The organism is Streptomyces sp. NPDC050504 (assembly GCF_044458065.1).
Taxonomy (GTDB): domain Bacteria; phylum Actinomycetota; class Actinomycetes; order Streptomycetales; family Streptomycetaceae; genus Streptomyces.
The window spans coordinates 836,360-877,631 of sequence record NZ_JBITHO010000004.1 but is presented as its reverse complement, the minus strand read 5'-3'; the positions used below and the strand labels follow the sequence as shown (position 1 = coordinate 877,631).

The following is a 41,272-nucleotide window of genomic DNA, read 5'->3' as shown; positions in this document are numbered from 1 at the left end:
AGGCCGGATGTGGAAGCCCCGTGAGGGGTGGAGCTGACCGGTACTAATAGGCCGAGGGCTTGTCCTCAGTTGCTCGCGTCCACTGTGTTGGTTCTGAAACCACGAACAGACCACAACAACGATTTGGGTTGTTGCTGGTGTTCAGTTTCATAGTGTTTCGGTGGTCATAGCGTTAGGGAAACGCCCGGTTACATTCCGAACCCGGAAGCTAAGCCTTTCAGCGCCGATGGTACTGCAGGGGGGACCCTGTGGGAGAGTAGGACGCCGCCGAACAATCATTGTGGGAGAGCCCCGCACCTTATGGTGCGGGGCTTTTCTGCGTTTACGGGGCCTTTACGGGGCCTTTCCTCGCTCTGGCATTCTGGATTCGCCCGGAGATCAGAGGCGCCCTGCGGCCTTCAAGGCCAGGTAGGCATCCGCCAGAGCCGGCGCGAGTTCGTCCGGAGTGGCGTCCACGACGATGACTCCGTGGCGCCGCAGCTTTTCGGCGGTGCGGTGGCGCTGTTCCTGCGCTTGCGAGCCTGCGGCTGCTTCGTAGACCGCTTCCACCGTGCCCCGGGCCGCTGTCATTTGCTTGATGTGAGGGTCCGCGACCGAAGCGACGAGCACCGTGTGGCGCTGTGTGAGCTGCGGGAGGACCGGCAGGAGCCCTTCCTCGACGGGGGCCTCGTCGAGGCTCGTGAGGAGTACGAGGAGGGAACGGCGTGGGGCGCTGGAGAGTGCGGCGGCGCCGAGGCCCCGTGCATCGGTCTCCACGAGTTCGGGTTCCAACGGGGCGAGCGCGTCGACCACTGCGGGCAGGACGTCGCGCGACGCGCGGCGCTGCACCCGGGCACGTACACGACGGTCGTAGGCCAGCAGATCGATACGGTCGCCCGCGCGCGAGGCCAGTGCTGTGAGGAGCAGCGCCGCGTCCATCGCGGCGTCGAGGCGGGGCACGTCACCCACGCGGCCGGCCGAGGTGCGGCCCGTGTCGAGGACGATCAGGATGTGGCGGTCCCGTTCGGGGCGCCAGGTGCGTACCGCGACGTTGGTTTGGCGGGCGGTCGCGCGCCAGTCGATGGACCGCGTGTCGTCCCCGGGAACGTAGTCGCGAAGGCTGTCGAACTCCGTGCCCTGCCCCCGGATCAGGACGCTGGTCCGACCGTCGAGCTCGCGGAGCCTGGCCAGCCGGGAAGGCAGGTGCTTGCGGCTGGCGAAGGGCGGGAGAACGCGGACGGTCCACGGGACCTTGTGGGCGCCCTGGCGGGCGGCGAGGCCCAGAGGGCCGTACGAGCGGATCGTGATGCGCTCGGAGTGATGGTCGCCCCGGCGGGTGGGCCGGAGCACGGTGGTGACGCGACGGCGTTCCCCCGCCGGGACCTCAAGCGTGTGCCGGGACGCGGCCTGCTCCGTACCCGGAAGCCAACTGCTGGGCGGCCACGCGTCGCGCAGCAGGGCGCGCAGCGGGCGTCCGGAGGGATTGGTGACGGTCAGGTGCACATCAGCGGCGTCACCCAGTCGAACTGTTGTATCGCCGGTTCGAGTGAACCGGAGCGTACGCACTGGCGCGGCCAGGGCGTAGTCGCACAGAATTGCTAGTGAGAGCGGGGCGTTGACCACGAGCATCCCTGTCCAGCTGGGCGCGAGGATGCCGACGGGGATCGAGCCGAGGGCTGCGAGGAGCGCGGTACGTCCGGTGAGGGCCACGGGGTCCGGGCCTCAGCGGGGTACGGGGACGTGGGCGAGGATCGCGGTGATGACGGAGTCCGGGGTGACTCCTTCCATCTCCGCCTCGGGGCGCAGTTGGATGCGATGGCGGAGGGTCGGCAGGGCCAGCGCCTTCACATCGTCGGGGATGACGTAGTCGCGGCCGGTGAGCCAGGCCCAGGCGCGTGCGGTGGAGAGCAGAGCGGTCGCGCCTCGTGGGGACACACCGAGAGTGAGTGAGGGGGACTCGCGGGTGGCTCGGCAGATATCGACGACATAGGCGGTGATCTCGGCGGAGACCGAGGTCTTGGAGACGGCGTCGCGGGCCGCTTCCAGGTCCTCGGGGCCGGCGGCTGGGCGAACCCCGGCTGCTTGCAGGTCGCGGGGGTTGAAGCCTTCCGCGTGGCGGGCTAGGACGTTGATCTCGTCCTCGCGTGACGGGAGGGGGACCGTCAACTTGAGTAGGAAGCGGTCCAGTTGGGCCTCGGGGAGCGGATAGGTGCCCTCGTACTCGACGGGGTTCTGGGTGGCGGCCACCAGGAAGGGGTCGGGCAGCGGGCGCGGTGTGCCGTCCACCGTGACCTGCCGCTCCTCCATCGCTTCCAGCAGCGCGGACTGGGTCTTGGGCGGGGTGCGGTTGATTTCGTCCGCGAGCAGGAGGTTGGTGAACACGGGGCCGGGCTGGAAGGAGAACTCGGAGGTGCGGGCGTCGTAGACGAGCGAACCAGTGATGTCGCCGGGCATCAGATCGGGGGTGAACTGCACGCGCTTGGTGTCCAGTTCGAGGGACGCGGCGAGAGCCCGGACCAAGAGGGTCTTGGCCACGCCGGGCACTCCTTCGAGGAGGACGTGACCCCGGCAGAGCAGGGCGACCACGAGTCCGGTGACGGCGGGGTCCTGGCCGACCACGGCCTTCGCGATCTCGGAGCGCAGGGCCTCCAGGGACGCGCGTGGATCGGCTGAGACCGCGCTGCGGGGAGCGGACTCGGGGGTCGGGGCGCTCATGAAGTGCGTACCTCTCTTTCGAGGGCGTCGAGTTGGTCGGCCAGGCGGACGAGTGCGGTGTCATCGGCGGGTGGCGGGCCGAAGAGCAGGGACTGGACGTCCCGGTCGGTGCCGCTCAGGCGGGCCGAGACCGCAGGGGTCAGGACCTCGGGGAAGTGCGCGGCCGAAAGGGGGACGCCGAGGAGCGGGGCGAGGCGCGTTCGGGCGGTCGCGCGCAGCGCGGAGGCCGCGCGGTCGCGGGCGTTGGTCTTGCGGTAGAGCCGGGCACGGCCCTCGGCCGACTCGGAGGCGCGGACGGCGACCGGGAGTCGTTCGGTGACGAGGGGGCCGAGGCGTCGAGCGCGCCAGACGGCCGCGAGTACGGCGGCGACGAACAGCTGGAACGTGCCCCAGAGCCAGCCGGACGGAATCAGATCGAAGAAGGAGCGCTCGCCGTCCTCGGCGGTGGAGCCGTCCGCGGAAGAAGGGAGGTACCAGACGAGATGCTGGCGGGAGCCGAGGAGTTGGAGCGCGAGCGAGGCGTTGCCCTGCTCGTCGAGGCTGTTGTTGTAGAGGATGTCGGGGGAGCCGAGCAGAACGGTGTCGCCGCCGCTCGCGGTCCCGTACACGAGCAGGGTGGGGAATCCCGCCCGGGGGTAGCAGGTGTGGGCGTCGGCGAGGCCCGTGGACGTGTAGCCGGTGCCGCCGAGGTCGACCTCGCCCGCGCGGCGGGCTGCGGGGAGTGCGCAGTCGGGGTCGGCGGGGGCTGCGGAAGGCACGGAGCGTGCGCGTACCCCGGGGGCCAGCGTGGTGATCGAGGGCGGGCCGGGGGCGATCAGGACGGTGCGGCCGGGGGAGTTCGCGGTTGCGGAGCGGAGTGCGGTCTGCTGGCTCTCGGTGAGCAGATCCGGGGCGGTCACCAGCAGGGTGCTGTCGGGGCCGACCGAGGTGGTGGCCTCGTCGAGGGTGGTGACGACCCGGGTGGAGACGCCCTGGGACTTGAGGAGTTCGGCGACGGCCCGGCTGCCGTACCTGTCGGTGGAGCGGGGGTCGAGGCGGCTGTGCTGTTCCCCGGAACGCAGTGCGGCCAGGGTGATGCCGGCGGTGATGAGCACGACGAGGACGAGGAGCAGCCCCCTGCTGCGGGCCCAGACCTGGTGCGCGGTGAGGGCGGTCGAGGTGGAGCGGGTGGCGCCCTCGGTCATCGAGGAGCTCCAGGGGCCCCGGGGACGGTGCCGCTCAACTGGGGCTTCGTGCGCTCCAGGTCGCGGTCCAGGTCCAGCAGACGGGTGTACGCCTGCCGGTCGGCGGTGCGGCCGCCGTATGTGATGTCGTCGAACGTCCGGGCGGCGGTGCGCAGGCGGTCGGCGTGGCCGGGGAGGGGGCGGCCCGCTTCGGCGGCGGCCTCGTCGGCGGTGCGGCCTGGGCGGGGGTCGAGCAGGGCGCGTTCTTCGAGAGAGCGGACGATGGCGCGCATCCGTTCCTGGGCGGCCTGCGTCCAGAGGCCGGCGGCGGCGTGGGCCTCGGCGGCCGAGCGGTGTTCGGCGGCGCTGCGCGGGCGGTCGTCGAAGAGGGCGGGTGCCGACGGGGCGGTACGGCGCGGGGTGCCCAGACGCCACCAGAGGGCGGCGATCAGGCCGACGGCGACGAGCACGACGACCACCAGGCCGACCGGGCCCCCGGGGGTTGCCCCGGAGGCACTGCCGAGGAGTTCCTCGACCCAGTCCCAGAACGCGTTGAAGGCGCGCTGGAGGAGACTCTGGTCGTCGTCGTACATCGGCTTGGACAGTTCCCGCTCCGCCGCCTCACGGGCGGGGAGCCGGGGCACGTCCACCGGTACGTCGCCGTCGGCGCGGAGCAGCGCCGGTGTGGTTGCCGTTGCCCCCCTCGTCGGCACCGCATCAGCTCCCGGAGGTGTCGGTGTAGCCAGGGAGGCCGGCGGCCCGGCCGAGTTCGAGGTCCAGTGCTTCGCGGCGGATGCGCTGGTCGACGTAGAGGAGGACCGTCACACCCGCGGAGATCGGGTAGGTGATCGCGGAGGCGATCACCGCGCCGATGCCCGTGATGATCAGGAAGGGCCAGCTGAGGTCGGCGTCCGACGCGGTGAGGCTGCTGATCTCGGTGCCGCCCACGAGTATGGCGATGACCATGAAGAGCAGATCGATGACCATCGTGATGATGAAGGTGATCAGCAAGGTCAGGGCCAGTACGCCGAACGTCCGCCACCAGGAGCCCTTGACGAGCTTGGCCGAGCGGCGCAGCGACGTCACGATCCCCTGGCGCTCCAGCATCAGCGCGGGGGAGGCGAGGGAGAAGCTGACCATCAGCCAGAGGACCACGCCGAGAGCGGCGAGAACACCGATGGAGGTGAGTGCGACTCCGGAACTGCCGCCGGTGAGGCTGCCAGGCAGGATGCCGACCAGCAGGACGGCCGAGGCGATCAGGGGCAGCAGCAGCGTCAGGCCCAGCAGGGGCAGCAGCCGGGGGCGGGCCTCTCGCCAGGCGTCGGAGAGGGTGACCGGGCGGCCGAGGACCGAGCGGCTGATGACCACGGTGAGCACCGCGGTGGTGAAGAGCGTGCCGATCAGACTGAGCAGCAGCACCGGGATCATGCTGATCACGCTGCTCTGCAAGGCGTCGAAGGTCTGGTCGAGGGCTTCCGCGCCGGTGGCGTCCCGGTCGATGGTGACCGGCTCGGGCATCAGGAAGCGCTGGACGAGGATGTCGCAGATCTGGACGACCACGGCGACGCCGATCGTCACGCCGAGGACCGTACGCCAGTGGGTGCGCGTCGCCGTCACGGCGCCGTCCAGGATCTCGCCGACTCCGAGCGGGCGGAGCGGAATGATTCCGGGTTTGGCCGCGGGCTGAGGTTGCCAGCCGCCCTGCTGCCAGCCGCCGTTGTTCCAGCCGCCCTGGTTGTTCCAGCCGCCGGGCCGGGGCGAACCTCCCCAGCCGGGGCCCGGGGGCGGTGGTGGGGGCGTGGGGCCGGAACCGGGGGAGCCCGGCGCGGACCACTGGCCCGGGGGCGGCTGGTTCGAGGACCACTTGGAGGCGGCGGAGCCGTTCTCGTCGGCGGGCTCGACGGGCTCGGCAGGTTCGACGGGGCGGGTACTGCCGTCCGGGCCGTCGGAGGGGGCAGATCCGGGCGATGCCCAACCCGGGCTGTCGTTCACGTCGTCCACCTCGTGGAATTGTTCGCGGGGCTCGTTCGGGGAGCGGGGTTGCCAGCCATCGTGCCACGCGCCGCCTGCGGGCGGACCTGGCCCCGCATCACCCTGGCACCTTCATTTGTGGGCGCCTTACCGGGCAGACTGGGCGGATGGCTGATCAGGACGCGCAATTCCCAGTGGGTGACGCGGTGTCTTCCCTCCCATCGCTGCGGTGGGACGAGCCGCCGGAGGGGCCCGTGCTGGTGCTCCTCGACCAGACACGACTGCCGGCCGAGGAGGTCGAGCTCGTCTGTACGGATGTGCCGGCGCTGGTGCTGGCCATCCAGACGCTGGCCGTCCGCGGAGCACCGCTGTTGGGCATCGCGGGGGCGTACGGGGTGGCGCTGGCCGCCGTGCGGGGCTACGACGTGGCGGAGGCTTCGGCGCTGCTGGAGCGGGCGCGGCCCACCGCGGTGAACCTCGGGTACGGGGTGCGGCGCGCGGTCGGGGCGTACCGGGCGGCCCTCGCGCAGGGTGCGGACCAGGAGCGGGCGGCGGCCGCGGCGCTGGCGGCGGCGCGGGAGCTGCACCGGGAGGACGCCGAGGCGAGCGGGCGGATGGCGGTTCACGGCCTGGCGCTCCTGGACGAGCTGCTGCCGGGCGGCGGCCACCGGATCCTCACGCACTGCAACACGGGCGCGCTGGTGTCGGGCGGCGAGGGCACCGCCTTCGCGGTGGCCCTGCGGGCGCACCGCGCGGGGCGGCTGCGGCGGCTGTGGGTGGACGAGACGCGACCGCTGCTCCAGGGGGCCCGGCTGACCGCCTACGAGGCGGCGCGCGCCGGGATGCCGTACAGCGTGCTCACGGACAGTGCGGCGGGGTCGCTCTTCGCCGCGGGCGAGGTGGACGCCGTGCTGATCGGCGCCGACCGGATCGCGGCGGACGGCTCGGTGGCGAACAAGGTGGGGAGCTATCCGCTCGCGGTGCTGGCCAGGTACCACCACGTGCCGTTCGTGGTGGTCGCGCCGGTCACGACCGTGGACCTGGCCACTTCGGACGGTGCGGCCATCGAGGTGGAACAGCGTCCTGGCCAGGAGGTGACGGAGTTCACCCCGCCGCAGGTTCCGGCGGCGGGAGCGGAGGCGGGGGCGATGCCCGTGGCGCCGCTGGGATCCCAGGCGTACAACCCGGCGTTCGACGTCACGCCCCCGGATCTGGTGACGGCGATCGTCACCGAGGAAGGGGTGGTCTCCCCGGTGACCGGGGGCGGTCTGGCGGAGCTGTGTGCCAGGTCGCGTCAGGTCACGATTGGTTAGTGGGGCGGTGTCGTAGTGGCGGGCCGGCCGTGCGACGACAAGCGCTGGAGTTCACGGCCTGCCCGCCGGTCGCCCGCGAGGCCGGTGGACGGGGTGTCCCGTGAAGCGGGGTGTACGGCGGGGCCGGATCACCGGGTACCGGTCTAGGCTGTGGGCCGCGCTCGTTCCGAATCAGGTCGGCGGCGGCGCGGCCAGGTGTGATGTCCGACATGCACGGCTGACATCAGCGGCCGGATATCAGGGCGGGCCCGATTGGGCGATCATGGACGCGGCTTCCTGCCCGTGACCTATCTCACCTGGGTCTTTGTGACTGATGGGGAAATGGGATGATGTCGTTATGAAGGGACGCGTCCTTGTCGTCGACGACGACACCGCACTGGCCGAGATGCTCGGCATTGTGCTGCGTGGTGAAGGTTTTGAGCCGTCTTTCGTAGCGGACGGCGACAAGGCACTGGCGGCATTCCGTGAGGCCAAGCCGGATCTCGTGCTGCTCGACCTCATGCTGCCCGGACGGGACGGCATCGAGGTCTGCAGGCTGATCCGGGCGGAGTCCGGGGTGCCGATCGTGATGCTGACGGCGAAGAGCGACACCGTCGACGTGGTGGTGGGCCTGGAGTCGGGGGCCGACGACTACATCGTCAAGCCGTTCAAGCCGAAGGAGCTGGTCGCCCGGATCCGGGCGCGGCTGCGGCGGTCCGAGGAGCCCGCGCCGGAGCAGCTGGCGATCGGGGATCTCGTGATCGACGTCGCGGGGCACTCCGTGAAGCGGGACGGGCATTCGATCGCGCTGACCCCGCTGGAGTTCGACCTGCTGGTCGCGCTCGCCCGCAAGCCGTGGCAGGTGTTCACCCGTGAGGTGCTGCTGGAGCAGGTGTGGGGGTACCGGCACGCGGCCGACACGCGGCTGGTCAACGTGCACGTGCAGCGCCTGCGTTCCAAGGTCGAGAAGGACCCGGAGCGCCCGGAGATCGTGGTGACCGTCCGAGGCGTCGGTTACAAGGCCGGGCCGAGCTGACATGTCCCGTGGCAGCACTGCTCCGAAGCCCGGGGAGCCGGGAGTCCGTGGGGGGCGGTCTGCCGGGCCCGACCGGAAGACGTCGCGCGTGAACCGGCTGCTGCAAGGCGGTCGGCTGCTCCAGGACGGGGCTCCCGGTGGGCCCGCCCTGCGGTTCTTCGTGCGCTGGGTGCGGCGTCCGCTGCTGCCAGCCCTGCGGCTGTGGCGGCGGAACATCCAGCTGAGGGTGGTGGCGGGCACGCTGCTGCTGTCGCTGGGCGTGGTGCTGCTGCTGGGACTCGTGGTCATCGGCGCGGTGCGCAACGGGCTGCTCGACGCCAAGAAGCAGGCGGCGCAGACCCAGGCCGCGGGCGGTTTCACGGCGGCGCAGGACAAGGCCGCCGTGGTGCCCGAGATACCCGGCGAGCAGGACGGCAACGGCTCCGCGAACAGGGGCACCAGCCGCAACGGCTCCTGGTCGTGGCGCTCCGAGCTGGTCGAACAGCTCGCGAGCGGCGGTCAGCGCGCCTTCGACGTGGTCGCGCTGAGCATCGAGTCGCAGGCGCCGGGGTCGAGCAGCCTGGGCGCGCGCGCCTCCGGCTACGTCGACCACACCACGAGCATCCCCGCCGACCTGCGGGAGCACGTCGCCCGGGACAACGGCACCTTCCAGGCGTACACGAGCATCGCCTACACCGAGGGCCGGGAGGCCGAGCCGGGGCTCGTGGTCGGCAAGCGCCTCAACGACATCGACGGCAACGCCTACGAGCTGTACTACCTCTTCCCGCTGACGCAGGAGGAGAAGTCGCTGAACCTGGTCAAGGGCACGCTCGCCACGGCCGGGCTGTTCGTGGTCGTGCTGCTCGGGGCCATCGCCTGGCTCATGGTGCGGCAGGTCGTCACGCCCGTACGGATGGCCGCGGGCATCGCCGAGCGGCTGTCGGCCGAGCAGCTCCAGGAGCGGATGAAGGTCACGGGCGAGGACGACATCGCCCGGCTGGGCGAGGCGTTCAACAAGATGGCGCAGAACCTCCAGCTCAAGATCCAGCAGCTGGAGGAGCTGTCGCGGATGCAGCGGCGGTTCGTCTCGGACGTCTCGCACGAGCTGCGCACGCCGTTGACGACCGTACGCATGGCGGCCGACGTCATCCACGAGGCCCGGCAGGACTTCGACCCGGTGACCGCGAGGTCGGCGGAGCTGCTGGGCGACCAGCTGGACCGGTTCGAGTCGCTGCTCTCCGACCTGCTGGAGATCAGCAGGTTCGACGCGGGCGCGGCCGCGCTGGAGGCCGAACCGGTCGACCTGCGCGAGGCCGTGCGGCGGGTCATCGGCGGCGCCGAGCCGCTGGCGGAGCGCAAGGGCACCCGGATCCGGGTGGTCGGCGACGAGCAGCCGGTGGTCGCCGAGGTGGACCCCCGGCGCATCGAGCGGGTGCTGCGCAACCTCGTCGTCAACGCCGTGGAGCACGGCGAGGGCCGGGACGTGGTGGTGCGGCTGGCGGCCGCGGGCGGTGCCGTCGCGGTGGCCGTACGGGACTACGGCGTCGGGCTCAAGCCGGGCGAGGCGACGCGGGTGTTCAACCGGTTCTGGCGCGCCGATCCGGCGCGGGCCAGGACGACCGGCGGCACGGGCCTCGGTCTTTCGATCGCCGTCGAGGACGCCAGGCTGCACGGCGGCTGGCTCCAGGCGTGGGGCGAGCCGGGCGGCGGCTCGCAGTTCCGGCTGACGCTGCCGCGCACCGCGGACGAGCCGTTGCGCGGCTCGCCGATACCGCTGGAGCCCGAGGACTCGCGGCGCGGCCGGGAGCGTGCGGGGTCCGCGCGGGGCACCGGGCGGGCCAAGGAGAACGCGCTGCTGCTGACGTCCGTGCCCGCCCAGTCGGCGGCGGACCGCTCGCCCCTTCCCGTACCGCCGAAGCCCGCCCCCGCGGGGGTGGATCCGACGGCCCTGCCGGGCAACGGCGCGCGCGTGGTGCCCAGGGCCGCGGAACAGCGGCCGGAACAGGGCCATGGGCAGGAACAGGGCCAGGGGCAGGGGCACGGGCCGGTGCAGGGGCGGTCGGAGCATGCGGGTGGAGAACCTCGGGAGGAGACGCCTCGTGGCCAGTGAGGGGAAGGCGCGCGGCATCCGGCTGACCGCACTGCTCGGCTGCGGCTCGGTGCTGCTCGCCGGGTGCGCGTCGATGCCGGACAGCGGGGGCGTGGAGCCGGTCGAGGCGTCCAGGCCGGGGGACTCGCAGGTACGGGTGTACGGGGTGCCGCCCCGCGAGGGCGCGCAGCCCGGGGACATCGTCGAGGGCTTCCTCGGCGCGATGACCAGTGACGACCCCAACTTCGCCACGGCCAGGAAGTACCTGACGAAGCAGGCGTCCAAGAGCTGGAAGCCCGACGCGGGCGTCGTCGTGCTGGCCGAGCCGCCCCTCGTGCCGAGCAACCCGTCCGAACAGCGGGGCCCGGGGCTGAGCACCTTCGGGTACGCCCTCAGGGGGACGCAGATCGCGCGGGTCGACGAGCAGCGGGCGTACCAGCCGAAGAAGGTCAGGTACACCGCGCCCAGGCCGCTGCTGCTGGTGAAGGACAAGGGCGCGGGCGGCAGCAAGGACGGCGAGTGGCGCATCGACTCGCTGCCGGACGGCCTGCTGCTCGGACAGTCCGACTTCCAGCGCCTCTACCGGTCGGCCAACACCTACTACTTCGCCGACGACCGGCGGCAGCTGGTCGCGGACCCGATCTACGTACGGAAGCGGACCGACCCCTCCACGCTGATGGACTCGGCGACCCAGACCGTCGAGGCGCTGCTCGACGGCCCGTCCAGCTGGCTCAGGCACGCGGTCAACTCGCGCTTCCCCACCGGCGTCGCGCTGAAGAAGGACACCAAGTCGCTGGAGCTGAACGACCAGAACGTGGTCAAGGTGCAGCTCAACGAGAAGGCGGACAACGTCGGCCGCAAGGCCTGCGAGGACATGGCCGCCCAAGTGCTGTTCACGCTGCGCGACCTGACGCTGCCCCGGATCGAGGAGGTGCAGCTCCTGCGCTCCGAGGGGTCCAGCCTCTGCAACCTCAGCAGCAACCAGGCGAGCGTGTACGCGGCGGACGGCACGTCGGCGGGCAGCGGCGGCAGTCGGCGCTACTTCCTGGACGAGCAGCGGCACTTGAGGCTGCTCGACAAGAAGGCCAAGGACGGCGGCGTCCTGGTGTCCGGGCCGTTCGGCGAGGGCGAGGCGCGGTTGCTGGACGCCGCGGTGTCCCACGACGAGCAGCGTGCCGCGGGCGTCTCGCTCGACGGCACCTCGCTCCACGTGGCGTCCATCATCGACGGGGAGCAGCTCGGCCCCGCGCTGCTGAAGAGCACGGGCAAGGACCAGAAGACCCGTCTCTCGGCGCCCAGTTGGGACGGCGTGGACCACGGCAACCTGTGGGTGGCCGACCGCGATCCGCTGCGGCCGAGGCTGCTGCGGTTCGCCAACGGCGAGGGGCCGCCGCAGCTGGTGAAGCTGCCCGACCTGGGCGGAGCCCGCATCGAGGAGCTCAAGGTGTCGGCCGACGGGGTGCGGATCGCGCTGCTGCTGCGTTCCGAGAAGGGGCAGCAGACCCTGAAGCTCGGCCGGGTGCAGCCGCCGAAGACCGCCGGTGACAAGGACTTCGAGGTGGACGGACTGCGTGACGCGGCCCCGCAGATGGCGGAGGTCACGGCGATGTCGTGGGCGGGCCGCAGCAAGCTGGTGGTGGTCGGCAGGGAGAGCGGCGGCGTCCAGCAGGTGCGCTACATGCAGATGGACGGCTCGCCAGCGGTCGCGGGGCTGCTGCCGGGCGTGAACCAGGTGACGACGATCGCCGCGTCGGACAACGACAAGCAGCCGCTGCTCGCCCATTCCAGGGACGACGGCATCGTTGAGCTGCAGCCGGGCGGGAACTGGCAGCAGGTGACCAAGAGCGGGAATTCACCGATCTATCCGGGGTAGGCGCCTTCCGTACGGTCGCCGAAGGGGCCCGCTGCCCGGTTTTCCACAGGGGTGGTACGTCGGCGTCCACGTTGGCACAGTGGTGGCATGCGCGGATGGTGGCGGGAAATCGCCGGTCTGGTGCTGCCGGTGGCCTGTGGCGGCTGCGGCAGGCCGCGTACGCCGCTGTGCGAGGAGTGCGGTCGGCTGCTGTACGGGGCCGTGCCGCGCCGGGTCAGCCCCGACCCGGTGCCGGCGGGGCTGCCGCCGGTGTACGCGGTGGCGCCGTACGCGGACGCGGTGCGGTCGGTGCTGCTGGCGCACAAGGAGCGGGGTGCGCTGGGGCTCGCGGGGGTGCTGGGAGTGGCGCTCGCCGGGGCCGTCAGAGCGGCGGACTCCGGCGCGGGCGCCGACGAGGGCGCCGACGAGGGCGTGGTCCAGGACCGGGGCTCGGGCGCGGGGTGCGGCGGTGCGCTGCTCCTGGTGCCCGTGCCGTCCGCGCGGCGGGCCACCCGGGCGCGCGGGCACGATCCGGTGCGCAGGGTCGCCGTGGCCGCGGCCGGTGAGCTGCGCCGCCGCGGGGTGCGGGCCAGGGTGCTGCCCGTGCTGCGGCAGCGCCGCCGGGTGGCCGACCAGGCGGGCCTGGGCGCCCGGCAGAGGCGGGAGAACCTCTCTGGGGCCCTGGAGGCGGTCGGCGGGGCCGGGCGGCTGCTGTCCGGCGGGCGGACCGTCCTGGTGGACGACCTGATGACGACCGGGGCGTCGCTGGCCGAGGCGGCGCGGGCGGTCGGCGCGGCGCGGACGCCCGGGGCGGCGCGTTGGCAATTTCCTGCAAACGGACGTCCTTGTGCGGCGGTGATTGCCGCATCGCCGTTATCTTTCGGAATAAACCGGAACTGATAGAGAAGTTCCAACGTTGCAGGTAGTGAGCGGGTAAAAACACCTGAACGGAGGTACACCTCCGCAGCAGGTGCCGACACCCGTCCGAGCAAGCTATGTTCGGTTGTAAGGATTGGCGAATGCCAGGAATTCGGGGGTGGAAACCCTCCCGACGGGGGAGGAGGAGGTGAAGTCGCCAAGTCCGAGGCCCCGGCCGTGGCTGCCGGAGCCTGGTGCGAAAAGGGAGATGCTCCGCCGTCCGGCGGAGTGATCCGGGAACGGAGTTCTGCGTGGACATCGTCGTCAAGGGCCGCAAGACAGAGGTGCCGGAGCGGTTCCGCAAGCACGTGGCCGAGAAACTGAAGCTGGACAAGATCCAGAAGTTCGACGGCAAGGTGATCAGCCTCGACGTCGAGGTGTCCAAGGAGCTAAACCCCCGTCAGGCGGACCGTTCGGACCGGGTGGAGATCACGCTCCGTACGCGTGGTCCGGTCATCCGGGCGGAAGCGGCCGCAGGCGACCCGTACGCAGCGCTGGACCTGGCCACCGGAAAGCTGGAGGCGCGGCTGCGCAAGCAGCACGACAAGCGCGCCAGCCGCCGGGGCAACGGCAGGCGCTCGGCCGCCGAGGTCGCCGACAGCGTGGCGGGCGCGGCAACCCTCAACGGCGACGGCTCGATCGCCGTGGAAGAGACCGACGAGGCCGTCCCCACCACCAGGATGGGCTCGCTCGAAGTGCAGGGCGAGGGACCGCTGGTGGTGCGCGAGAAGACGCACGTCGCGGCTCCGATGTCGCTCGACCAGGCGCTCTACGAGATGGAGCTGGTCGGGCACGACTTCTATCTGTTCGTCGACTCCGAGACCAAGGAACCCGCCGTCGTCTACCGGCGCCACGCCTACGACTACGGTGTCATCAACCTGCGGACCGACCCGCTGGCCGGTCCCGAAGCGGGCGGCGCCGGAGGCGCGCTCGGCGGCTGACGCCTTGGTGGTGGTGCCCCTGGAGCGCTCGTGCGCCCCCAGGGGCACCACCGTGCGACCACAGGGGCACTTGACCGTCGTCCGGGCATGGAATCATGGCGTCGCGAGCCAATCGGTGTTCTCTGCACTGTGGTTGGCAGGGCAGGCACGGACACCACATGAACTTCAGGCCATGGCCTTCAGGGGGAGGAACGATGGCGGACAGCTTCGGCCCGATGCGCGGCGCGCGCCACCACCACGCCGATCACGATGCGGCCGGAGGCGAGGGTGCCGACGCGGGCGCGGGGTCGCGCAAGGAGCCGATCCGGGTCCTCGTCGTGGACGACCACGCCCTGTTCCGCCGGGGCCTGGAGATCGTCCTCGCCCAGGAGGAGGACATCCAGGTCGTCGGCGAGGCGGGGGACGGGGCGGAGGCGGTCGACAAGGCCGCGGACCTGCTGCCCGACATCGTCCTGATGGACGTGCGGATGCCCAAGCGGGGCGGGATCGAGGCGTGCACCTCCATCAAGGAGGTGGCGCCCAGCGCGAAGATCATCATGCTGACCATCAGCGACGAGGAAGCCGATCTCTACGACGCGATCAAGGCGGGGGCCACGGGGTACCTGCTGAAGGAGATCTCCACGGACGAGGTCGCCACGGCGATCCGCGCGGTGGCCGACGGACAGTCGCAGATCAGCCCCTCGATGGCGTCGAAGCTGCTCACCGAGTTCAAGTCGATGATCCAGCGCACCGACGAACGGCGGCTGGTGCCCGCGCCCCGGCTCACCGACCGGGAGCTGGAGGTGCTGAAGCTGGTGGCCACCGGGATGAACAACCGCGACATCGCGAAGGAACTGTTCATTTCCGAGAACACCGTCAAGAACCACGTGCGGAACATCCTGGAGAAGCTGCAGCTGCACTCCAGGATGGAGGCGGTGGTGTACGCGATGCGGGAGAAGATCCTCGAAATCCGGTGAGGCGGGGCGGGGGGGGGGGGGGGCGCCCCCCCCCCCCCCCGCCCCCCGCCTCGCTAGCTCAGGGCCTTCGTCAGCGGGGCGTGGAGTTCCCTCGGGGTGACCTGGTCCGCCCTCACCTGGGTGCAGCCCACCCACGTCGCCGCCTCCTTCAGGGCCTGGGCCATGGCCGGGACCGCCTTCGGGGAGTCCAGGGAGACCTGGCGGGCCACCAGGGTCGTGCCGCTGCGGGCCGGGTCCGCCCGGCCCACCAGACGGCCGCCCGCGAGCAGGGGCATCGCGAAGTAGCCGTGCACGCGCTTGGGCTTGGGCACGTACGCCTCCAGGCGGTGCGTGAAGCCGAAGACGCGCTCCGTGCGCGGGCGCTCCCAGATCAGGGAGTCGAAGGGGGAGAGCAGCGTCGTGCGGTGACGGCCCCTGGGCACGGTCGCCAGGGCCGCCGGATCGGCCCACGCGGGCTTCCCCCAGCCCTCGACCGCGACCGGGACGAGGCCGGAATCCGCGATCACCGCGTCGAACTGCTCGGCCTTGATGCGGTGGTAGTCCGCGATGTCCGAGCGCGTGCCCACCCCCAGCGCCTCGCCCGCCAGCCGGACCAGGCGGCGCAGGCACTCCGCGTCGGACGGGTCCTGGGACAGGAAGCGCTCGGGGATCGCGCGCTCCGCCAGGTCGTACACGCGCTTCCAGCCCCTGCGCTCCGTGCACACCACCTCGCCGTACATCAGCGCACGCTCGACGGCGACCTTCGACTCGGACCAGTCCCACCACTCGCCGCCGTTCTTCGCGCCGCCCAGTTCCGTGGCGGTCAGCGGGCCCTCGGCGCGCAGCTGCGAGATCACCGCCTTGTACGCGGCGTCCGGGAGGTCGTGGTGCCACTGCGGGCGGTCGCGGTAGGCGCGGCGGCGGAACGCGAAGTGCGGCCATTCCTCGACGGGGAGGATGCAGGCCGCGTGCGACCAGTACTCGAAGGCGTGCGGCTCGGGCGCGGGCGACCAGTACGCCTCCTCGACCGCCGCGCGGGGGACGGCGCCCAGCCTGGCGTACGGGATCAGCTCGTGGGAGCGGGCCAGCACGGAGATCGTGTCCAGCTGGACCGCGCCGAGGTGGCGCAGCACGCCCCGCGCGCCCGCCCTGCGGTCGGGCGCGCCCAGGAAGCCCTGGGCCCGCAGCGCGATCCTGCGGGCCTCGTCGGCGGAGAGTTCCATCGTGGTCGCGGTCGTGGTCATGGGGGGACTCTAGGCGGTGGGTACGACAGTCGGCCCCCCGGCGGGGGCGGGGCTCAAGGGCGGGCGGGCAGGTACGGGTTGGCGTTCGGGAGCCCGAGGTCGGAGGGGAGCAGGGCGCCGATCCAGGCGTCGCGCCGCGTGCCCTTGTTCAGCAGGCCGGAGCGCTGCGTGCCCTCCAGGACGAAGCCGACCCGCTCGGCCACCGCGCGCGACGGCTCGTTGCCGATCTCGGCGCGCCACTCCAGGCGGTCCGCGCGCAGCTCGGTGAACGCCCAGTGGGCGGCGGCCAGCACCGCCTCGGTCATGTAGCCGCGGCCGCGGTGCTCCTTCGCGAGCCAGAAGCCGACCTCGTACGTGCCGGGGGTGCGGGCGCTGATGCCGACCGCCGCGGCCAGCGGGCCGTCGGCGCCGACGTGGACGGCGAAGGCGTACTCCGTGTCGTCGCGCCAGCCGTTCGGCACCATCACGCCGGTGAAGAACTCGGCGTCGGCCCGGGTGTACGGCGAGGGGACGACCGTCCAGCGCTGGATGTCCGGGTCCTGGCACGCCGCGTGGGCGGCCTCGGTGTCGGCCGGGGTGAAGGCGCGCAGGAACAGGCGCTCGGTGGTGAGGGTGATCGGCTCCATGTACGGATTCTGGTGAATCGAGTGGTGGCCCGCGAATGCATTTCGGGGTTTTCGGCACCTTCGGGGGGCCTCGGCCGTTCTCCTTGTACGGGGGCCCTGCCCCCGACGCGGCGGCGGCCCTCCCGACGCGGCGCGGTCCTCGCTTACGATGGCCGTTGCGGTGGGGTCCACCTGCCGTGCCCGTGCCAGAGTCCATCACACGACCCCGTGCCCAGGCCCGACCGGCAAGGAGACCAGCCTCAGTGTCCGTCTTCAACAAGCTCATGCGTGCAGGCGAAGGCAAGATCCTGCGCAAACTGCACCGCATCGCGGACCAGGTCAACTCCATCGAAGAGGACTTCGTCAACCTCTCCGACGCCGAGTTGCGGGCGCTCACCGATGAGTACAAGGAGCGTTACGCCGACGGCGAGAGCCTCGACGACCTGCTCCCCGAGGCCTTCGCGACCGTCCGCGAAGCCGCCAAGCGAGTGCTCGGTCAGCGCCACTACGACGTACAGCTGATGGGTGGTGCCGCGCTGCACCTCGGGTACGTCGCCGAGATGAAGACCGGTGAGGGCAAGACCCTCGTCGGCACCCTCCCGACGTACCTGAACGCGCTCTCCGGCAAGGGCGTGCACCTGATCACGGTCAACGACTACCTCGCCGAGCGCGACTCCGAGATGATGGGCCGGGTCCACAAGTTCCTGGGCCTGTCCGTCGGCTGCATCCTGGCGAACATGACGCCGGCGCAGCGCCGGGAGATGTACGGCTGCGACATCACGTACGGCACCAACAACGAGTTCGGCTTCGACTACCTGCGCGACAACATGGCGTGGTCGCAGGACGAGCTGGTGCAGCGCGGCCACAACTTCGCGGTGGTCGACGAGGTCGACTCGATCCTCGTCGACGAGGCCCGCACGCCGCTGATCATCTCCGGCCCCGCCGACCAGGCGACCAAGTGGTACGGCGACTTCGCCAAGCTGGTCAGGCGCCTGGACAAGGGCGAGGCCGGCGTCCCGCTGAAGGGCATCGAGGAGACCGGCGACTACGAGGTCGACGAGAAGAAGCGCACCGTCGCCATCCACGAGGCCGGTGTCGCCAAGGTCGAGGACTGGCTGGGCATCGACAACCTGTACGAGTCGGTGAACACCCCGCTCGTCGGTTACCTGAACAACGCCATCAAGGCCAAGGAACTGTTCAAGAAGGACAAGGACTACGTCGTCATCGACGGCGAAGTCATGATCGTCGACGAGCACACCGGCCGTATCCTCGCCGGCCGCCGCTACAACGAGGGCATGCACCAGGCGATCGAGGCGAAGGAAGGGGTGGACATCAAGGACGAGAACCAGACGCTCGCCACGATCACCCTGCAGAACTTCTTCCGCCTCTACGGCAAGCTGTCGGGCATGACCGGTACGGCCATGACCGAGGCCGCCGAGTTCCACCAGATCTACAAGCTCGGCGTGGTGCCGATCCCGACGAACAAGCCGATGGTCCGCAAGGACCAGTCGGACCTGATCTACCGCACCGAGGTCGCGAAGTTCGCCGCGGTCGTCGACGACATCGCGGAGAAGCACGAGAAGGGCCAGCCGATCCTGGTCGGCACGACCTCCGTCGAGAAGTCGGAGTACCTCTCGCAGCAGCTCTCCAAGCGCGGCATCCAGCACGAGGTGCTCAACGCCAAGCAGCACGACCGGGAGGCGACGATCGTCGCCCAGGCCGGCCGCAGGGGCGCGGTGACCGTCGCCACGAACATGGCCGGACGAGGCACCGACATCAAGCTCGGCGGCAACCCCGACGACCTCGCCGAGGCCGAGCTGCGCCAGCGGGGCCTCGACCCCGAGGAGCACATCGAGGAGTGGGCGGCCGCGCTGCCCGCCGCCCTGGAGAAGGCCGAGCAGTCGGTCAAGTCGGAGTTCGAAGAGGTCAAGAAGCTCGGCGGGCTCTACGTGCTGGGCACCGAGCGGCACGAGTCGCGCCGCATCGACAACCAGCTGCGCGGCCGTTCCGGCCGTCAGGGCGACCCGGGCGAGTCCCGGTTCTACCTCTCCCTCGGCGACGACCTGATGCGCCTGTTCAAGGCCCAGATGGTCGAGCGCGTGATGTCCATGGCGAACGTGCCGGACGACGTGCCGATCGAGAACAAGATGGTGACCAGGGCGATCGCCTCCGCGCAGTCGCAGGTCGAGCAGCAGAACTTCGAGACGCGCAAGAACGTCCTGAAGTACGACGAGGTGCTCAACCGCCAGCGCGAGGTCATCTACGGCGAGCGCCGCCGCGTCCTGGAGGGCGAGGACCTGCAGGAGCAGATCAAGCACTTCATGGACGACACCATCGACGACTACATCCGCCAGGAGACCGCAGAGGGCTTCGCGGAGGAGTGGGACCTCGACCGGCTGTGGGGCGCGTTCAAGCAGCTCTACCCGGTGAAGGCCTCGGTCGACGAGCTGGAGGAGGCGGCCGGGGACCGCGCGGGCATCACCGCCGAGTTCATCGCCGAGTCCGTCAAGGACGACATCCACGAGCAGTACGAGGAGCGCGAGAAGCAGCTCGGCTCGGACATCATGCGCGAGCTGGAGCGGCGCGTGGTCCTGTCGGTGCTGGACCGCAAGTGGCGCGAGCACCTCTACGAGATGGACTACCTCCAGGAGGGCATCGGCCTCCGTGCCATGGCGCAGAAGGACCCGCTGGTCGAGTACCAGCGCGAGGGCTTCGACATGTTCAACGCCATGATGGAGGGCATCAAGGAGGAGTCCGTCGGCTACCTGTTCAACCTGGAGGTCCAGGTCGAGCAGCAGGTCGAGGAGGTCCCCGTGACCGACTCCGCCGAGGGCGGCAAGACCTCGCTTTCCAAGGAGGACGCGGTTCCGGCCGCCGCGCGCCCGGAGATCCGCGCCAAGGGCCTGGACGCGCCGCAGCGCCCGGACCGGCTGCACTTCTCCGCGCCGACCGTGGACGGCGAGGGCGGTGTCGTCGAGGGCGACTTCGAGAACGGCGAGGCCAACGGGCCGACCCGGTCCGCCGCCGACGGGATGACCCGGGCGGAGCGGCGCAAGGCGCAGAAGGGCGGCGGCGGGCGCCGTCGCAAGAAGTGACGTAACGGCGGCACCGCCGGCTCTCGGGCCGGGTCGGGCACCCCTTCGGGGGCCCGGCCCGGCCCGTTCGTCTTCAGCCGCGGGCCCTCGGCGCGGGACGCGCCCGCCGCTTCGGACGCGGGCGCTCAGCAGAGGACGCGCCCGCCGCCCACTTCCACCGCCGCGCAGCGCCAGCGCTGGTCCGCGCCCTGTTCCAGGCGGAACGCCATCGCCCGCACCTGCTCGCCCGCCGCGATCCTGGCGAACGCCTCGATGACGCCCGGCCCCATGCGGTGCGCGTCGCACCTGCGGACCACGGGGCGGGTGCCGCGGGCCCTGAGCGGGGTGCGCGGGGCCAGGACGACCAGCTGCTGGTACGCCGGGCCGATGGTCTGGTTGAGCATCCAGTGGACGGGACGCTGGCCGCTGAGGACCGCCAGCAGCTTCTCCGCGAACACCTCGTGCGGGGTGGGGACGCGGCGGCGGAGCACGGACGGGCCTCCCGGCGGCCTGCGCCGGTCGTGGCGGCCCCCTGGGCGGGTCCTGCCGTCGGGGCGGGCCCCGCTGTCGGGCCTGGTCCTGTCGAATCGGGTCCTGTCGGGCGTGGTCATCTCGGTCAGCCCCCGCTGCGCCGGGCCCGGCTGCGATACCGGGCGGTAACTTTCTGTCGACCGACCTTCTACGGGGGGTGGCGAGGGGCCCGCAAGGCGCGTGCGGCGGGCGGGGAGGGCGCCGTACGCATCACCTATCCGGGTGGCGGGCCGACCGGGCGGGGCCTTCGCGCGGGGTTCGGGCGGCGTCCGGGTGGACGGCGGCGGGGGAGGGAGCGGTCAGCCCGAAGGGGGACTCCGGACGTATCCTGAGGGCTCTCATCGAAGCTGTTGCCGACGTTGATGACGGAAGTGGTTCTGGCCATGCGCGTGTACGTCCCCCTGACCCTGTCCGGGCTCGCAGCGGCGCACCGCGCGGGCGAACTGGGCGCGGGGCCGCTCGTCGCGTACGCGGTGACGCCCGGTCTGCGCGAGTGGTACGTCTCCGAGGACATCGAGGAGCTGGAGTACGCCGCGCTCAGCCGGGCCGCCGCGGCGTCGCTGCGGCTGCTCGCCGCGGACCCGGAGGCCGCGCGGCGGCGGGTCGTGGTGGCCGTGGACGTCGCCGACGGGGGCGTGAGCCCGGCTTCCGCCGTGGGCGGCGGGCCCGGTGCGCTCGGCGAGGTGCGGATCGTGGGGGGCGTGCCGCTGGCGAAGGCGGCGGCGGTGCACGTGGACTCGGGCGACGCCGAGGAGGACGTACGGGCCGCGGCGGCCGCCGCCGAGGCGGCGGACGGCGGGGACGACGACGCGCAGTTCACGGTGGACGGCGCGGAGGACCACGAGCTGCTGTGGTTCGGGATCCAGGAGATTCCGGCGCTGGTGGGGGCCTGAGGGGACGCCTTCGGCCCCGGCACTCGGGTGCGGGGTCGGGCTCGGGCCGCCGGACCGGGCTCCGGGGCGGGTTGTCAGTGGCTGCGGGTACCTTCCTTGCATGGGGAAGCACCACGCGCATTTGGTCTGGGACTGGAACGGCACCCTCTTCGACGACACCGACGCGGTCATCGGGGCGACGAACGCCGCGTTCGCCGAGCTGGGGCTCGAACCGATCACGCTTGAGCGGTACCGGGAGCTGTACTGCGTGCCCGTGCCGCTCTTCTACGAGCGGTTGATGGGGCGGCTGCCCACGGACGAGGAATGGCTGGTCATGGACGCCGCCTTCCACCGGCACTACTGGGCGCGCGCCGACGCCTGCGGGCTCACCGCGGGGGCGGCCGAGCTGCTCGCGGAGCGGCAGGCGGCCGGGCGCACGCAGTCGCTGCTGTCGCTCGCGCCGCACGAGCACCTGATACCGATCGTGCGGCGGCACGGCATCGAGGAGCGGTTCCTGCGGGTGGACGGGCGCGTGGGGGCGTCATCGGCGGGCAAGGCGGAGCACATGGTGCGGCACCTCGCGGAGCTGGTGTCCGCGGTGGACGGCGGGCTGGCGCCGGAGCGGGTCGTCGTCATCGGGGACGCGGCGGACGACGCGGTGGCCGCGGCGCACGTGGGGGCGCGGGCGGTGCTCTACACCGGGGGGTCGCACAGCCGGGCGAGCCTTGAGGTGGTGGGGGTGCCGGTCGTGGACTCGTTGGCCGAGGCGGTCGCGTTGGCGGAGGAAGTGGGGGCGGCGGGGTAGCGGGGGCGGTTCCCGGCGGGGCGGACGGGGGTTCGGGGGCGAGCCCGCTCGGGCCGTACGCGTCCGCTCGGCCCGAGCGCGCCCGCCGCGCCCGTCCGGTTACGTCACCGGGGCCTTCGCCCTCAGGACCGTGAGGAACTCCCGCATCCAGGCCGGGTGGTCCGGCCACGCCCTGGAGGAGACCAGGGTGCCGTCCACCACCACCTCGACGTCCTGGAAGTCCGCTCCCGCCGCCTGCATGTCCAGTTCCAGCGCCGGGTACGCCGTCACCCTGCGGCCGTTCAGCGCGCCCGTCGCCGCCGTCAGCAGCGGGCCGTGGCAGATCTGGGCCACGGGCTTGTCCGCGTCGAAGAAGGACTTGAGGATCTTGCGGAGCTCGGGGTCGTTGCGCAGGTACTCGGGGGCCCGGCCGCCCGGGATCACCAGGGCGGCGTACTCGCCCGGGTCGACTTCGGAGAAGGCCAGGTCGGCGGGCCAGGTGTAGCCCGGCTTCTCGGTGTACGTGTCGAAGCCCGGTTCGAAGTCGTGCACCACCAGGCGGAGCGTCTTGCGGGTGGGCGCCGCGACGTGGACCTCGTAGCCCTCCTCGCGCAAACGCTGGTACGGATAGAGGACTTCCAGGGACTCCGCCGCGTCTCCGGTGATCATCAGGACCTTGGCTGCCATGCCGACCCACTCTCTCGTCGTTCCGTACCGGCCAAAGTGCATCGCTCCGGCGAGTTTGCCAAGAGGGCGTATCGCGCTGTCCAGAGTGTCAAAGTTCAGGGTCGAGTTTTGTACACATACAGACCATGACGGGTCGGGGGTCGGGGGAGATAGCCTGGACCCGTGATCAGCGCGATACGCCGTGGGGGCAGCGAAGCCCCCGGCCTGCGCCCGGAGTGCCACCGCACCCGGGCGAGCGCTGATTTTCTCGTTCCGGGCCCCATGGCAACCGTAAAATTGGCCAATAACGGCTCGGGCGTCTCTCACCGCGGCATAACGTCGGACACGACCGGAGAACCCGCGTCGTGGCGTCGTGCCGAACCTTCCACCTACGTCACGCAACGGCGCGCGACAGGAGCCAGAGGACATGCAGACCAAGCTGGACGAAGCCAAGGCCGAGCTGCTCGCGCGGGCGGCGCAGGTAGCTGAGAACAGTCCGGTCGGGGGGACCGGGGGACTCGGAGGGGACTCCCCGGACGGGGAGGGCTCCGGCACGGGCGGTCTGCTCGCCTTCCTCCAGCGCTACTACCTCCACACGGCCCCCGAAGACCTGGCCGACCGGGACCCGGTCGACGTCTACGGCGCGGCGCTCTCGCACTACCGGCTGGCCGAGAACCGTCCCCAGGGGACCGCCAACGTGCGGGTCCACACCCCGACGGTCGAGGAGAACGGCTGGACCTGCAGCCACTCCGTCGTGGAGGTCGTCACCGACGACATGCCCTTCCTGGTCGACTCCGTCACCAACGAGCTGTCCCGCCAGGGCCGCGGCATCCACGTCGTGATCCACCCCCAGGTCGTCGTCCGCCGCGACGTCACGGGCAAGCTCATCGAGGTGCTGGGCGCCGAGGCCCGCAAGGGGCAGCTGCCGCACGACGCGCTCGTCGAGTCCTGGATCCACGTCGAGATCGACCGTGAGACCGACCGCGGCGACCTCAAGCAGATCACCGGCGACCTGCTGCGCATCCTGTCCGACGTCCGCGAGGCCGTCGAGGACTGGGAGAAGATGCGCGACAGCGCGCTGCGCATCGCCGACGACCTGCCCGGCGAGCCCACCGCCGACGACCTGCGCGAGCAGGAGGTGGAGGAGGCCCGCGAGCTGCTGCGCTGGCTCGCCGCCGACCACTTCACGTTCCTCGGCTACCGGGAGTACGAGCTCACCGGCGACGACTCGCTGACCGCCGTGCCCGGCACCGGCCTGGGCATCCTGCGCTCCGACCCGCAGCACTCCGCGGACGACGACCACCCCGTCTCGCCCTCGTTCAGCCGGCTGCCCGCCGACGCCCGCGCCAAGGCCCGCGAGCACAAGCTGCTCGTGCTGACCAAGGCCAACAGCAGGGCCACCGTGCACCGGCCCTCGTACCTCGACTACGTCGGCGTGAAGAAGTTCGACGCCGAGGGCAACGTCGTCGGCGAGCGCCGCTTCCTCGGGCTCTTCTCCTCCGCCGCGTACACCGAGTCCGTGCGCCGCGTCCCGGTCATCCGGCGCAAGGTCGCCGAGGTGCTGGAGGGCGCGGGCTTCTCGCCCAACAGCCACGACGGCCGCGACCTGCTCCAGATCCTGGAGACCTACCCGCGCGACGAGCTGTTCCAGACCCCCGTCGACCAGCTGCGCTCCGTCGTGACGAGCGTGCTCTACCTCCAGGAGCGCCGCCGCCTGCGGCTCTACCTGCGCCAGGACGAGTACGGCCGCTACTACTCGGCGATCGTCTACCTGCCGCGCGACCGCTACACCACAGGCGTGCGGCTGCGGCTCATCGACATCCTCAAGGAGGAGCTGGGCGGCTCCAGCGTCGACTTCACCGCCTGGAACACCGAGTCGATCCTCTCCCGGCTCCACTTCGTCGTCCGGGTCCCCGCGGGCACCGAGCTGGCCGCGCTCACCGACGCCGACGCCGACCGCATCGAGGCCCGCCTCGTCGAGGCCGCCCGCTCCTGGGCCGACGGCTTCCAGGACGCGCTGGGCGCCGAGTGCGGCGAGGAGCGCGCCGCCGAGCTGATGCGCCGCTACGGCAACGCCTTCCCCGAGGGCTACAAGGCCGACCACACCCCGCGCGCCGCCGTCGCCGACCTCGTCCACGTCGAGCAGGTCGTGCACAGCGAGGAGAACTTCGCGCTCAGCCTGTACGAGCCGGTGGGCGCGGGACCCGACGAGCGCCGCTTCAAGATCTACCGGACCGGCGAGCAGGTCTCCCTGTCCGCCGTGCTGCCCGTGCTCCAGCGGCTCGGCGTCGAGGTCGTCGACGAGCGCCCGTACGAGCTGCGCTGCGCCGACCGCACGCACGCCTGGATCTACGACTTCGGGCTGCGCATGCCCAAGGCGACCGGCAACGGCGACTACCTCGCCGACGACGCGCGCGAGCGGTTCCAGGACGCGTTCGCCGCGGTGTGGACCGGCGAGGCCGAGAACGACGGGTTCAACTCGCTCGTCCTGCGCGCCGGTCTCGGCTGGCGCCAGGCCATGGTGCTGCGCGCCTACGCGAAGTACCTGCGCCAGGCCGGTTCGACGTTCAGCCAGGACTACATGGAGGACACCCTCCGCACCAACGTCCACACCACCCGGCTGCTGGTGTCGCTGTTCGAGGCGCGGATGTCGCCCGAGCGGCAGAAGGCCGGCACCGAGCTGACCGACGGGCTGCTCGAAGAGCTCGACGGGGCCCTCGACCAGGTCGCCTCGCTCGACGAGGACCGCATCCTGCGCTCCTTCCTGACCGTCATCAAGGCCACGCTGCGCACCAACTACTTCCAGAGCACGGCGGACGGCAAGCGGCACAGCTACGTGTCGATGAAGTTCGACCCGCAGGCCATCCCCGACCTGCCCGCGCCCCGCCCGGCCTTCGAGATCTGGGTGTACTCGCCGCGCGTCGAGGGCGTCCACCTGCGCTTCGGCAAGGTCGCCCGCGGCGGCCTGCGCTGGTCCGACCGGCGCGAGGACTTCCGTACGGAGATCCTCGGCCTGGTCAAGGCGCAGATGGTGAAGAACACCGTCATCGTGCCCGTCGGCGCCAAGGGCGGCTTCGTCGCCAAGCAGCTCCCCGACCCGTCCGTGGACCGGGACGCCTGGCTGGCCGAGGGCATCGCCTCGTACAAGACCTTCATCTCGGCGCTGCTCGACATCACCGACAACATGGTCGCGGGCGAGGTCGTGCCGCCCGAGGGCGTCGTGCGCCACGACGGCGAGGACACCTACCTCGTCGTCGCCGCCGACAAGGGCACCGCCACCTTCTCGGACATCGCCAACGAGGTGGCCGTCTCCTACAACTTCTGGCTCGGCGACGCCTTCGCCTCCGGCGGCTCCGCCGGCTACGACCACAAGGGCATGGGCATCACCGCCCGCGGCGCCTGGGAGTCCGTGAAGCGGCACTTCCGCGAGCTGGGCCACGACACGCAGACCGAGGACTTCACGGTCGTCGGCGTCGGCGACATGTCCGGCGACGTGTTCGGCAACGGCATGCTGCTCTCCGAACACATCAGGCTGGTCGCCGCGTTCGACCACCGGCACATCTTCATCGACCCGAACCCCGACGCGGCCGTCTCCTACGCCGAGCGCCGCCGCCTCTTCGAGCTGCCGCGCTCCTCCTGGGCCGACTACGGCAAGGAGCTGCTGTCGCCCGGCGGCGGGATCTTCCCGCGCACCGCCAAGTCCATTCCGCTCAACGCCCACATCCGCGAGGCGCTGGGCATCGAGACCGGCGTCGCCAAGATGACCCCGGCCGAGCTGATGCAGACCATCCTCAAGGCGCCCGTCGACCTGCTGTGGAACGGCGGCATCGGCACGTACGTCAAGGCGTCCGGCGAGTCCAACGGGGACGTCGGCGACAAGGCCAACGACGCCATCCGCGTCAACGGCGAGGACCTGCGCGTCAAGGTCGTCGGCGAGGGCGGCAACCTCGGCCTCACCCAGCTCGGCCGCATCGAGTTCGCCGTCTCCGGCGGCCGCGTCAACACCGACGCCATCGACAACAGCGCGGGCGTGGACACCTCCGACCACGAGGTGAACATCAAGATCCTGCTCAACGGGCTCGTCGCGGACGGCGACATGACCGTCAAGCAGCGCAACAAGCTGCTCGCCGAGATGACCGACGAGGTCGGGCACCTGGTGCTGCGCAACAACTACGCGCAGAACACCGCCCTGGCCAACGCCGTCGCCCAGTCGCCCTCGCTGCTCCAGGCCCACCAGCGCTTCATGCGGCGCCTGGGCCGGGACGGACACCTCGACCGGGCGCTCGAGTTCCTGCCCAACGACCGGCAGATCCGCGAGCTGCTGAACAACGGCCGCGGCCTCAGCCAGCCTGAGCTCGCCGTCCTCATGGCGTACACCAAGATCACGGTGGCGGACGAGCTGATCTCCACCGGCCTCCCGGACGACCCGCACCTGCAGAAGCTGGTCCACGCCTACTTCCCGCAGCAGCTGCGCGAGCGCTTCCCCGAGGCCGTCGAAGGACACGCGCTGCGCCGCGAGATCATCACGACCGTGCTGGTCAACGACACCGTCAACACCGGTGGCTCGACCTTCCTGCACCGGCTCCGCGAGGAGACCGGCGCGTCCATCGAGGAGATCGTGCGCGCCCAGGCCGCGGCCCGCGAGATCTTCGGCCTCGCCGACGTCTGGGACGAGGTCGAGTCGCTGGACAACCAGGTCGCCGCCGACGTCCAGACCCGGATCAGGCTGCACTCGCGGCGCCTGGTCGAGCGCGGCACGCGCTGGCTGCTCGGCAACCGCCCGCAGCCGCTCCAGCTCGCCGAGACCATCGAGTTCTTCAGCGAGGGCGTCGCGCAGGTCTGGGCCGAGCTGCCCAAGATGCTCAAGGGCGCGGACCTGGAGTGGTACCAGGGCATCCTGGAGGAGCTGACCGCAGTGGGCGTCCCCGAGGGGCTCGCGCTGCGCGTCGCCGGGTTCTCCTCGGCCTTCCCCGCGCTCGACATCGTCGCGATCGCGGACCGCACGGGCAAGGACCCGCTGGCGGTCTCCGAGGTCTACTACGACCTGGCCGACCGGCTGCGGATCACCCAGCTCATGGACCGCATCATCGAGCTGCCGCGCGCGGACCGCTGGCAGTCCATGGCGCGCGCGTCGATCCGCGAGGACCTGTACGCCGCGCACGCGGGCCTCACCCAGGACGTCCTGTCGGTGGGCAACGGCTCCTCCACGCCGGAGCAGCGCTTCAAGGCGTGGGAGGAGAAGAACGCGGCGATCCTCGGGCGGGCGCGCGCCACGCTGGAGGAGATCCAGAGCTCCGACGCGTTCGACCTGGCCAACCTGTCGGTCGCCATGCGCACCATGCGCACGCTGCTGCGCACGCGCAGCTAGCAGGGCCCGTACGCACACGGGGGCGCCCCCCCCCCCCCGGGGGGGGGCGCCCCCGTTTCCGCAGGCGTCCGCGGGCGTCCGCAGGTGTCCGCGGGGGCGCGCCCCCGTTTCGGGAAGCGGCCCCTCACGCCCCGCGGGCGGGGACGCGGGGCTTGGCGGCCGTGGCCCGCCACAGGCTCCGGCAGGAGAGCGCGGCGGCCGTCAGCAGCAGCCCGTTGCGCAGCACCATCACCGTGCAGCCGACGGTGGTGCCGCTGGTCACCTCCCCGTACAGCAGGGGGAAGGCGAGCGCGCTGAGCGCGGCGGCCGGGAGCAGCAGCAGCGCGGGCAGCCGCTGGGTGGTGTGGCGCGAGGTGAGGCAGACGGCGGCGAGGCCGAGCAGCCAGACCAGGTACTGGGGGCTGATCACCCGGCTGGTGACGGTGAACAGCAGGACGGCGCAGAGCGCGGCGTCGAAGGGCGTGGCGGCGCTCCAGCGGTGCGCCCGCACCCGCCAGACCAGGAGCCAGAGGAACGCGGCGAGCGTGAGGACGAGCGCGAGCAGGGCGACGGACGAGACGTAGGGCCCGGTGACCTCCATCGAGCCGTAGCGGTACTCGACCTGCCAGCCGCCGTGCACCCGCTGCGCGAGGGAGAGCGCGGTGCCGCCGACGGACTCGATCTGCACGCCCCGGTCGCTCTGCTGCCGCAGGAAGTCCAGGCTCCCGGAGAAGGCCGCGGCCACGACCCCGAGCAGGACGGCACAGGCCACGGCGGCCGAGGTCCAGGCCTCCCTGGTGGTGCGGCCCCTGGGGGTGCCGATCAGGGTCAGCGCGGGCCACACCTTGACCAGCGCGCCGAGCCCGGCGAGCGCCCCGCCGACGCGCGGCCTGGTGCGCACCGCGAGGAGGCCGAGCACGGCGAACGCGGTGACCTGGACGTCGTACCGGCCGAAGGGGACGTGCAGGAGGAGCGGGAGTCCTGCGGTCCAGTACCAGGCGCCGGTCGAGCCCGCGCGGGCGAGCGCGACCGTGACGGCGAGGTCGCAGAGCACGGTGAGCGCCACGAAGCCCTGGAAGAAGGTGGTGCCGGGGAGCGCGCCCGGCGAGAGGATGACGAGCCCGGCGCCCGGCGGGTACTGCCAGGTGGGGTCGCCCTCCGGGAAGGCGCCGGTGGCCAGCTGTTCGTACCAGCGCCGGTAGAGGACGTAGACCTCGCCGGTGACGCCGCCGACGCCCAGGTCGTCGGCGACCAGGAGGTGGAGCATCAGGGCCCGGGTGGTCAGCCAGGCCAGGGCGAGCGGCAGGTGTCTGACGCGGACGTAGGTGGCGACCGCCGCGGGTTGAGTCGTCATCGAGCGGGATACTAGCCTCGTTCAGGCCTTTTGCCCGCTATGTCACTTCCGGTGGGCCGTCACTTCTTCGTGAACTTCTCGTACGCCGCGACGACCTCCTTCGCGGGGCCGTCCATCCGCAGCTGCCCGGCCTCCAGCCAGAGCGCCCGGTCGCAGGTCTCGCGGATCGTGCCGTTGCTGTGGCTGACCAGGAAGACGGTGCCCGCCTCCTTGCGCAGTTCGACGATGCGCTGCTGACTGCGCTTCTGGAACTTCGCGTCGCCGGTCGACAGCGCCTCGTCGATGAGCAGCACGTCGTGGTTCTTGGCCGCCGCGATGGAGAAGCGCAGCCGGGCGCCCATGCCGGAGGAGTAGGTGCGCATGGGCAGCGAGATGAAGTCGCCCTTCTCGTTGATCCCGGAGAAGTCGACGATGTCCTGGTAGCGCTCGCGGATCTCGTCCATCGTCATGCCCATCGCGAGCCCGCCGAGGATGACGTTGCGCTCGCCGGTCAGGTCGGCCATCAGCGCGGCGTTGACGCCGAGGAGCGAGGGCTGGCCGTGGGTGTAGACCTTGCCCCTGGTGGGGGGCTGGAGGCCCGCGATGGAGCGCAGCAGGGTGGACTTGCCCGAGCCGTTCGAGCCGATGAGGCCGATCGCCTCGCCCTCGTACGCGGCGAAGCTGACGCCCTTGACGGCGTGCACCTTGCGGACGCCGGGGGACTCCTTGCGGGAGACGATCCGGCTGAGCGCGGAGGTCGCGGAGCCGCGGCCGCCGGTGGTGCCGTGCACGGTGTAGGTGATGTGGACGTCGTCGACGACGACGGTGGGGATCCTGGTGGGAGTCGTCTCAGCCACGGCCGTAGGTCTCCTCTGCCTTCCAGAAGTAGATGAACCCGCCCACGGCGGCGAGCAGTGCCCAGCCGGTGGCGAGCGCCCAGACGTGCGGGGGCAGCTGGGCCGCGGTGAAGCTGTCGATCAGGGCGAAGCGCATCAGGTCGATGTAGACGGCGGCCGGGTTGCACTCCAGCGCGACGATCACCGCGTGCGGCAGGTCGCCCTTGCTGAGCAGGTGGTCGACGCTCCACATGACCCCGGAGACGTACATCCAGGTGCGCAGCACGAACGGCATCAGCGAGGCGATGTCGGGGGTGCGGGCGGCGAGCCTGGCCATCACCATCGACAGGCCGGTGTTGAACAGCGCCTGGAGCAGCAGGACGGGGACCGCGAGCAGCCAGGAGGGGTGCGGGTAGACGCCGACGAGCAGCAGGATCCCGACCAGCGTGCCCATCGAGAACAGCAGCTGCTGGAACTGCTGGAGCGCGAGGGCGACGGGGAGGCTGGCGCGGGGGAAGTGCAGGGCGCGCACGAGGCCGATGTTCCCGCTGATGGCGCGGGTGCCGACCGTGATCGAGCTGGCCGTGAAGGTCCATACGAAGACGCCCGTGACCAGGAACGGGACGTAGTCGGGGACGCCGTGCTTGGTGCCCATCAGGACGCCGAAGATGAAGTAGTAGACCGCCGCGTTGAGCAGCGGGGTCATGATCTGCCAGACCTGGCCCAGCTTCGCCTGGCTGTAGCGGGCGGTGAGGTGGGCGGTCGCGAAGGCCGTGATGAAGTGCCTGCGGTCCCAGAGCCGGCGGGTGTATTCGATGAGGCTCGGGCGGGCGCCGCTGACGGTCAGGCCGTGGCGGCGGGCGAGGGCGGCGAGGTCCGTCTCGTCGGGTTCTCGTCCCCCGGCGGGCCGCCGCGGGGGCGCGTCCGGCGGGGACAGGGTGGTCGGGCTCGTCACGTGGGGGCTCGCTCTCGATGGGACGGAACCGTATCGTCGCTACGTGGAGAGTAGGACGCCGGTACGTCGGAACGCAACCGTCCCGTCGTCACGGGTATGCTCATGGTCATGACCACGGACCCGGGAACACCCCGTCGCGCCCCAGCGGGAGCCGCAGTGCTCAGGGAGGACGTGACCGACGCGATCCGCGCCGCCGTCTTCGCCGAGCTGGCGGCGGTCGGGTTCGCACGGATGTCCATGGAGGGCATCGCGCGGCGCGCGGGCGTCGGCAAGACGGCGGTGTACCGCCGGTGGAAGTCCAAGCTGGAGCTGGTGCTCGACCTGGTGTCGGCCGTCGCGAGCCAGGGGATGCCCGCGCCCGACACGGGATCGCTGTACGGAGACGTACGGGCCCTGCTCGAAGTCGCCTCGCACGCCCTGCGACACCCCGTCGCCTCGCAGGTCATCCCCGATCTGCTCGTCGAGTCGGTGCGGCACCCGGAGATCTCCGACGCGATCAAGGCGGCGCTGCTGGACGGTCAGCAGGGGGTGGCGGCGGTCGTGGTGCGGGCGGCGGTCGCCCGCGGGGAGCTGCCCGGGGGGACGGATCCCGACCGGGCGCTCGATCTGATCGTGGGGCCGTTGTACTGGCGGCTCGTGGTGGTGCGGAGCGCGCTGCCCCCGGGGTACGTGGACGCGCTGGCCCGCGCGGCGGTGGCCGCGCTGCGGGAGGCGTAGGGCGGGGGCGGCGCGCCCGGCACGGGTTCCCGCCTAGCGGTGGCTCTCCTCGACGCGGGGCGCGCCCTGCTGGGGCAGGGAGACCGGGGCGCGGTCCTCCGGGGGGATCACCCGGGGCTCGCCCGGTGCGCCGCCCAGGAACACGTGGCGCACCACCCGCTCCGCCGCGCGGCCGTCCTCGTACGGGCAGAACCTCGCCCGGAACGCCGCGCGCAGCTGCGCCGAACGCGAGCCGCGCCAGTGCTCGGTGGAGAAGATGTCGATCAGCTCGTCCTCGGTGCGCGCGACCGCGCCCGGCGGGCAGGCGCGCAGGTCGAAGTAGGTGCCGCGGGCCGCCTCGTACGCCTCGGGGTCGTCGGAGTGGACGACGATCGGGCGGTCGAGCGCGGCGTAGTCGAACATCAGGGACGAGTAGTCGGTGACCAGCGCGTCGGACGCCAGGCACAGGGACTCCACCGACGGATGGCCGGAGACGTCCACGACGCGCGGGTGCGGGGCGCGGGTCAGCGGCTCCTCGTACGCGAAGTGCGCCCGCGTCAGCAGCACGAAGCGCGGCCCGAGCGCACGGGCGACGCGCTCCAGGTCCAGCGGCAGGCGCTGCGTGCGGCGGTAGTCGCGGTGGGTGGGGGCGTACAGGATCGCCGTCGCGGTGCTGTGGATGCCCAGCTCGGAGCGGATGCGGGCGATGTCGGCCGGTGTCGCGCGGTGGAAGACGTCGTTGCGCGGGGAGCCGTATTCGAGGGTGGTGTAGCCCGCGGGGAAGGCCCGTTCGCGGACCAGGGTGGAGTGGCGGTTGGCGGAGAGGGAGTAGTCCCAGGTGTCCGCGTCGGCGAGCAGCGCCGCGAAGTCCGTGCCGCCGGCCGCCGCCGGGTGGTCCCTGAGATCGAGGCCGGTGGACTTGAGCGGGGTGCCCCGGTGGGTCCGCAGGAGGACCTGCCCCGGCCGCTTGACCGGGCTGCCGCCGAACTCGGTGTTGTTGACCAGGTACTTGGCGCGGGCCAGTGCCGCCGCGTGGGCGAAGCCGCCGGGCGCGACGCGGCGGACGTCGTCGGGGACCGTGTGGTGGTGGACGGGGTGCGCGATCCAGGCCGTGCGCATCTCGGGCGCCAGCTCGCGGAGTCTGGCCTCGATGGCGGCGGGGTCGCAGGCGTAGCCGCCGTGCCCGTACGCCGCGAAGACCGCCTCGTTCCCGCGCAGCGGCAGCTTGAGCTGGACGCGGTAGTGCAGCCGGAGCGCGGCGGCGCGGCCCGCCCCGCGCGCCCCGGCGACGGCGGCGCGGACCCGGGCGCGCAGCCGCTGGGCGGCGCGCACGGCGCGGTACGTGCGGTGGTCGGCGTACCGGAAGAGCGCGCGGTGCAGCCGGACGCGCGGCGGGACGGACGCGCCCCGCGCGAGGGGCGCGTAACGGCGGCAGTGGGCGCGGGCGCGGCGGAAGAACTCCGCGCGGCACGCGCGCGGCAGGTCGCCGTGCGCGGCGAGCAGCGCCGAGAAGTGGTCGAGCATCAGGTGGTGCAACTCGGGCCGCCAGCCGTCCAGCGCGGGGCGCGAGTCGAGGAACGCGAAGACCCGGTCGTACTGGTCGAAGACGTCGAAGTGCGCCCGGTGCGCGGCGGGGAGCCCGGCTCCGCGCCGTTCGCCGGCGCGCCGCTCGCGGTGGTGCACGCAGACCGCGTCGAGCACCGCGATCGACCCGGCGGCCAGCAGCGCCCGGTGGGTCCAGGCGACGTCCTCGTGAGCGCCGGGCGGGAAGACGAGGCCCTGGCGCTCGACGAACTCCCGCTTGTACGCCTTGGTCCAGACGGCCGTGGGCGCCCCGAGCAGCCCGGGGCGGTCGGCGAGCGCGCGGGATTCGGTGCCGGTCCCGGTGCCGGTTCCGGCGTCAGTCCCGGTCCCGGCACCGGCGAGTTGCCCGGTGCGGCCGTCGCGGACCGTCCCGCCCGACCAGGACGTGCGCGCGTGGTCGTACGCCAGGACGTCGGGGCCGCCGGTCTCCTTGAGCCGGTCGGCGACGGTCTGCAGCGCGCCGGGCACGAGCGTGTCGCCGCCGTCGAGGAAGACGACGTAGTCGCCCGTGGCGCGGGCGAGTCCGGCGTTGCGGGCGCCCCCCGGGCCGGTGTTCTCCGCGAGGTGCACGGCGGTCAGGCGCCGGTCGCGGGCGGCGAACTCGTCGAGGATCGCGCCGCCCGCGTCGGGCGACGCGTCGTCCACGGCGATGAGTTCGAGGTCCTGGTAGGTCTGGGAGAGCACCGAATCCAGACATTCGTGCAGATAGGCCCGGACCTGGTACACGGGCACGATGACGCTGAACCGGGGCAAGGGGACATCCATGGGTCTCAGGGCTCGGGCGGACGGCCCGAGAACCGACGCGAGGACGGTCCGGTTACGCCGGACGTGGCATCCGGGGGACGAACGGGAGTGAAAGTGCCGGTTTTTGGGAACCGAACCGTTCCTGCACGGGTCAACGTGCGTCGTGCCCGCTCACCCACCCTTCCCGGGGGCCGCGGGTGACCGGTTGACGATCACCCGCGGCCGCCGCGACTACTTGACGGCGCCCGCCATGACCCCGGAGACGAACTGCCGCTGGAAGGCGAAGAACACGGCGAGCGGGATCACCATCGACAGGAACGCGCCGGGCGCCAGCACGTCGATGTTGTTGCCGAACTGCCGCGCCTGCTGCTGGAGCGCGACCGTCAGCGGCGGGTTCTTGGAGTCCGCGAAGATCAGCGCGACCAGCATGTCGTTCCAGACCCAGAGGAACTGGAAGATGCCGAGCGAGGCGATCGCGGGGCCGCCGAGCGGCATCACGACGCGTACGAACAGCCTGATCTCGCCCGCCCCGTCGAGCCGCGCGGCCTCCAGCAGCTCCCGGGGGATCTCCGCGAAGAAGTTCCGCAACAGGAAGATCGCGAACGGCAGGCCGAACGCGGTGTGGAAGAGCACCACGCCCAGCGTCGTCTCGAAGATCCCGATCGCCCCGAAGAGCTTGGACACCGGGATCAGCGCGACCTGCACCGGCACCACCAGCAGGCCCACGACCAGCAGGAACCACCAGTCGCGCCCGGGGAAGTCCAGCCAGGCGAAGGCGTATCCGGCGAACGCCCCGACGATCACCACGAGCAGCGTCGCCGGGACGGTGATCATGACGGTGGAGAGGAACGAGTCGGTGAAGGTCTCGTTCTGCAGGAGCTTGGAGTAGTTGTCGAAGGTGATCTCGGAGGGCTTGGCGAAGACCTTCCACCAGCCGCTGGCCGCGATGTCCTCGGGGCTGCGCGCCGAGGAGAACAGCACCCCGACCGTGGGCATCAGCCAGAGCAGCCCGACGAGCACGAGGAAGACGCGCACGCCCGCGCCCCCGAGCCGGGCGCCGACGCGGGCGGCGAACGATCGCCCGGCGCCCCCGGCGCCCCCGGCGCTCCCGGTGCTCCCGGCGCTTTTGGTGGAAGCGGCGGCTTCGGCGGGGGCGGCGGCCGCCCCCTGGTCCTCGCGCTTCATCGGCGGCCCCCTTCCTTGCGCATCCGGCGGATGTTGATCAGCATCACCGGCACCACCAGCAACAGCAGGAACACCGCGATCGCGCTGCCGAGCCCCAGGTTCGGATCGTCACCGAACGACGTCCGGTACAGCTCCAGGGCCAGTACGTTCGCGTCGTCCTGGGACGACCCCGGCGAGATGATGTAGACGAGGTCGAACACCTTCAGCACGTTGATCGTCAGCGTGATGAGGACGACCGCGAGCACCGGCGCCAGCAGCGGCACCGTCACCCGCCGGAACACCTGCCACTCACTGGCGCCGTCCACCCGCGCCGCCTCCAGGAGTTCGCGGGGCACGCTCGCCAGACCCGCCGCGATCAGCACCATCGCGAACCCGGCCCACATCCAGATGTACGCGCTGACGATGCTCAGCGTCACCACGGTCGGCGCCAGCCACTGGGGCAGGAAGCCCAGCGTGAGCTTCTTCGGGCCGAGCCACTGCACGCCCTGGTAAGGCGCGTCGAAGTTCTCCGCGGGCAGCCGCAGCAGCGCCCCTTCGGCCTTCGCGGGCAGCGTGAACGAGCCGTCGGCGCCCGCCTTCGCGGTGGCGACGACCTCGCCGTCCTTGACCGCCTGGATCTTCAGGCCCTTGAGCCCCAGCTCCGTCGGATCCACGACGTTCGGCCTGCCGCCGCCGCCCCTGGTGAAGTCCAGCCACGCCGTGCCGGAGATCCCGTCGCCCCGCGCGGCGGGCCGCACGGCGGGCTCCGCGGAGTCCGGCATGTTCTTCGGCACCACGCCCACCAGCGGCAACGACACCGGTGCGCCCGCCCGTACCGGCTCCTTGGTGACGAACGAACCGCCGCCGCCCGCCTTCAGCGGATGCACCGGCAGCGGATGCGCCCTGGGGTAGCCGGCCGTCTCGGCGAACGCGTCGTGGACGCTGGTGACGATCGCGTTCGCCACGCCGCGCTCCGGCTGCTGCTCGTACACCAGCCGGAAGATGATGCCCGCGGCGAGCATCGAGATCGCCATCGGCATGAAGACGACCAGCTTGAACGCCGTGCCCCAGCTGACCCGTTCGGTGAGCACCGCGAAGATCAGCCCGAGGACGGTGGCCACGGTCGGCGCCAGCACCACCCACCACAGGTTGTTGACCACCGCGGTCTGTACGGAGTCCTCGGTGAACAGCGCCCGGTAGTTGTCGATTCCGGCGAAGTCGTCGCCCGACTTGTCGAGGAAGGACCGGTAGACCGAGTACCCGATCGGGTAGACCACGAGCGCGCCGAGCAGCACCAGCGCGGGCAGCAGGAAGCCCGCCGCGACGATTCCGCGCGTGCCCGTCACGCTCTTGCGCTTCCCGCCTCCCGCGGTGGGGGGCACCTTTCCGGCGCCCCCCGCGGTCGCCGTCGTCACGGCGTCAGCTCTTGTACGCGGCGGTCGCGTCGGACTCCAGCTTCCGCTGGATCCCGGCGATGTCCTTCGGGTTCTTCAGGAAGTCCTGGAGCGCCTTCCACTCGCCCTTGCCCGGCGTGCCGCCGAAGGACTGCGGCATCTGGTCGGACATGTCGAAGCGGAAGGTGTCGCCCGCCTCGACCAGCGCATTCGCGATCTCGCGCTGCACGTCGTTGGGGTACGCCTTCGGGTCCAGGGACTTGTTCGGCGAGACGAAGCCGCCCGCCTCCGCCGCGATCTTCGCCGCGTCGGTGGAGGCCAGCCAGGTCAGCAGCGCCTGGGAGGCGGGGTTGTCCTTCAGCAGCACCGCCGCGTCGCCGCCCGTCACGACCGGGGCCTCCGCGCCCACGGCCGGGAACGGGAACACCTTGGCGTCCTTGCCGATCTCCGCCTTGGCCTGCGTGATGTTGGTCTGCGCGAAGTCGCCCTCGAAGACCATCGCGGCCTTGGGGGTCTCGCCGGTGAACGTCTGGGTCACCGAGGCCGGGAACTCGATCTGGAGCGCGCCGTCCGGACCGCCCGCGATCAGCGACGGCTTCCCGAACAGCTGGGCCAGCGTGGTCAGCGCGTCCTTCACGGACGGGTCCGTCCACTTGATCTCGTGCCGGGCCAGCCGGTCGTACTTCTCCGGACCCGCCTGCGAGAGGTAGACGTTCTCGAACCAGTCGGTGAGGGTCCAGCCGTCCGCGCCGCCGACCGACACCGGCGTGACGCCGGACGCGGAGATCGTCTCGGCCGTCGCCAGGAAGTCCTTCCAGGTCTTCGGCTCGGCCGCGCCCGCGTCCTCGAACGCCCGCGTGTTGTACCAGACCAGCGACTTGTTGGCGGCCTTGAAGTACACGCCGTACTGCTCGCCGTCCACCGCGCCGAGGTCCTGCCAGCCCTTGGAGTAGTTCTTGGCGAGCTGCGCCTTGGCCTCGGGGCCCACGGGCTTGGCCCACTTCCTGGTCACCGCCTGCTTGATGGCGCCGACCTGCGGGAGCATCGCCACGTCCGGCGGCTGGCCGCCCGCGATCTTCGTACCCAGGAAGTTGACGATCGGGTCCTGGGCCGGGACGAAGGAGACCTCCGCGCCCGTGCGCTTCTCGAACTCCTTCAGCACCTTGACGAAGTTGGCCTGTTCCTTGCCCGTCCAGACCGCGGCCACCTCGATCTTCTGGCCGTTCAGTCTGGGCAGTTGGACGCCCGCCGGGGACGTGGACTCCTTGCCGTCGCCCTTGCCCTTGTCGTCGCCGTCGTCGCTGCAGCCGACGAGGGCGAGCGCGCCCACCGCCGCGAACACCACTGCGGCCCTGCGTGGATGAAGAGTTCTGCGCATGACTGCCCCGTTCTCCGTCGTCCCGTGCCGACAGTCCTACGCCCGGCGTCCGGGGCCCGCAATACCACCTCCGCCGTCAACTCGGTGATCGTGATGGCGTCGTGACGTCACGTCAGGGAATGTCGGTCGCGTCGGGAGATGCGGGAGATGTCAGAGGATCACCGGGGTCAACGGGGGTATCGGGGCGGCGTCGACCGAGCGCGCCGCGCGGTCGAGCGCGCTCGCCAGGAGCGCCAGGTCCGTCGGCCCGTTGCCCAGCTCGCGCACCGGACGGCGGGTCGGCGGGTCGCCCATCCGCTCCCACTCCAGCGGCACCACGGTGGGCCGCTGGGTCGCCGTGCGCGGAATGCGGCCCGTCACGCGCCCGCCCTGGAACGGCGTGACCCGCCCGTCGGGATGCCCCAGCCTGCCCCGGCCCGGCGCCGGGTCGTCCGGCGCGGGATCCGTCACGGGGGCGTCCAGCACCGCGCGCAGCCTGGTCCGCTGCGCCAGCTCGGTGTCCCGCGTCCGCTCGGGCCGCGCGGACGTCGCCACCAGGTGGACGCCGAGCCGGTCGCCGTCCCTGGCGACGGCCTCCAGGGCCCGGACCACCGATCCGGCGGCGGGGCGGCCGGGGGCGCCGAGGGCGGGGGCCACCAGTGCGTCGAAGTCGTCGACGAGGACGACCAGCCGGGGGAGCGGGGCGGGGCCGGGGACCGGCTGGGAGCGGGCGGCCGACGCGGTGCGCAGCCGGACCGTGCCGCTGGGGGGCGCCTCCAGGTCGGCGGCGCCCGCGCCGTCCCCGGTGGTGGCGGTCCCCGGCGCCGCGCCGCCGCGCCCGATGCCGAGCCCGCTGGTGTGGCCGCGCGCGTGCTCGGGGGCGGAGCCGGGGGCCGGAATCGGAGCGGAGCCGGGGGCGGGAACGGAGGCGGCGGCCTGGGGGCTCTCGCCGGAGCCGTACGGGCCTCCCGCGCCGCGCCCGCCCACGGAGCCGTACGCGGCCGTGCCGTGCGCGCCTGTGCCTGCGCCGTGCGTGCCCGTGCCGTACGCGGCCGTGCCCTGCGTGCCCGTGCCCGTGCCCGTGCCGTGGGCCGTGGCGCTGCCGTGCGCGTTCGCGCTGGTGTGCGTGCCCGTGCCGTGTGCCGCCGCGCTGCTGTGCGTGCCCGTGCCGTGTGCCGTCGTGCTGCTGTGCGTGCCCGCGCTGTGCGTCACCGTGCCGTGCGGGCTCGTGCCGCGTGCGGCCGCCGTGCCGTGCGTCGCCGCCTCGCTGCCCGTGCGCTGGCCGACCATGCGGTCCGACACCTCGCGCCCCGTGTGCCACTCGGCGAAGTCCTGACGGCCCAGCAGCTCCGCCCGGCGCTTCAGCTCGGCGCCCAGCGACTGCGCGAACTCCCGCATCCTGACCGGGTCGGACGCCACCAAGTGCGTGAACACGTGCGGCAGTTCCGTACAGGGCCGCAGCCCCTCGCCGCCGCGCTCGCCGCCCGCGCCGTCCACCAGGATCAGCCCGAGCCGGTCGGGCCGCGCCGCCGACGCGAGCGAAGCGGCCACCGAACGCAGCAGTTCCGTGCGCCCGCTCCCCGGGGGGCCCTCGATCAGCAGGTGCGGCCCCTCGTCCGTCAGGTCCACGCTCAGCGCGCCGCGCGGCCCCGCGCCCAGCACCACCTGCGCGGGCGCCCCCGGCACCGGCGTCCCGTGCGCGTCGGCCGCCGAGGCCCAGCGCGCCATCAGCGACGCGGGGGTCGCCCGCGCCAGCCCCAGCTCGTCCAGCAGCCGCGCCGACCTCGGCAGCGCCACGGCCGCCCGGTGGCCCTCCAGCACGCCCGCGCCCTCCGCGCGCAGCGGCGCGAGCGCCCGCGCGAACCGCTCGGCCCAGGCCGCCGACACCGCGTCCACCGAACCGACCGTGCCGTGCCCCGCGGGCCGCCCGCCCGCCGTGCGCAGCAGCCGCAGCGCGGTCGCCACGTCCCCGCTGAGGATGGCGACGGCCCCGCACTCGCGGAACGCCAGCGACGCCGCGCACGCCGACTCGTAGGTCGCCGCGACCGGCGAGACCGGCGACGCGGCCGGGGTCTCCGCCAGGCAGACCAGGTGGATGCCCGCCGCCGCGCCCGCCGCCGCGAGCCGCGCGGTCGTCTCGCGCAGCGCGGCCGAGCCCGGGTCACCGTCGACGACCACGACCGTGCGCGGTCCCGCGTACCGCGCGGCGGCCTCGGCGACCGCGCTCCGCTCGGCGCTGGCCCAGCCGCTGCCGAGCGGTCCGTCGTCGAGCCGCCTGGTCAGCTCGGCCGTGCGCGCCAGGGCCTGGTCCCGGTCGTAGGCGAGCAGCAGCCGGCAGTCCTGGCCGTGCGCGGGCCGCACGTGCGGCAGCCAGCCGAGCCAGCCCCACTCCCGACCGCGCTCCTCCGCGCTGCGCGCCCGGTCCGTGCTGATCAGCACGATCTCCAGGGCGGTCGGCGGGTGCAGCGCGGCGATCTGGGCCACCACGGATCGGGCGAGCCCGGTCAGCCGCTCCCTGGGTCCGGCGAGCCCGAGCGCACCGGCCTCGCGCAGCCCCACGGTCACGGGGACGGACGGCAGGTCGGCGCGGTCGCCCGTGCCGAGCCGCACCACCAGCTCCTCCTGGTGCCCGGGGGCGCGCTCCCACAGGCGCGGCCCCGGGCCGAGCGCGGTCAGCAGGACGGCCGCGGGGTCGGGCCAGCTCGCCGCCTTGGCGGGGGCGTCCCGGTCGCTGTCGTCGGCCCAGGTGCCGTCGCCGCCGCGGCTGCCGGCGTCGCCCGCCCAGGGGGCCCGCTCTCCCTGTGCCGTACGGGGGCCGGTGGCCGCGCCGTGTCCCGCGTCCCGGCCGCCGGGGCCGCCGCCCGGGTGCGCCAGGTCGGGCACGGCCTCGTGCGTCGGCTGTTCGCCGCGCCCTCCGGCGAGGCGGCGGGCCCAGGCGCCTATCCCGCCGCGCCGCCTGCTCTCGGGCTCGGCGGGCGTCCTGGTGCCCCGGGGCGGGGTGGGCGCGGCGGCGTACGGGCGGGCGGTCCCGGCTGCGGCGCCCTGGGCTCCGTACACATCGCTGTCCGGCCCTTGGGCCCCATGGGCGCCGTGTGCGCCTTGGCCTCCCTGGACGCCGATTCCGCCGATCCCGCCGTGCTGCGTGCCGGGCGCCTCGGGCACCGTCACGCGCAGGTGGCCCTCGCCGTCCGGCGCCGTGTCCAGGGCGGGCGCGGG

General features: G+C 72.3%; 29 protein-coding genes and 1 rRNA gene (1 of these 30 only partly in view). 13 read left to right on the top strand and 17 right to left on the bottom strand.

Going from position 1 to position 41,272, the window contains the following annotated elements:
- Window positions 1-156 precede the first annotated feature (156 nt).
- Window positions 157-273, top strand: a 5S ribosomal RNA gene (gene rrf, locus ACIBNE_RS19120).
- A 105-nt stretch (window positions 274-378) separates the two neighbouring features.
- Here the strand turns inward: rrf and ACIBNE_RS19115 are convergent.
- Genes ACIBNE_RS19115 through ACIBNE_RS19095 form a run of 5 tightly spaced genes read right to left on the bottom strand, consistent with a single transcriptional unit; the run spans window position 379 to window position 5,849 of the window.
- On the bottom strand, window positions 379-1,689 hold the full coding sequence (locus ACIBNE_RS19115) for a DUF58 domain-containing protein (RefSeq protein ID WP_399272914.1): 1,311 nt from the start codon (window positions 1,687-1,689) through the stop codon (window positions 379-381).
- Between the two features lie 12 nt (window positions 1,690-1,701).
- Window positions 1,702-2,694 (bottom strand): AAA family ATPase, encoded by a 993-nt coding sequence (locus ACIBNE_RS19110; protein WP_399272911.1) that lies wholly within the window; start codon window positions 2,692-2,694, stop codon window positions 1,702-1,704.
- Entirely contained in the window at window positions 2,691-3,878 is a 1,188-nt protein-coding gene (locus ACIBNE_RS19105) for a DUF4350 domain-containing protein (RefSeq protein WP_399272909.1), read from the bottom strand. The genes ACIBNE_RS19110 and ACIBNE_RS19105 overlap by 4 nt, the downstream gene beginning before the upstream one ends.
- Entirely contained in the window at window positions 3,875-4,570 is a 696-nt protein-coding gene (locus ACIBNE_RS19100) for a DUF4129 domain-containing protein (protein ID WP_399272907.1), read from the bottom strand. The genes ACIBNE_RS19105 and ACIBNE_RS19100 overlap by 4 nt, the downstream gene beginning before the upstream one ends.
- Window positions 4,571-4,574: 4 nt before the next feature.
- Window positions 4,575-5,849: a hypothetical protein gene (locus ACIBNE_RS19095; protein WP_399272905.1), complete on the bottom strand. Its 1,275-nt coding sequence runs from the start codon at window positions 5,847-5,849 to the stop codon at window positions 4,575-4,577.
- A 146-nt stretch (window positions 5,850-5,995) separates the two neighbouring features.
- Here ACIBNE_RS19095 and mtnA point away from each other — a divergent pair, with 146 nt between their 5' ends.
- The 7 genes from mtnA to ACIBNE_RS19060 all read left to right on the top strand — a co-directional run bounded on the left by mtnA (window position 5,996) and on the right by ACIBNE_RS19060 (window position 14,891).
- Window positions 5,996-7,141, top strand: a complete 1,146-nt coding sequence (gene mtnA, locus ACIBNE_RS19090; protein ID WP_399272903.1) for an S-methyl-5-thioribose-1-phosphate isomerase — start codon at window positions 5,996-5,998, stop codon at window positions 7,139-7,141.
- A gap of 337 nt (window positions 7,142-7,478) precedes the next feature.
- Window positions 7,479-8,156 (top strand): two-component system response regulator MtrA, encoded by a 678-nt coding sequence (gene mtrA / locus ACIBNE_RS19085; RefSeq protein WP_399272902.1) that lies wholly within the window; start codon window positions 7,479-7,481, stop codon window positions 8,154-8,156.
- 1 nt (window position 8,157) lies between these two features.
- Complete coding sequence (gene mtrB, locus ACIBNE_RS19080) at window positions 8,158-10,245, top strand: MtrAB system histidine kinase MtrB (protein WP_399272900.1); 2,088 nt, start codon at window positions 8,158-8,160, stop codon at window positions 10,243-10,245.
- A complete protein-coding gene (locus tag ACIBNE_RS19075) occupies window positions 10,235-12,097 on the top strand; it encodes an LpqB family beta-propeller domain-containing protein (RefSeq protein WP_399272897.1) in 1,863 nt (620 codons plus the stop codon). Before mtrB ends, ACIBNE_RS19075 begins: the two co-directional genes overlap by 11 nt.
- Window positions 12,098-12,184: 87 nt before the next feature.
- Complete coding sequence (locus tag ACIBNE_RS19070) at window positions 12,185-12,976, top strand: ComF family protein (protein ID WP_399272893.1); 792 nt, start codon at window positions 12,185-12,187, stop codon at window positions 12,974-12,976.
- Window positions 12,977-13,245: 269 nt separating this feature from the next.
- Window positions 13,246-13,935, top strand: a complete 690-nt coding sequence (gene hpf / locus ACIBNE_RS19065) for a ribosome hibernation-promoting factor, HPF/YfiA family (protein WP_399272892.1) — start codon at window positions 13,246-13,248, stop codon at window positions 13,933-13,935.
- Window positions 13,936-14,129: 194 nt separating this feature from the next.
- On the top strand, window positions 14,130-14,891 hold the full coding sequence (locus tag ACIBNE_RS19060) for a response regulator (RefSeq protein ID WP_399272890.1): 762 nt from the start codon (window positions 14,130-14,132) through the stop codon (window positions 14,889-14,891).
- Window positions 14,892-14,944: 53 nt separating this feature from the next.
- Here ACIBNE_RS19060 and ACIBNE_RS19055 read toward each other — a convergent pair whose 3' ends face one another.
- Together ACIBNE_RS19055 and ACIBNE_RS19050 are read right to left on the bottom strand one after the other, a co-directional pair.
- Complete coding sequence (locus ACIBNE_RS19055) at window positions 14,945-16,114, bottom strand: winged helix-turn-helix domain-containing protein (RefSeq protein WP_399272889.1); 1,170 nt, start codon at window positions 16,112-16,114, stop codon at window positions 14,945-14,947.
- Window positions 16,115-16,167: 53 nt separating this feature from the next.
- Window positions 16,168-16,740, bottom strand: a complete 573-nt coding sequence (locus ACIBNE_RS19050) for a GNAT family N-acetyltransferase (RefSeq protein WP_399272887.1) — start codon at window positions 16,738-16,740, stop codon at window positions 16,168-16,170.
- 242 nt (window positions 16,741-16,982) lie between these two features.
- Here ACIBNE_RS19050 and secA point away from each other — a divergent pair, with 242 nt between their 5' ends.
- The gene (gene secA / locus ACIBNE_RS19045; RefSeq protein ID WP_399272885.1) at window positions 16,983-19,814 is read left to right on the top strand and encodes a preprotein translocase subunit SecA; all 2,832 of its coding nucleotides are present in this window, start codon (window positions 16,983-16,985) and stop codon (window positions 19,812-19,814) included.
- Between the two features lie 125 nt (window positions 19,815-19,939).
- Here the strand turns inward: secA and ACIBNE_RS19040 are convergent, their stop codons facing one another.
- Complete coding sequence (locus ACIBNE_RS19040; RefSeq protein ID WP_399272883.1) at window positions 19,940-20,404, bottom strand: Rv3235 family protein; 465 nt, start codon at window positions 20,402-20,404, stop codon at window positions 19,940-19,942.
- Between the two features lie 303 nt (window positions 20,405-20,707).
- On the opposite strand from ACIBNE_RS19040, the gene ACIBNE_RS19035 reads away from it, so the two are divergent.
- Window positions 20,708-21,217 (top strand): DUF6912 family protein, encoded by a 510-nt coding sequence (locus ACIBNE_RS19035; protein ID WP_399272982.1) that lies wholly within the window; start codon window positions 20,708-20,710, stop codon window positions 21,215-21,217.
- Window positions 21,218-21,317: 100 nt separating this feature from the next.
- On the top strand, window positions 21,318-22,001 hold the full coding sequence (locus ACIBNE_RS19030) for an HAD family hydrolase (RefSeq protein WP_399272881.1): 684 nt from the start codon (window positions 21,318-21,320) through the stop codon (window positions 21,999-22,001).
- A gap of 99 nt (window positions 22,002-22,100) precedes the next feature.
- Here ACIBNE_RS19030 and ACIBNE_RS19025 read toward each other — a convergent pair whose 3' ends face one another.
- Entirely contained in the window at window positions 22,101-22,667 is a 567-nt protein-coding gene (locus ACIBNE_RS19025) for a DJ-1/PfpI family protein (RefSeq protein ID WP_399272879.1), read from the bottom strand.
- A 406-nt stretch (window positions 22,668-23,073) separates the two neighbouring features.
- Here ACIBNE_RS19025 and ACIBNE_RS19020 point away from each other — a divergent pair, with 406 nt between their 5' ends.
- The gene (locus tag ACIBNE_RS19020) at window positions 23,074-28,014 is read left to right on the top strand and encodes an NAD-glutamate dehydrogenase (RefSeq protein WP_399272877.1); all 4,941 of its coding nucleotides are present in this window, start codon (window positions 23,074-23,076) and stop codon (window positions 28,012-28,014) included.
- A 124-nt stretch (window positions 28,015-28,138) separates the two neighbouring features.
- Here the strand turns inward: ACIBNE_RS19020 and ACIBNE_RS19015 are convergent, their stop codons facing one another.
- Genes ACIBNE_RS19015 through ACIBNE_RS19005 form a run of 3 tightly spaced genes read right to left on the bottom strand, consistent with a single transcriptional unit; the run spans window position 28,139 to window position 31,099 of the window.
- Window positions 28,139-29,347, bottom strand: coding sequence for a glycosyltransferase 87 family protein (locus tag ACIBNE_RS19015; protein ID WP_399272874.1), 1,209 nt, complete (start codon window positions 29,345-29,347; stop codon window positions 28,139-28,141).
- A 59-nt stretch (window positions 29,348-29,406) separates the two neighbouring features.
- On the bottom strand, window positions 29,407-30,183 hold the full coding sequence (locus ACIBNE_RS19010) for an ABC transporter ATP-binding protein (RefSeq protein ID WP_399272872.1): 777 nt from the start codon (window positions 30,181-30,183) through the stop codon (window positions 29,407-29,409).
- Window positions 30,176-31,099: an ABC transporter permease gene (locus ACIBNE_RS19005; RefSeq protein WP_399272980.1), complete on the bottom strand. Its 924-nt coding sequence runs from the start codon at window positions 31,097-31,099 to the stop codon at window positions 30,176-30,178. The genes ACIBNE_RS19010 and ACIBNE_RS19005 overlap by 8 nt, the downstream gene beginning before the upstream one ends.
- 114 nt (window positions 31,100-31,213) lie before the next feature.
- On the opposite strand from ACIBNE_RS19005, the gene ACIBNE_RS19000 reads away from it, so the two are divergent.
- The gene (locus tag ACIBNE_RS19000) at window positions 31,214-31,834 is read left to right on the top strand and encodes a TetR/AcrR family transcriptional regulator (RefSeq protein ID WP_399272870.1); all 621 of its coding nucleotides are present in this window, start codon (window positions 31,214-31,216) and stop codon (window positions 31,832-31,834) included.
- A 33-nt stretch (window positions 31,835-31,867) separates the two neighbouring features.
- Here the strand turns inward: ACIBNE_RS19000 and ACIBNE_RS18995 are convergent, their stop codons facing one another.
- The 5 genes from ACIBNE_RS18995 to ACIBNE_RS18975 all read right to left on the bottom strand — a co-directional run.
- Window positions 31,868-34,150 (bottom strand): CDP-glycerol glycerophosphotransferase family protein, encoded by a 2,283-nt coding sequence (locus tag ACIBNE_RS18995; protein ID WP_399272868.1) that lies wholly within the window; start codon window positions 34,148-34,150, stop codon window positions 31,868-31,870.
- A 222-nt stretch (window positions 34,151-34,372) separates the two neighbouring features.
- Window positions 34,373-35,326, bottom strand: a complete 954-nt coding sequence (locus tag ACIBNE_RS18990) for a carbohydrate ABC transporter permease (protein WP_399272867.1) — start codon at window positions 35,324-35,326, stop codon at window positions 34,373-34,375.
- Window positions 35,323-36,720: a carbohydrate ABC transporter permease gene (locus tag ACIBNE_RS18985; RefSeq protein WP_399272865.1), complete on the bottom strand. Its 1,398-nt coding sequence runs from the start codon at window positions 36,718-36,720 to the stop codon at window positions 35,323-35,325. The genes ACIBNE_RS18990 and ACIBNE_RS18985 overlap by 4 nt, the downstream gene beginning before the upstream one ends.
- Before the next feature lie 4 nt (window positions 36,721-36,724).
- A complete protein-coding gene (locus ACIBNE_RS18980; RefSeq protein ID WP_399272863.1) occupies window positions 36,725-38,077 on the bottom strand; it encodes an ABC transporter substrate-binding protein in 1,353 nt (450 codons plus the stop codon).
- 150 nt (window positions 38,078-38,227) lie between these two features.
- Window positions 38,228-41,272: the 3' portion of an FHA domain-containing protein gene (locus ACIBNE_RS18975; protein WP_399272861.1), read on the bottom strand. 684 nt of this gene lie beyond the right edge of the window; 3,045 of the gene's 3,729 nt are visible here — the last part of the coding sequence; the start codon falls outside the window, past its right edge — the gene reads right to left on this strand; the stop codon is at window positions 38,228-38,230.

Coding starts and splice junctions, on each gene's coding strand:
- ACIBNE_RS19110 (WP_399272911.1), bottom strand. CDS start 2,694: ATGAGCGCCCCGACCCCCGAGTCCGCTCCCCGCAGCGCGGTCTCAGCC.
- ACIBNE_RS19105 (WP_399272909.1), bottom strand. CDS start 3,878: ATGACCGAGGGCGCCACCCGCTCCACCTCGACCGCCCTCACCGCGCAC.
- mtnA (WP_399272903.1), top strand. CDS start 5,996: ATGGCTGATCAGGACGCGCAATTCCCAGTGGGTGACGCGGTGTCTTCC.
- mtrA (WP_399272902.1), top strand. CDS start 7,479: ATGAAGGGACGCGTCCTTGTCGTCGACGACGACACCGCACTGGCCGAG.
- mtrB (WP_399272900.1), top strand. CDS start 8,158: ATGTCCCGTGGCAGCACTGCTCCGAAGCCCGGGGAGCCGGGAGTCCGT.
- ACIBNE_RS19070 (WP_399272893.1), top strand. CDS start 12,185: ATGCGCGGATGGTGGCGGGAAATCGCCGGTCTGGTGCTGCCGGTGGCC.
- ACIBNE_RS19060 (WP_399272890.1), top strand. CDS start 14,130: ATGGCGGACAGCTTCGGCCCGATGCGCGGCGCGCGCCACCACCACGCC.
- ACIBNE_RS19055 (WP_399272889.1), bottom strand. CDS start 16,114: ATGACCACGACCGCGACCACGATGGAACTCTCCGCCGACGAGGCCCGC.
- ACIBNE_RS19050 (WP_399272887.1), bottom strand. CDS start 16,740: ATGGAGCCGATCACCCTCACCACCGAGCGCCTGTTCCTGCGCGCCTTC.
- ACIBNE_RS19040 (WP_399272883.1), bottom strand. CDS start 20,404: ATGACCACGCCCGACAGGACCCGATTCGACAGGACCAGGCCCGACAGC.
- ACIBNE_RS19035 (WP_399272982.1), top strand. CDS start 20,708: ATGCGCGTGTACGTCCCCCTGACCCTGTCCGGGCTCGCAGCGGCGCAC.
- ACIBNE_RS19030 (WP_399272881.1), top strand. CDS start 21,318: ATGGGGAAGCACCACGCGCATTTGGTCTGGGACTGGAACGGCACCCTC.
- ACIBNE_RS19025 (WP_399272879.1), bottom strand. CDS start 22,667: ATGGCAGCCAAGGTCCTGATGATCACCGGAGACGCGGCGGAGTCCCTG.
- ACIBNE_RS19020 (WP_399272877.1), top strand. CDS start 23,074: ATGCAGACCAAGCTGGACGAAGCCAAGGCCGAGCTGCTCGCGCGGGCG.
- ACIBNE_RS19015 (WP_399272874.1), bottom strand. CDS start 29,347: ATGACGACTCAACCCGCGGCGGTCGCCACCTACGTCCGCGTCAGACAC.
- ACIBNE_RS19000 (WP_399272870.1), top strand. CDS start 31,214: ATGCTCATGGTCATGACCACGGACCCGGGAACACCCCGTCGCGCCCCA.
- ACIBNE_RS18990 (WP_399272867.1), bottom strand. CDS start 35,326: ATGAAGCGCGAGGACCAGGGGGCGGCCGCCGCCCCCGCCGAAGCCGCC.
- ACIBNE_RS18980 (WP_399272863.1), bottom strand. CDS start 38,077: ATGCGCAGAACTCTTCATCCACGCAGGGCCGCAGTGGTGTTCGCGGCG.